At 72.8% G+C, this 57,443-nt stretch carries 49 protein-coding genes and 1 pseudogene (2 of these 50 running past the window's edge); 29 read left to right on the plus strand and 21 right to left on the minus strand.

Features of this window, described 5'->3' with window-relative positions:
- Positions 1–693, plus strand: partial view of a maltokinase gene (locus AB0L45_RS15030; protein ID WP_365839775.1) — the 3' end only. The gene continues 879 nt to the left of window position 1, outside the view; the window shows 693 of its 1,572 coding nt (coding positions 880–1,572); its start codon lies off the left edge, out of view; it ends in the stop codon at positions 691–693.
- 183 nt (positions 694–876) lie between these two features.
- Positions 877–3,399 (plus strand): 1,4-alpha-glucan branching enzyme, encoded by a 2,523-nt coding sequence (gene glgB / locus AB0L45_RS15035; RefSeq protein ID WP_365839777.1) that lies wholly within the window; start codon positions 877–879, stop codon positions 3,397–3,399.
- Positions 3,400–3,442: 43 nt separating this feature from the next.
- Here the strand turns inward: glgB and AB0L45_RS15040 are convergent, their stop codons facing one another.
- Together AB0L45_RS15040 and AB0L45_RS15045 are read right to left on the minus strand one after the other, a co-directional pair.
- A complete protein-coding gene (locus AB0L45_RS15040; protein WP_365839779.1) occupies positions 3,443–4,510 on the minus strand; it encodes an aldo/keto reductase in 1,068 nt (355 codons plus the stop codon).
- Positions 4,511–4,620: 110 nt separating this feature from the next.
- The gene (locus AB0L45_RS15045) at positions 4,621–5,037 is read right to left on the minus strand and encodes a DUF4259 domain-containing protein (protein WP_365839781.1); all 417 of its coding nucleotides are present in this window, start codon (positions 5,035–5,037) and stop codon (positions 4,621–4,623) included.
- A 297-nt stretch (positions 5,038–5,334) separates the two neighbouring features.
- On the opposite strand from AB0L45_RS15045, the gene AB0L45_RS15050 reads away from it, so the two are divergent.
- Complete coding sequence (locus AB0L45_RS15050; RefSeq protein ID WP_365839783.1) at positions 5,335–5,913, plus strand: hypothetical protein; 579 nt, start codon at positions 5,335–5,337, stop codon at positions 5,911–5,913.
- A 60-nt stretch (positions 5,914–5,973) separates the two neighbouring features.
- Here the strand turns inward: AB0L45_RS15050 and AB0L45_RS15055 are convergent, their stop codons facing one another.
- Positions 5,974–7,662 carry an MFS transporter gene (locus AB0L45_RS15055; RefSeq protein WP_365839785.1) on the minus strand — a complete coding sequence of 563 codons (1,689 nt, stop codon included), beginning with the start codon at positions 7,660–7,662 and terminating at the stop codon, positions 5,974–5,976.
- Positions 7,663–7,842: 180 nt separating this feature from the next.
- Between AB0L45_RS15055 and AB0L45_RS15060 the strand changes: the two genes are divergently transcribed.
- Entirely contained in the window at positions 7,843–8,472 is a 630-nt protein-coding gene (locus AB0L45_RS15060) for a TetR/AcrR family transcriptional regulator (protein WP_365839787.1), read from the plus strand.
- 86 nt (positions 8,473–8,558) lie between these two features.
- Here AB0L45_RS15060 and AB0L45_RS15065 read toward each other — a convergent pair whose 3' ends face one another.
- Complete coding sequence (locus AB0L45_RS15065) at positions 8,559–9,956, minus strand: cation:dicarboxylase symporter family transporter (RefSeq protein ID WP_365839789.1); 1,398 nt, start codon at positions 9,954–9,956, stop codon at positions 8,559–8,561.
- A 298-nt stretch (positions 9,957–10,254) separates the two neighbouring features.
- On the opposite strand from AB0L45_RS15065, the gene AB0L45_RS15070 reads away from it, so the two are divergent.
- The 6 genes from AB0L45_RS15070 to AB0L45_RS15095 all read left to right on the plus strand — a co-directional run bounded on the left by AB0L45_RS15070 (position 10,255) and on the right by AB0L45_RS15095 (position 16,496).
- The gene (locus AB0L45_RS15070) at positions 10,255–11,826 is read left to right on the plus strand and encodes an ATP-binding protein (protein ID WP_365839791.1); all 1,572 of its coding nucleotides are present in this window, start codon (positions 10,255–10,257) and stop codon (positions 11,824–11,826) included.
- Positions 11,823–12,524 (plus strand): response regulator, encoded by a 702-nt coding sequence (locus tag AB0L45_RS15075; RefSeq protein WP_365839793.1) that lies wholly within the window; start codon positions 11,823–11,825, stop codon positions 12,522–12,524. The genes AB0L45_RS15070 and AB0L45_RS15075 overlap by 4 nt, the downstream gene beginning before the upstream one ends.
- Before the next feature lie 63 nt (positions 12,525–12,587).
- Complete coding sequence (locus AB0L45_RS15080) at positions 12,588–13,952, plus strand: extracellular solute-binding protein (protein ID WP_365839795.1); 1,365 nt, start codon at positions 12,588–12,590, stop codon at positions 13,950–13,952.
- On the plus strand, positions 13,949–14,866 hold the full coding sequence (locus AB0L45_RS15085) for a sugar ABC transporter permease (protein ID WP_365839797.1): 918 nt from the start codon (positions 13,949–13,951) through the stop codon (positions 14,864–14,866). The genes AB0L45_RS15080 and AB0L45_RS15085 overlap by 4 nt, the downstream gene beginning before the upstream one ends.
- Before the next feature lie 4 nt (positions 14,867–14,870).
- Complete coding sequence (locus AB0L45_RS15090) at positions 14,871–15,722, plus strand: carbohydrate ABC transporter permease (protein WP_365839938.1); 852 nt, start codon at positions 14,871–14,873, stop codon at positions 15,720–15,722.
- A gap of 54 nt (positions 15,723–15,776) precedes the next feature.
- A complete protein-coding gene (locus AB0L45_RS15095; protein WP_365839799.1) occupies positions 15,777–16,496 on the plus strand; it encodes a S1 family peptidase in 720 nt (239 codons plus the stop codon).
- Positions 16,497–16,563: 67 nt separating this feature from the next.
- On the opposite strand, the gene AB0L45_RS15100 is transcribed toward AB0L45_RS15095, so the two are convergent.
- On the minus strand, positions 16,564–20,454 hold the full coding sequence (locus AB0L45_RS15100; protein ID WP_365839801.1) for a hypothetical protein: 3,891 nt from the start codon (positions 20,452–20,454) through the stop codon (positions 16,564–16,566).
- A gap of 276 nt (positions 20,455–20,730) precedes the next feature.
- On the opposite strand from AB0L45_RS15100, the gene AB0L45_RS15105 reads away from it, so the two are divergent.
- From AB0L45_RS15105 to AB0L45_RS15135, 7 genes are all read left to right on the plus strand, one after another.
- Positions 20,731–21,423: a helix-turn-helix transcriptional regulator gene (locus tag AB0L45_RS15105; protein ID WP_365839803.1), complete on the plus strand. Its 693-nt coding sequence runs from the start codon at positions 20,731–20,733 to the stop codon at positions 21,421–21,423.
- A gap of 32 nt (positions 21,424–21,455) precedes the next feature.
- On the plus strand, positions 21,456–22,100 hold the full coding sequence (locus tag AB0L45_RS15110) for a disulfide bond formation protein DsbA (protein ID WP_365839805.1): 645 nt from the start codon (positions 21,456–21,458) through the stop codon (positions 22,098–22,100).
- A 203-nt stretch (positions 22,101–22,303) separates the two neighbouring features.
- The gene (locus AB0L45_RS15115; protein ID WP_365839807.1) at positions 22,304–23,086 is read left to right on the plus strand and encodes an ABC transporter ATP-binding protein; all 783 of its coding nucleotides are present in this window, start codon (positions 22,304–22,306) and stop codon (positions 23,084–23,086) included.
- Between the two features lie 42 nt (positions 23,087–23,128).
- Complete coding sequence (locus AB0L45_RS15120; RefSeq protein ID WP_365839809.1) at positions 23,129–25,732, plus strand: FtsX-like permease family protein; 2,604 nt, start codon at positions 23,129–23,131, stop codon at positions 25,730–25,732.
- 138 nt (positions 25,733–25,870) lie between these two features.
- Positions 25,871–26,866, plus strand: coding sequence for a YihY/virulence factor BrkB family protein (locus AB0L45_RS15125; RefSeq protein ID WP_365839811.1), 996 nt, complete (start codon positions 25,871–25,873; stop codon positions 26,864–26,866).
- A 122-nt stretch (positions 26,867–26,988) separates the two neighbouring features.
- Positions 26,989–28,647, plus strand: a complete 1,659-nt coding sequence (locus AB0L45_RS15130; RefSeq protein ID WP_365839813.1) for a catalase — start codon at positions 26,989–26,991, stop codon at positions 28,645–28,647.
- A gap of 136 nt (positions 28,648–28,783) precedes the next feature.
- On the plus strand, positions 28,784–29,089 hold the full coding sequence (locus AB0L45_RS15135) for a hypothetical protein (protein WP_365839815.1): 306 nt from the start codon (positions 28,784–28,786) through the stop codon (positions 29,087–29,089).
- 109 nt (positions 29,090–29,198) lie between these two features.
- Here the strand turns inward: AB0L45_RS15135 and AB0L45_RS15140 are convergent, their stop codons facing one another.
- The 4 genes from AB0L45_RS15140 to AB0L45_RS15155 form a co-directional block, all read right to left on the minus strand.
- The gene (locus tag AB0L45_RS15140) at positions 29,199–29,459 is read right to left on the minus strand and encodes a DUF4235 domain-containing protein (protein ID WP_365839817.1); all 261 of its coding nucleotides are present in this window, start codon (positions 29,457–29,459) and stop codon (positions 29,199–29,201) included.
- Positions 29,459–29,839, minus strand: coding sequence for a DUF3618 domain-containing protein (locus tag AB0L45_RS15145; protein ID WP_365839819.1), 381 nt, complete (start codon positions 29,837–29,839; stop codon positions 29,459–29,461). Before AB0L45_RS15145 ends, AB0L45_RS15140 begins: the two co-directional genes overlap by 1 nt.
- Complete coding sequence (locus AB0L45_RS15150) at positions 29,836–30,255, minus strand: phage holin family protein (protein WP_365839821.1); 420 nt, start codon at positions 30,253–30,255, stop codon at positions 29,836–29,838. The genes AB0L45_RS15145 and AB0L45_RS15150 overlap by 4 nt, the downstream gene beginning before the upstream one ends.
- A 164-nt stretch (positions 30,256–30,419) precedes the next feature.
- Positions 30,420–31,445, minus strand: coding sequence for an ATP-dependent 6-phosphofructokinase (locus AB0L45_RS15155; protein ID WP_365839823.1), 1,026 nt, complete (start codon positions 31,443–31,445; stop codon positions 30,420–30,422).
- 230 nt (positions 31,446–31,675) lie between these two features.
- On the opposite strand from AB0L45_RS15155, the gene pta reads away from it, so the two are divergent.
- From pta to pyk, 3 genes are all read left to right on the plus strand, one after another.
- Entirely contained in the window at positions 31,676–33,775 is a 2,100-nt protein-coding gene (gene pta / locus AB0L45_RS15160; protein WP_365839825.1) for a phosphate acetyltransferase, read from the plus strand.
- Between the two features lie 44 nt (positions 33,776–33,819).
- The gene (locus tag AB0L45_RS15165; protein ID WP_365839827.1) at positions 33,820–35,031 is read left to right on the plus strand and encodes an acetate kinase; all 1,212 of its coding nucleotides are present in this window, start codon (positions 33,820–33,822) and stop codon (positions 35,029–35,031) included.
- Between the two features lie 117 nt (positions 35,032–35,148).
- Complete coding sequence (gene pyk / locus AB0L45_RS15170; RefSeq protein WP_365839829.1) at positions 35,149–36,576, plus strand: pyruvate kinase; 1,428 nt, start codon at positions 35,149–35,151, stop codon at positions 36,574–36,576.
- Between the two features lie 76 nt (positions 36,577–36,652).
- On the opposite strand, the gene AB0L45_RS15175 is transcribed toward pyk, so the two are convergent.
- From AB0L45_RS15175 to AB0L45_RS15190, 4 genes are all read right to left on the minus strand, one after another.
- Complete coding sequence (locus AB0L45_RS15175) at positions 36,653–38,050, minus strand: hypothetical protein (RefSeq protein ID WP_365839831.1); 1,398 nt, start codon at positions 38,048–38,050, stop codon at positions 36,653–36,655.
- Positions 38,040–38,546, minus strand: coding sequence for a DUF6114 domain-containing protein (locus AB0L45_RS15180; protein ID WP_365839833.1), 507 nt, complete (start codon positions 38,544–38,546; stop codon positions 38,040–38,042). The genes AB0L45_RS15175 and AB0L45_RS15180 overlap by 11 nt, the downstream gene beginning before the upstream one ends.
- Positions 38,547–38,694: 148 nt before the next feature.
- Positions 38,695–39,327, minus strand: a complete 633-nt coding sequence (locus tag AB0L45_RS15185; RefSeq protein WP_365839835.1) for a DUF6230 family protein — start codon at positions 39,325–39,327, stop codon at positions 38,695–38,697.
- 616 nt (positions 39,328–39,943) lie between these two features.
- Positions 39,944–40,906, minus strand: a complete 963-nt coding sequence (locus AB0L45_RS15190; protein ID WP_365839837.1) for a tetratricopeptide repeat protein — start codon at positions 40,904–40,906, stop codon at positions 39,944–39,946.
- Between the two features lie 360 nt (positions 40,907–41,266).
- Between AB0L45_RS15190 and AB0L45_RS15195 the strand changes: the two are divergent.
- A pseudogene (locus AB0L45_RS15195) lies at positions 41,267–41,929 on the plus strand (TetR/AcrR family transcriptional regulator); the annotation flags it as partial.
- A 179-nt stretch (positions 41,930–42,108) separates the two neighbouring features.
- On the opposite strand, the gene AB0L45_RS15200 reads toward AB0L45_RS15195, so the two are convergent.
- The gene (locus tag AB0L45_RS15200) at positions 42,109–43,104 is read right to left on the minus strand and encodes a GDP-mannose 4,6-dehydratase (protein ID WP_365839940.1); all 996 of its coding nucleotides are present in this window, start codon (positions 43,102–43,104) and stop codon (positions 42,109–42,111) included.
- Positions 43,105–43,154: 50 nt separating this feature from the next.
- A complete protein-coding gene (locus AB0L45_RS15205) occupies positions 43,155–44,318 on the minus strand; it encodes a UDP-N-acetylglucosamine--N-acetylmuramyl-(pentapeptide) pyrophosphoryl-undecaprenol N-acetylglucosamine transferase (protein ID WP_365839839.1) in 1,164 nt (387 codons plus the stop codon).
- 63 nt (positions 44,319–44,381) lie between these two features.
- On the opposite strand from AB0L45_RS15205, the gene AB0L45_RS15210 reads away from it, so the two are divergent.
- The 4 genes from AB0L45_RS15210 to secD all read left to right on the plus strand — a co-directional run bounded on the left by AB0L45_RS15210 (position 44,382) and on the right by secD (position 49,636).
- Complete coding sequence (locus AB0L45_RS15210; RefSeq protein ID WP_365839841.1) at positions 44,382–45,200, plus strand: response regulator transcription factor; 819 nt, start codon at positions 44,382–44,384, stop codon at positions 45,198–45,200.
- Positions 45,197–46,594 carry a HAMP domain-containing sensor histidine kinase gene (locus AB0L45_RS15215; RefSeq protein ID WP_365839843.1) on the plus strand — a complete coding sequence of 466 codons (1,398 nt, stop codon included), beginning with the start codon at positions 45,197–45,199 and terminating at the stop codon, positions 46,592–46,594. The genes AB0L45_RS15210 and AB0L45_RS15215 overlap by 4 nt, the downstream gene beginning before the upstream one ends.
- A gap of 99 nt (positions 46,595–46,693) precedes the next feature.
- Positions 46,694–47,173, plus strand: coding sequence for a hypothetical protein (locus AB0L45_RS15220; RefSeq protein ID WP_365839845.1), 480 nt, complete (start codon positions 46,694–46,696; stop codon positions 47,171–47,173).
- 120 nt (positions 47,174–47,293) lie between these two features.
- The gene (secD, locus tag AB0L45_RS15225) at positions 47,294–49,636 is read left to right on the plus strand and encodes a protein translocase subunit SecD (protein WP_365839847.1); all 2,343 of its coding nucleotides are present in this window, start codon (positions 47,294–47,296) and stop codon (positions 49,634–49,636) included.
- A gap of 118 nt (positions 49,637–49,754) precedes the next feature.
- On the opposite strand, the gene AB0L45_RS15230 is transcribed toward secD, so the two are convergent.
- The 4 genes from AB0L45_RS15230 to AB0L45_RS15245 all read right to left on the minus strand — a co-directional run bounded on the left by AB0L45_RS15230 (position 49,755) and on the right by AB0L45_RS15245 (position 53,778).
- A complete protein-coding gene (locus AB0L45_RS15230) occupies positions 49,755–51,455 on the minus strand; it encodes a methylmalonyl-CoA mutase family protein (protein ID WP_365839849.1) in 1,701 nt (566 codons plus the stop codon).
- Positions 51,456–51,585: 130 nt separating this feature from the next.
- Entirely contained in the window at positions 51,586–51,918 is a 333-nt protein-coding gene (locus AB0L45_RS15235; protein ID WP_365839851.1) for a DUF3817 domain-containing protein, read from the minus strand.
- A gap of 53 nt (positions 51,919–51,971) precedes the next feature.
- Positions 51,972–52,481: a MarR family transcriptional regulator gene (locus tag AB0L45_RS15240; protein WP_365839853.1), complete on the minus strand. Its 510-nt coding sequence runs from the start codon at positions 52,479–52,481 to the stop codon at positions 51,972–51,974.
- 43 nt (positions 52,482–52,524) lie between these two features.
- Positions 52,525–53,778, minus strand: a complete 1,254-nt coding sequence (locus tag AB0L45_RS15245) for an MFS transporter (protein ID WP_365839855.1) — start codon at positions 53,776–53,778, stop codon at positions 52,525–52,527.
- 120 nt (positions 53,779–53,898) lie between these two features.
- On the opposite strand from AB0L45_RS15245, the gene AB0L45_RS15250 reads away from it, so the two are divergent.
- Positions 53,899–54,897, plus strand: a complete 999-nt coding sequence (locus AB0L45_RS15250; RefSeq protein ID WP_365839857.1) for a DUF5937 family protein — start codon at positions 53,899–53,901, stop codon at positions 54,895–54,897.
- 15 nt (positions 54,898–54,912) lie between these two features.
- On the opposite strand, the gene AB0L45_RS15255 is transcribed toward AB0L45_RS15250, so the two are convergent.
- Both AB0L45_RS15255 and AB0L45_RS15260 read right to left on the minus strand, forming a co-directional pair.
- Positions 54,913–55,218, minus strand: coding sequence for an MTH1187 family thiamine-binding protein (locus AB0L45_RS15255; protein ID WP_003982605.1), 306 nt, complete (start codon positions 55,216–55,218; stop codon positions 54,913–54,915).
- Entirely contained in the window at positions 55,215–55,559 is a 345-nt protein-coding gene (locus AB0L45_RS15260) for a DUF3817 domain-containing protein (RefSeq protein WP_365839859.1), read from the minus strand. The genes AB0L45_RS15255 and AB0L45_RS15260 overlap by 4 nt, the downstream gene beginning before the upstream one ends.
- Before the next feature lie 129 nt (positions 55,560–55,688).
- Between AB0L45_RS15260 and AB0L45_RS15265 the strand changes: the two genes are divergently transcribed.
- The 3 genes in view from AB0L45_RS15265 to AB0L45_RS15275 are tightly spaced (each overlapping or abutting the next) and all read left to right on the plus strand, a layout consistent with a single transcriptional unit that may run on beyond the window.
- The gene (locus AB0L45_RS15265) at positions 55,689–56,327 is read left to right on the plus strand and encodes an AIM24 family protein (RefSeq protein WP_365839861.1); all 639 of its coding nucleotides are present in this window, start codon (positions 55,689–55,691) and stop codon (positions 56,325–56,327) included.
- Positions 56,327–56,977, plus strand: a complete 651-nt coding sequence (locus AB0L45_RS15270; RefSeq protein WP_365839863.1) for an AIM24 family protein — start codon at positions 56,327–56,329, stop codon at positions 56,975–56,977. Before AB0L45_RS15265 ends, AB0L45_RS15270 begins: the two co-directional genes overlap by 1 nt.
- Positions 56,974–57,443 carry the 5' portion of an AIM24 family protein gene (locus tag AB0L45_RS15275; RefSeq protein ID WP_365839865.1) on the plus strand. 304 nt of this gene lie beyond the right edge of the window, so the window shows 470 of its 774 coding nt (coding positions 1–470); it begins with the start codon at positions 56,974–56,976; the stop codon falls past the right edge of the window. Before AB0L45_RS15270 ends, AB0L45_RS15275 begins: the two co-directional genes overlap by 4 nt.

Raw genomic sequence — 57,443 nt, forward strand, 5'->3', positions numbered from 1 at the left:
CACGCCACCGCCGAGGTGCACACCGCGCTGGCCGAGACGCTGCCCACCACCGAGCTGCGCCGCCCCCAACTCGACGCGATCGCCGCGCAGATGAACGAACGGCTGGTGGCCACCGCGCGCGTGGTGCCCGCCCTGCGGCCGTACTGCGCGCGGCTGCGCACCGCCTTCGACGAACTCGCGGCGCTCGGGCACGACGGCCGGGCCTGGTCCGCCCAGCGCATCCACGGTGACCTGCACCTGGGCCAGACGCTGCGGACCGCCGACGAGGGCCGCTGGTCGCTGATCGACTTCGAGGGCGAGCCGTCCCGGCCGCTGGCCGAGCGGCGGCGCCCGCAGCCCGCGGTGCGGGACGTGGCGGCCATGCTGCGCTCGTTCGACTACGCGGCGCGCAGCGGCCCTTCGGGCGGCGATCCGTGGTCGCTGGAGTGGGCCCGGCGCACCCGGGCCGCGTACTGCCTCGGGTACGCGGAGGCCGGCGGGCTCGATCCGCGCTCGGCGCCCGAGCTGATGCGTGCCTACGAGACGGACAAGGCCGTCTACGAGGTGCTGTACGAGGCCCGCCACCGGCCGAACTGGCTGCCCGTGCCGATGGCCGCGGTGCGGCGGCTGGCGGGGGCGCAGTCGTCCCGGGGCGCCGCCGCTACGGACCCGTGTACCGGGCCGGGCCTGGACGGGTCCGATGGGCGCGCATGAAACGGCGGGAGCGGGCCACCCGGAGCTCTACGGAGCACCGACACCGGAGGGTGCGGCACCGGCGGTCCCGCCCGCGGGCCCGGCGTACCCGGTGTGCGCCAGACCCCCGCACCCCGGATACCTCAGACATCTCAGACACCCCTGACACCTGACATCTGACATCTGGCCGAGGAGGCTCCTCTCGTGACCGCCCGTTCGTCGTCCCGCCGCCCATCGCAAGAACCCGCGCCCGCCCGTGGCACGGCCGTCCGGGACACGTCCCCGGAGGCACCCGCCGGCCGGTCCGGTGTCCCGGCGACCTTCCTGCCGGGGCGTGATGAGCCTGCCGGGCCCGGCCGAGCCGCCTCCCCCACCGCGCCCGCCGCCCCGTCGCCCGCGCCGTCGTCCGCCGAGCGTCCGCCGCACCAGCGGGACCACGGCGAGCCCCTGCCGGGTGCCGAGGGGGCCCTGGCCGACGGCTCCGGCCCCGCCGCCGGATCCGCCGCCGAGCCCAGCGGCGGCAGCCACGGCGTGCGCACCGCCCCGCCGCTCGGTCCCGGCGACCGCGGCCGGCTGCTGTCCGGCGCGCACCACGACCCGCACGGCCTGCTCGGCGCGCACCCGGTGCGCGGCGGTGTGCTCTTCCGCGTGCTGCGCCCGTACGCGCGGGCCGTCACCGTCCTCGCCAAGGGCCTGCGGGCCGATCTGCACGACGAGGGCGACGGCCTGTTCGGCGGGGTGCTGCCGCTGTCCGCGGTCCCCGAGTACGAGCTGCTGGTCTCGTACGAGGACAACGACGTGACCGTGCACGACCCGTACCGCTTCCTGCCCGCCGTCGGTGAGCTGGACCTGCACCTGTTCGGCGAGGGCCGGCACGAGGAGCTGTGGCGGGCGATGGGCGCGCTGCCGATGGTGCACCAGGAGGTGACCGGCACCCGCTTCACCGTCTGGGCGCCGAACGCCCTGGGGGTGCGCGTGGTCGGCAACTTCAACTACTGGGACGGCACCGGCTTCCCGATGCGCTCGCTCGGGTCGTCCGGGGTGTGGGAGCTGTTCCTGCCGGGGCTGGGCGAGGGTGAGCTGTACAAGTTCGAGATCACCCGGCCGGACGGCTCGAAGACGCTGCGCGCGGACCCGATGGCGCGCCGTACGGAGTGCCCGCCCGCCAACGCCTCGGTCGTGCACGCCTCGCACCACCGGTGGCAGGACGCGGACTGGATGGAGCGGCGCGCCGAGCGGCCGGTGCACGCGGCGCCGTTCTCCGTCTACGAGGTGCACCTGGGCTCCTGGCGTCCCGGGCTCACCTACCGCCAGCTCGCCCAGCAGCTGCCCGCCTACGTCAAGGACCTGGGCTTCACCCACGTCGAGCTGATGCCGGTCGCCGAGCACCCCTTCGGCGGGTCCTGGGGCTACCAGGTCACCGGCTTCTACGCGCCGACCGCCCGGATGGGCACCCCCGACGACTTCAAGTACCTGGTCGACGCGTTGCACCGGGCCGGTATCGGCGTGCTGATGGACTGGGTGCCGGCGCACTTCCCGCGGGACGAGTGGGCGCTGGCGGAGTTCGACGGGCGGCCGCTGTACGAGCACGAGGACCCGGCGCGGGCCGCGCACCCCGACTGGGGCACCCTCGAATTCGATTACGGCCGGGCCGAGGTGCGCAACTTCCTGGTCGCCAACGCGGTGTACTGGTGCGAGGAGTTCCACATCGACGGGCTGCGGGTGGACGCCGTCGCCTCCATGCTCTACCTCGACTATTCGCGGGAGAGCGGCGAGTGGACGCCCAATGCGCACGGCGGGCGGGAGAACCTGGACGCGGTGGCCTTCCTCCAGGAGATGAACGCCACCGTCTACCGGCGCTGCCCCGGCGTCGTCACGGTCGCCGAGGAGTCCACCGCCTGGGACGGGGTCACCCGCGCCACCCACCACGTGGGGCCCGGCGGTTTCGGCGGGCTGGGCTTCGGGCTGAAGTGGAACATGGGCTGGATGCACGACTCGCTGGGGTACGTCAGCAAGGAGCCGGTGCACCGCAAGTACCACCACAACGAGATGACGTTCTCGATGGTGTACGCGTACTCGGAGAACTACGTGCTGCCCATCTCGCACGACGAGGTGGTGCACGGCAAGCGGTCGCTGGTCTCCAAGATGCCCGGCGACTGGTGGCAGCAGCGGGCCACCCAGCGGGCGTACCTCGGGTTCATGTGGGCGCACCCGGGCAAGCAGCTGCTGTTCATGGGGCAGGAGTTCGCGCAGGGGGCGGAGTGGGCGGAGGGGCACGGTCCGGACTGGTGGCTGCTGGACCCGTCGTACTCGGCCGAGCCCGACCACCGGGGCGTACGGGACCTGGTGCGCGACCTGAACCGCCGCTACACGGACACGCCCGCGCTGTGGGAGCAGGACACCGTGCCGGAGGGCTTCTCCTGGATCGACGGCGGTGCCAGCGAGGACAACGTCTTCGCCTTCCTGCGCTACGGCACGGACGGCACGCCGCTGCTGGCGGTCTCCAACTTCTCGCCGGTGGTGCGGCACGCGTATCCGCTGGGCGTGCCGGAGGAGGTGGCGGCGTGGCGGGAGGTCCTGAACACCGACGAGGCGCGGTACGGCGGGAGCGGGGTGGCCAACCCCGAGCCGCTGGTGCCCGACACGGCCGTGCCGTGGCACGGGCGGCCGGCGTCGATCACGCCGGTGCTGCCGCCGCTGGCGACGGTCTGGCTGCGGCCGGTGTGAGAGGGCTTCGCGGGCCGGGGCGGCGCCCCGGCCCGCGCCCGGTTCAGCCGCCCATGGCCCGTTTCCAGCCGTCCAGGAAGGGCGCCTCGGCCGGGTCGGGGCGGTCGGAGGCGTTCAGGACGCGGTGCCAGTACGGGTAGTAGGCGGGCAGCTGGGAGAGTGCCGTCAGGCGGGCGGTCTCGGCCTCGGTCAGCCGCAGCTCGGTGGCGGCGAGGTCGTCGCGCAGCTGCTCCTCGTTGCGGGCGCCGATCACCAGGCCGGTGACGCCGGGGCGGCCGAGCAGCCAGGCGAGCACCACCCGCGGTACGGACGTGCCGTGCGCCTCGGCGATGCCGGCCAGGCACTCGATGATGTCGTAGGCCCGTTCCTTGTCGACCACGTGCGGCTCGGGCCAGTCGGTGCCCTGCCGGGTGGTGGACGGCACCGGCTGCCCGCGCCGGACCTTGCCGCTGAGCAGCCCCTCCCCCAGCGGGCTCCAGACCAGCGTGCCCAGGCCCTGGTCCAGGGCGGCCGGGAGGATCTCGTACTCCGCCTCGCGGGCCTCGGGGGTGTAGTAGACCTGCTGGGCCACCGGCGCGGCCAGGCGGTGCAGCCGCGCGGTGTACAGCGTCTTCATGAGCTGCCAGCCGTTGAAGTTCGAGACGCCGAGATAGCGGACCTTGCCGTCGGCGACCAGCCGGTCCAGGGCGGTCAGGGTCTCCTCGACCGGCGTCTGGCCGTCCCACTGGTGCAGGTAGAGCAGGTCCAGGTGGTCGGTCTGGAGGCGGCGCAGGCTGCGCTCGACCTCGCGCAGGACGCTGTACGCGGACGAGCCGCCCTCGTTGGGCCCGTCGCCGACCTGCATCCGCACCTTCGAGGCGAGCAGGACGTCGTCCCGGCGGCCGCGCAGCGCCTCGCCGGTGATCTCCTCGGCCTGGCCGAAGGAGTACATGTTCGCAGTGTCGATCATGTTCACCCCGGCGTCCAGGGCGATGTCGAACAGCCGGCGGGCCTCGTCCGTACCGAGCCCGCCGAGCTGTGCGAACTGCTCGCGCGCGCCCACGTTGAGGGTGCCGAGCACGAGCCGGGACACCTTCAGGCCCGACCGTCCGAGCGTGCGGTACTCCACCATTCCTCCTCGGCCGACGGGGCGGGGACGCTCCGCGGTCCACCGTAGGTGCCGGGCCGCTACGAAGCACGGCAGGTGAGCGGCGTGGCGGCGGACGGCCGGGCCCCGTCTTCTCAGTCCGTACGCCCGGTCAGTTCCGCGCGCAGGCGCGCCAGGCCGGCCCGCCACTCCCGGCCGCCGCCGTCCGACTCGTCCCACAGCTCGGCCAGCTCCGAGTCCGGGGCGAGGACCCGGTCCAGGGCGTGGCCCGCCAGCACGGCGAGCTGCTGCGGCGGCGGGCCGATCGTCAGCTGCGGCCCGTACGCCAGGCCGTCCGGGAGCGCACGGCCGGCGCGGGCGGCGGCGAGCAGGGCCGCCGCGGCCACCGCCATCTCGGCTTCCGGGGCCTCCAGGTAGTCCCGTTCGGCGGCGGCCGTGGACAGCACACCCCGTATCGCGCCGAGCCGCCGGTCCTGCGGCATCGCGGCCAGTTCCCCCAGGAAGTCCGCCGCCGCGTCACCGTCGAACGGTCCGGCACCCCACGTACCCATCAGCTTCCACCCCTCATTCGCTGCCACCCCACGGCCCTGCACCACCACCGGGCCGATTGCATCGTGGCACCTGCCACTGACAATCGGCCCGGCGGCCCTGACGTGGCCGGGCACACGGGCCGGCGACGGCCGTCCCCGCCGCGTGGCCGAAACCGGCACGGACGCCATTCGGACAACGTCGCGAACTCGGTCCGCGCCGCGCTGTCCGGCCTCAGGATGGGGGACGTCCACCGAGTGCGGTCCCCGCCCGTGCCGGGTCGCGGTCCGCGCTCGCGGTCATCCAGCCGAGGAGGCCCGATGGCGAACGAGCTCAGGTACGGCGCGCAGATCCACCTTCAGAACGGCTACAACAGCTGGCAGGGCGGTTACCTGGACAGCAACAGCCACAGCAGTGCGTCGGGCGCGAAGTACCAGGTCGCGACCGCCGACACGCCCACCCGGGGCAAGGGCACCGGCACCTGGGAGGTCCTCTCCGCGACCGGCAAGGCCGCCGGCCAGCCCGTCGTGAGCGGCGATGTGGTCTACCTGCGCAACCTCTACGGCGGTGACGGCGGTTACCTGGACACCAACGGTCACGCCACCGACGAGCAGAAGAACGCCGGCGCCAAGTACGACGTGTCCACGTCCCAGGCCAGGGACCGCGCCCAGGGCACCGGGCGCTGGCGGATCTTCGCGCGGGCGTCCAGCCCGGCGGACCAGAACATCCGGATCGGTGACGTGGTCCACCTGTGGAACCTGTACGGGGACAACGGAGGCTTCCTGGAGACCAACCGGACGAGCGCGCTCACGGACGCCAAGTACGACCTGTGCACCAACGCGTACTACAACCGCAGTTCGGACGTCGCCGACTGGAAGATCCACCAGGCCCAGGCCTGACCTCGCCACGGACCCCGGCGGCACCGGCCGCCGGGGTCCGTGGTCCGCGTTCCCGGCCGCTCAGCCGCGCGGGGACGCGCTGCCGCTGCCCGCCGCGACCGGTTCGCGGGGGGCCTCCGCGGCCGCGTCCGGCTGCTGCGTACGGCGGCGGCGCGGCAGCAGTACGGCGACCAGCACCGTGCCCACGCCGAGTACGACCGCGCCGACCAGGCTGGTGTGCGCCACCGCGTCGGAGAACGCCCCGCGCACCGCGTCCGCGACCGCCTGGGCCTGCTGGAGGCCGAGCGCCTGCGCCTTCTCCGGGCCCACCTTGGGGGCGGCGCCGCTCGCGACCTGCCTGCCGACCTCCTTGGCGACCGCGAGTCCGGCGCCCACCGAGTCCTGCGCGGTGGACAGGGCGCTGCCCGGCAGCTTCGGGCCGCCGTGTGCGGCGGCTGCGGACGCCGCGTCGGACAGCTTGGCGGAGTACGTGTTCGCCAGGACGGAGCCGAGGACGGCGATGCCGAGCGAGCCGCCCAGCTCGATGGAGGTGTCGTTGACGGCGCCGCCGACGCCGAGCTGGTCCTCCGGGAAGGCGCCCATGATGGCGTCCGTGCACGGCGACAGGGACAGGCCGATGGCCAGGCCCAGAACGATCAGCGGGGCCAGGAAGTCGCCGTACGAGGAACCGGCGTCGACGCGGGTGAGCAGGGCGAGGGCGACCGTGCCGCCCACCATGCCGGCGGTCACCGTGACCTTCATGCCCAGCCGCGGCGTCAGGAAGCCGGTCAGCGCGGCGCCCACGAAGACCGCGCCGGCCAGCGGCAGCATCCGTATGCCGGTGTCCAGCGGGGAGTAGCCCAGGACGAACTGGAGGTGCTGGGTGAGGTAGTAGAACGCGCCGAACACCGCGAGGAAGAAGAGGGCCACGGCGAGGTTGGAGCCGGCGAAGCCGCGGTGGGCGAAGCGGCGTACGTCCAGCACCGGGCGCGGGTGGCGCAGCTCCCAGACCACGAAGAGGAGCAGACCGGCTCCGGCGGCCACCGCGGCGCCGACGGCGCGGGCGTCCCAGCCGAAGTGCGGGCCCTGGATGAGCATGTAGATCAGCGAGCCGACCCAGACGACGGACAGCAGGCCGCCGACGTAGTCCAGGCGGTCGCTGTGGCCCGCCTTGGACGCCGGGACGACCAGCAGCGCGCCGACGATGCCGAGGGCGGCGACCGGCACGTTGATCAGGAAGGACGAGGACCAGCCGTGGTCCTCCAGCAGCGCGCCGGCGACGAGCGGGCCGACGGCGATGGCGAGTCCGGCGGTCGCGGTCCAGATGGTGATGGCGAGCGCGCGTTCGCCGCGCGGGAAGGTGGCGGCCAGCAGGGACAGCGTCGCGGGCATGATCATGGCCGCGCCGACGCCCATCACGGCACGCGCCGCGATCACCCCGCCGGAGCTGTCCACCAGGGCGCCCGCGACCGAGCCGCCGGCGAAGACCAGCAGGCCGAGGACGAGGGCCCCGCGGCGGCTGTACTTGTCGCCGACGGCGCCGAGCATCAGCATCAGCGCGGCGTACGGGACGGTGTACGCGTCGATGACCCACTGCAGGTCGGAGCTGGACAGGCCCAGGTCGGCGGTCATGTCGGGGGCCGCGACGGTGAGCGAGGTGTTCGCCATCACGATGATCAGCAGGCTCAGGCACAGCACACCCAGGGCCCACCAGCGTTTCGGATGAGGCCGGTCCGTGTCATGGACCGGCCGGGTCTGCGGAGAAGGCACCCGATTCACTCCTGGCTCTCAGAACGTTCTCGGTGACGCGCCGGCCGGCGCGCACGATCTTGCACACGGACGTGCAATTACACAACCGTGTGCAATTTACGTCGCTGCACAGCCATGGGCAAAATGAGTCGGGAGCGGGACGTGACCGCACGCGTCCGCCGACCGAGGAGCCGCCGCGCCATGACCGCACTCACCAGCCGCGCCCACGCCAACCGCCGCCGGATCATGGACATCGCCCTGGCCGAACTGCTGCGCCACCCGGACGCGACCATGGACCAGATCGCCCGCGCCGCCGGCGTGGTGCGGCGCACCGTCTACGGGCACTTCCCCAGCCGGGAGGCGCTGATCACCGCGCTGACGGACGCCGCCGTGGACGATGTGACGACCGCCTTCGCCGACGTCACGGCCGACCCGTCCGAGCCCGCCGACGTCGCCCTGGCGCGGGCCACCCTCGCCACGTGGGAGTGCGCCGACCGCTACCGGCTGCTGGTCTCGCTCGCCCAGTGCAGCGTCACGGACGCGGGCATCCGGACCCGTCTGGAGCCCGTACGGCGCCGGGCGACGGCCATCCTGACGCGCGGCCTGGAGGCAGGGCTGTTCCGCTCACCGCTCACGCCACGCGCGCTGGCGCACGTACACGAGCACATGTTGTTCGGGCTGATGCAGGCCGTCAACGACGGCGACCTGAGCGCCGCGGTGGCCGGGCACGCGGCAGCACGGACGGTGCTGGCGGCGGCGGGCGTACCGGACGGGCGGGTGGCGGAAGCGGTACGGGAGGCGGAAGGGTCACGGGTGGCGGGGACGGAGTGACGAACGGGCGGCCGGACACGCGAAAGGGCCCCGGTGGGCGCGCACCCACCGAGACCCCGGTCCCCGGCCTGAGAGCCCGCGTGACCTCAGACCTTCGCCGGCTCCTTCGCCACGCCGGCCCCCTGCTCCGCCGGGCCTTCCGCCCCGTGCCCGTCCGGGCTCAGCGTCCGCTCGTCGAACGGCAGCTTCCCGGCGAGCACCTCGCCCACCCGGGCCTTGTCGATCTCCTTGGTCCAGGTGCCGACCAGGACGGTGGCCACCGCGTTGCCCGCGAAGTTGGTCAGTGCCCGGGCCTCGCTCATGAAGCGGTCGATGCCGACGATCAGGCCGACGCCGTCCACCAGTTCCGGGCGGTGCGACTGGAGGCCGCCGGCCAGGGTCGCCAGTCCGGCGCCCGTCACGCCCGCCGCGCCCTTGGACGCGATGATCATGAAGACCAGCAGTGAGATCTGCTGCCCGACGGAGAGCGGACTGCCCATCGCCTCCGCGATGAACAGCGAGGACATCGTCAGGTAGATGGCGGTGCCGTCGAGGTTGAAGCTGTAGCCGGTCGGCACGGTGATGCCGACGACCGGCTTGCTGACGCCCAGGTGCTCCATCTTCGCGATCAGCCGCGGCAGCGCGGACTCGGAGGAGGAGGTGGACAGGATCAGCAGGAACTCCCGGCCCAGGTACTTCAGCAGGCTGAAGATGTTCACCCCGGCGATCAGGCGCAGCAGCGTACCGAGCACGACCAGGACGAACAGCAGGCAGGTCACGTAGAAGCCGACCATGATGACCGCGAGGGACTTCAGCGCGTCCACGCCGGTCGCGCCGACCACCGCGGCCATCGCGCCGAACGCACCCACCGGCGCGGCCCACATGATCATGGACAGGACGCGGAAGACCAGCCGCTGGAGGTGCCCGATGCCGCGCAGCACGGGCTCGCCGGAGGCGCCCATCGCCTGGAGGCCGAAGCCCACGAGCAGCGCCACCAGGAGGGTCTGGAGCACCTCGCCGTGGGTCAGCGCGGAGACCAGGGTGTCCGGGATGATGCCCAGCAGGAAGTCCGTGGTGGACTCGGCGCCGCCCTTGGTCTGGGCCTGTCCCGCGTGCCGCAGCGACTCGGTCAGGTGCAGGCCGGAGCCCGGCTCCAGGATGTTGCCCACCACCAGGCCGATGCCCAGCGCGACCGTGGACATGACCATGAAGTAGCCCAGCGCCAGGCCGCCGACCGCGCCGACCTTGGCGGCCTTGCGGACCGAGCCGACGCCCAGCACGATCGTGCAGAAGATGACCGGGGAGATCATCATCTTGATCAGGTTCACGAAGCCGGTGCCCAGCGGCTTCAGCCCGACGGCGAAGCCGGGGGCGGCGAAGCCCACGGCGATGCCGGCGAGCACGGCGACGATCACGGCGATGTAGAGGTAGTGCGTCCGGTCCCGCTTCTGTCGCGGTGCGGTCTCCTCGATCGTCCCCCCGGGCGGTGGGGTCTGTGCGGCCACGGCTGACTCCTCGGTCCTCGGTCCTGCGCCGGTCTGCGGCTCTGCAACCCGTATCCGGCCCGTGTCGTGCCGGTACGCGGCCCGTACGCAGAACAGTCCCGGTGACTATGCACGCCGTTGTGGCGCCCGTCACCCTTGCGTGCATTTCGTTCACGCGTCAAGGAACGGGCAGACTGTCGCCCATGCCACGTTCCCGACGGGGGATCCGCCGCGCAGCGCGCGCCCAGCACCTGGTGCGACGGGCGCGCGCCGCCCGCGCGTCCGGTGGCCGCGCAGTCTGGCCGGGCAGCTGTTCGCCGTGCAGGTGGTGCTGGTGGGCGTGGTGGTGGCGGGATACGCCGTCTTCGCGTACGTCAGCGCCGGGCGGCAGGCCGAGGAGACCGCGCGGCGGCAGACGACGGCGGTGACCGCCGCGGTCGCCGACGCGCCGGCGGTGGCGCGGGCGGTGCGCTCGGCCGACCCCACCGCCGAGCTCCAGCCGTACACCGAGCGGCTGCGGCGGGACGCCGGGGTCGACTTCATTGTGGTCATGGACACGGCAGGCAAGCGGTGGACGCACCCCGAGCCGTCCGCCATCGGCCGTACCTACCTCGGCCGCACCGCGGAGGCCCGGGCCGGCCGGACCCACACCGAGACGCACCGGGGCAGGCTCGGCCCGTCCGTACGGGTCATCGCGCCGGTACGCGACCAGCGGGACGGCGGCCGCATCGTCGCCCTGGTCAGCTCCGGCATCACCGTCGAGACGATCAGCGACGGGCTGCGGCGGGAGGTCATGACGCTCGCCGCCGTCGCGGCCGGGGTACTGGCCCTGGGCGGACTCGGTACGTACCTGGTCAACGCGCGCCTGCGCCGGCACACCCACGGCATGAACGCCGCCGAGCTCAGCCGCCTGCACGACTACCACGAGGCCGCGCTGCACGCGGTGCGCGAGGGGCTGCTGATGCTCGACGGGGAGCGGCGGGTGGCGCTCCTGAACGACGGGGCCCGGGAACTGCTCGGACTGCGCGGGGATCCCGTCGGGCGGCCCGTCACCGGACTCGGCCTGCCCGCGCCGCTCACCGACACCCTCCTCTCCCCCGCCCCCCACACGGACGAACTCCACCTCACCGACGACCGGGTGCTGGTCGTCAACACCTCGCCGGTCTCCGGCGGCGAACGGCGCGGCACCGTCGTCACGCTGCGCGACCACACCGAACTCCAGGCGCTCTCCGGCGAACTGGACTCCGTACGCGGCATCACCCGGGCGCTGCGCTCGCAGGCGCACGAGGCCGCCAACCGGCTGCACACCGTCGTCTCCCTCGTCGAGCTGGGCCGGACGGACGAGGCCGTGGAGTTCGCCACCGCCGAACTGGAGCTGGCCCAGGCCCTCACCGACCAGGTCGTCGGCGCGGTCGCCGAACCCGTCCTGGCCGCCCTGCTCCTCGGCAAGGCCGCCCAGGCCAACGAACACGGCGTCGAGCTGGAACTGACCGCCGACAGCCGGATCGACGACGGCGTGCTGCCCGCCTCCCTGCCGCCGCGCGACCTGGTCACCGTCCTCGGCAACCTCCTGGACAACGCGATCGAGGCGGCCCCCGAAGGCGCCCGGGTGCGGGTCACCGCGCTGGCCGACGGCGGGGAACTGCTGCTGCGGGTGGCCGACAGCGGCAGCGGCGTACGGGGCGTCGCGGACGCCGAGGACGTGTTCCGGTGGGGCTGGACCACGAAGGGCGGCGCGGGCCGCGGGCTCGGGCTGGCGCTCGTACGGCAGGCCGTACGGCGGCACGGCGGGACCGTGCGGGTGGGCGAGGCGCCCGAGGGCGGCGCCGAGTTCACGGTGCGGCTGCCGCTGCGGGCCGGGGCCGGGACCGGAGCGGGCGGGGCCGGATGAACGCGTCAGGTCCGCAGAGCACGGCGGCGCCGCTGCGGGTGCTCGTCGTCGAGGACGACCCCGTGGCGGCGGACGCGCACGCCCTGTACGTGGGGCGGGTGCCCGGCTTCACCGTGTCGGGCACGGTGCGTTCCGTCGCCGGGGCCAGGCGGCACCTGGACCAGCACGGCGTCGACCTGATCCTGCTCGACCTGGTCCTGCCGGACGGGCACGGCCTGGCGTTCGTCCGGTCGCTGCGGGCGGCCGGGCACGCCGCCGACGTCATCGCCGTCACCTCCGCGCGCGATCTGGCCGTCGTCCGGGAGGGTGTCTCGCTCGGGGTCGTGCAGTACGTGCTGAAGCCGTTCACGTTCGCCACGCTGCGCGACCGGCTGCTGCGGTACGCGGCGTTCCGCGCGGCCGCCGGTGAGGCCAGCGGGCAGGACGAGGTGGACCGGGCGATCGCGGCGCTGCGCTCGCCGCAGCCCGCGGCGCTGCCCAAGGGCCTGACCCCGGCGACCCTGCGCGTGGTGACCGACGCGCTGCGCGCCGCACCCGGCGGCCTGAGCGCCACCGCGGCCGCCGAGGAGATCGGCATCTCCCGCATCACGGCCCGCCGTTACCTCGAACACCTCGTCGACACGGGCCGCGCGGCACGCTCCCCGCAGTACGGTCAGGTGGGCCGTCCGGAATTGCGCTACCGCTGGATGGGGCATTGACCTCCCCTTACCCCTGACTTACGGTCACCGGGCAGCCTGCCGTGGCTAGTTGGAGGTCATGCCGTGCGCCGCACCGCTCCGATGGCTCTGCTCACCGCCGCCGTGCTGGCCGCAGGCACGCTCACCGCGTGCGGCGGCGGATCAGGGGGCGACAGGAACACCCTCAAGGTCGCGTTCATCAAGGACACCAACAACAAGGTGACGGTCCGGGACGACTACGTCGAGACGGTGGCCCGTGCGTTCGAGAAGGCCAACCCCGGCAAGAAGGTCAAGCTGATCCCGATCCAGGCGTCCGAGAACGATTACTACGCCAAGATCCAGCAGATGATGCGCTCCCCGAAGACCGCCCCCGACCTGGTCTACGAGGACACCTTCCTGATCAACTCCGACATCACCGCGGGGCTGCTGCGCCCCCTGGACAGCTATCTCGCCACATGGGCGGACTGGAAGCAGTTCGAGCCGGCCGCGAAGGCCGCGGCGCGGGCGCAGGACGGCAGGACGTACGGCGTACCGGACGGCACGGACACCCGCGGCCTGTGGTTCAACAAGCGGATCTTCAAGAAGGCGGGGCTGCCGCAGGACTGGCGGCCGAAGACCTGGGACGAGGTGCTGGACGCGGCCCGCACCGTCAAGCGGAAGGTCCCCGGCGTCATCCCGCTGAACGTCTACACCGGCAAGGGCGCGGGCGAGGCGGCCGTCATGCAGGGCTTCGAGATGCTGCTGTACGGCACCGGCCAGGACCAGCTCTACGACCCGGCGGCCAAGAAGTGGGTCACCGGCACCAAGGGCTTCCGGGACAGTCTGGAATTCCTGCGCACCGTGTACGGGGAGAAGCTGGGCCCCGACGTGTCCGACGCGCTCAGCCCCAACATCCAGACCCGTGTCGCCACCGAGCTGATGCCCGAGGAGAAGCTCGCGATCAACCTGGACGGCTCGTGGCTGGGCCAGCAGTGGCAGCCCAAGGGCGGCGGCAAGCCGTGGCCCGAATGGCCGTCGGTGCTGGGCCGGACGCCGTTCCCCACCCAGACCGGCGCGGCACCCGGCCGGGTCAGCCTGGCGGGCGGCTGGACCTGGTCCGTACCGCGGCAGTCGCAACAGCCCGACCTGGCCTGGAAGCTGATCGAGACGTTCCAGTCGCAGCGCAACGCGCTGGAGTGGTGCGTGCGCGGCGCACAGATCGCGGTACGCAAGGACGTGGCCGCGGACCCCGCGTACCTGAAGTCCATCCCGGGCATCGGCTTCTTCACCGACCTGGTGAAGGTGAGCCGGTACCGTCCGGCCCTGCCCGCCTACCCCAAGGTGTCGGCGGCGATCGGCGAGGCCATGGAAGCGGTCACCACCGGCGACGCGAGCCCGCAGAAGGCGGCAGCGGACTACGACGAGCAGCTGAAATCCATCGTGGACGGACAGGTCGTCGCCAAGCCATGAGCCGCGCCGCCACCACGACCACCGCATACGGCACGGCGGGCCGCGGTGCCCGGTCCCGCCGTACGGCCCTGCTGCGCTGGTCACCGCTCGCCCCCGCGACCCTCCTGCTGCTGCTCTTCCTCGCCGGGCCCATCGGCTACTGCGTCTCCATCGCCTTCACCGACATGCAGCTGACCGGCCAGGAGTCCACCTCCTTCGTGGGCCTGGACAACTTCCGGCACGCCTTCGGTGATCCCGCCTTCCTGAACGCCGTCGTCCTGACGCTGGTCTTCACCCTGATCTCGTCGGTCCTGGGCCAGAACACCCTGGGCCTGGCGCTCGCCGCGCTGATGCGGCGCGCGTCCAAGGCCGTGCGCACGCTCACCGGCGCGGTCGTGCTGATCGCCTGGGTGCTGCCGGAGATCGTCGCGGGCTTCCTGCTGTACACGTTCTTCGAGCGGCGCGGCACGCTCAACGCGATCCTGGACTGGCTGCACCTGCCGGCTCAGAACTGGCTGTTCACGCTGCCCATCCTGGCCGTGTCGTTCGCCAACGTCTGGCGCGGCACGGCCTTCTCGATGCTGATCTACTCGGCCGCGCTCGCCGGGATCCCGCAGGAGGTCACCGAGTCCGCCGAGGTCGACGGGGCGAGCGGCCGGCAGCGGCTGTGGCATGTGACGCTGCCGATGATCCGCCGCTCCATCGGCACCAACCTGATGCTCAACACCCTCCAGACGCTCTCCGTCTTCGGGCTGATCTGGGCCATGACCCGCGGCGGCCCCGGCAGCCGCAGCCAGACGCTGCCGGTGTTCATGTACGACCAGGCGTTCCTGAAGTCGCTGATCGGGTACGGCACCGCCGTCGCCCTGCTGCTGCTCGTGGTGGGCGCCCTCTTCTCGGCCGTCTACCTGCGGCTGCTGCGCGAGGAGGTGTGACGTGGTGCGTGCCCCGGCCGCAAGGCCCCTGCTGACCCGCCGCGCCCGGCGCCGCCTCGCCGCCGACGCGGCGCTGCTCGCCGTGGCCGCCGCCTTCGCCGTACCGCTGGTCTGGCTGGTGCTCTCCTCGCTGGACACCGAGGCGACGCTGCGGGTGCGGGTGCCCGGTTCGCCGTCGCTGGACAACTTCTCGGCGGTCCTGACGGACGAGATCACCTTCACCCCGATGCGCAACAGCCTGGTGCTGTGCGGCAGCGCCACCGCGCTGACGGTCGCCTGCGCGGCGCTGGCGGCCTATCCGCTGTCGCGCTACCGCTCCCGGTTCAGCCGGCCGTACCTGCTGACCATCCTGTTCTCCACCTGTCTGCCGATCACCGCGATCATGGTCCCGGTGTACGCGCTGTACGTACAGGTCAACCTGATCGACACCGTGTACGGCACGGCGCTGTTCCTCGCCGCCTCCCAGCTCCCGTTCGCCATCTGGCTGATGAAGAACTTCATGGACGGCATCCCGCGCGTCCTCGAAGAGGCCGCGTGGACCGACGGCGCGTCCTGGTTCCAGACGCTGTGGCGGGTGATCCTGCCGCTGACGGGGCCGGGCGTCACGGTCGTGACGATCTACACCTTCGCCATCATGTGGGGCAACTTCTTCGTCCCGTTCCTGCTGCTCCTGTCCCCCGAGCAACTGCCCGCCTCGGTCAGCATCTTCACCTTCTTCGGCAACTACGGCGCCATCGCCTTCGGGCAGCTGGCGGCGTTCTCGATCCTGTACTCGACGCCGGTCGTGCTGCTGTACGTGCTGATCTCGCGCCGGCTGGGCGGCGGGTTCGCGCTGGGCGGCGCGGTGAAGGGCTGAGCGCCGGCCGGGGCACGGCACAGGCTTCCACCCGTCCCTCCCGGAGGAGGAACCGTGAGACCGAGACCCACCGCAGCGCTCCGCCGCGTGGCCGCACCGGCCGCCGTCACGGCGGCCGTCGCGACGGCCGTCCTGGCCACCGCGCCGCCGGCCGGTGCCGCCCCGGACAGCGGTCCGTCCCGTACGGCCGCCGCGACGGCGGTCCGTGGCGGCACCGTCCTGTACAGCGCGTCCGGCCGCTGCGCCGTCGGCTTCAACGCCACCAAGGCCGGCACGTACTACGCGCTCATGGAGGGGCGGTGCGTGGGCGGCGCCCGGGACTGGTACGCCGACGCGGCCCGTACCGTCCACGTCGGCGTCACCGAAGCCGTGCACTTCCCCGGCGAGAACGTCGCGCTGATCCGGTACACCGACCCGGCCGTGTCCCACCCGGGCGAGGTCGACCTGGGCGGTGGCCGTCACCTCGACATCACCGGCGCGGCACGGCCCACGGTGGGCCAGTCGGTGTGCCTGGCCGGGCCCACGGCGGGTACGCACTGCGGGCGGGTGCGCGCCGTGAACGTCAGCGTCACCTACCCCGAGGGCACGGTGACCGGCATCGCCCAGACCTCCGCCTGCTCCGAGCCGGGTACGGCGGCGGGCCGCCCCGCCGTCTCCGGCAGCACCGCGATCGGCCTCGCCATGGGCGGCAGCGGCGACTGCGCCTCCGGCGGCACCACGTACCTCCAGCCGGTCGTCCCGGCGCTCCAGGCGTTCGGCCTGACGCTGTACTGAGCGCCGGGCCCGGCCGCTACGACGGGGAGCCCGAGGCCGCGCCCGCGCCCGTTTCCGCGGGCGCGGGTCACCTGCAGTACCAGTCGGCGGGCACGCCCATGGCCGTCCGCGCCCAGTGGCCCTTGCGGCTCAGTGTGCAGATCGTCTTGGCCGCCTCGTCCACCTTGACGTACCACTCGCGGACCGTGCCGTCCACGCTGCCGCTGATCAGGGCCCGGCCGTCGGGCCAGAACGCCAGCGACAGCACGCTGCCGGTGTGCCCGGCGAGCACGGCCGACGTACGGCGGCCGGCCAGGTCCCACAGGCGTACGGTGTCGTCGTCCCCGCCCGAGGCCAGGGTGCGGCCGTCCGGACCGAACGCCAGCGAGGCGACGCTGCCGGCGTGGCCGCGCAGGGTGCCGGACGGCCGGCGCTTCGGGACGTCCCACAGCTGGATGTCGTGGTCCGTACCGGAGGTGGCCAGGGTCTTCCCGTCCGGCGCGAAGACGGCGGCGAAGATCGGGTAGGTACGGCCGGTGAAGCGGGCGGTCTCCCGGAGGTCCGCCACGTCCCACAGCCGGACGGTGCCCCGGTTGCCGGCGTTCTCGGTGACCGCCAGGGTCTTGCCGTCCGGCGCGAAGGTGACGGTGGACGCGCCGCCCGTCAGCTTGCGCTCGGCGATCCGGCGTCGGCTCGCCACGTGCCACAGGAACAGGTTGCGGTCGTCGCCGACCGTGGCCAGCACCCGGCCGTCCCGCGAGAAGGCCGCCTGCCGGACCGTGTTGGTGTGCCCGCGCAGCGTGCCGAGCAGCCGGCCGGTGTGCGCGTCCCACAGCCGGACCGTACGGTCGGCGTGCACGGACGCGAGCACGTCGTTGCCCGGCGAGAACACCAGGCTGGTGATCATCCCGGGCGGCGCGGCGAGCGTCCGCAGCGGCCGCGGCCGGTCCGCCGACCACAGCGTCAGATCGCTGCCCGCGGCCGCGACGATCCGGCCGTCCGGGGACACCGCGGCCGAGGTGATCGCGCTCTGCCGGCCGCCGAGCGTCTCCCGCCCGCTGCCCGCGGCGCGCCACAGCCGCACCGTGCCGGTGTCGTCGTTCAAGGGCGCGGCCAGCGCCGAGCCGTCCCGCGCCCACGACAGCGCGCTCGCCGACTCCACGCGCGCCTGGAACTTGTCCCACGCGTGCCGGGCGTCGACGTCCCAGAGCCGCACCAGGCCGTCGTAGCTCGCGACGGCGAGCACCGGGCGGTTCGGCGCCCAGGCCAGGGCCGTGATCCGGTCGGCGGTGCCGGTCAGCTCGCCCGCTCTGCGGCGCCCGGCGACGTCCCACAGCAGGACCGTGCGGTCACCGCCCCCGCTGGCCAGGGTCCGGCTGTCCGGGCTGAAGGCCAGCGCGAACACCGACTGCCGATGGCCGGTGAGGGTGGCCAGCGGCCGGTGGGTGCGCGCGTCCCACAGCCGGACCGTACGGTCGTCACCGGCCGACGCCAGCACCTTGCCGTCCGGTGAGAAGGCCACCGCCGTCACGTTGTCGGTGTGCCCGGCGAGGTCGGCGACATGGCGCAGCGAGGGCACGTCCCACAGCCGTACCGCGTCCCCCGTACTGCCCGACGCCAGGGTGCGGCCGTCGCGGGAGAAGGACAGCGACAGCACCCGGCCCGAGGGGCCGTCCAGCACACCGAGCCGGTGGAGCTGGGCGACGTCCCACAGGCGGACGCTGCCGTCGTCCCCCGCGCTCGCCAGGACCCGGCCGTCCGGACTGAAGGCGAGCGCGAACACCGGGCCGACGTGGCCGATGAAGGTGGCGAGCATCCGGCCGGTGGCGACGTCCCACAGCTTGACCGTGCGGTCCACCGAGCCGGTGGCCAGGGTCCGGCCGTCCGGGCTGTGCGCCACCGCGGTCACGATGCCGGTGTGGCCGGTGAACTGGTTGGCGCGGTACGCGGCATAGGCGCTGAGCAGACTGCCGCGCGCCTCGACCGTCTCCGCCTGCCGGTAGCCGTACAGCGCGGTCAGCGCCGCCGCCTGGGGCTGCTCCCGGCGCAGCTCGCCGGCCTCCGCCGCGTACTGGCGGGAGACCGCGATCCGGCGCTGCGCCTCCGCGTCCGCCCGCTGCTCGAAGGCGATGCCCGCCGCGATGAGCGCGAGGACCAGGAGGGTGGCCAGTGACGCGGTGAGCCAGCGCGCGCGGCGGCCCCGCCGCCGGTCGGCGCCGGTGGCGGTGCGCAGGAAGTCCCGTTCCAGGGCGTTGAGCGCGGCGCCGTGCACGCGCGCCCAGGCCTGCGCGCCGGCCAGCTGCGCGCCCCGGTACAGGGCGCCCGCGTCCCGGCCCAGTTCGTGCCACGCCTCGGCGGCGGCGGTGAGCCTGCGGTGGGTCCGCAGCGCCTCCCGGTCCTCGTCGAGCCAGTGCCGCAGCCGGGGCCAGGCCCGGATGACGGCCTCGTGGGCGACCTCGACCGTGCCCTCGGACAGCACGACCAGCCGGGCCGCGGCCAGCTTGCGCAGCACCCCGTCGATCTCGTGCGGGTCGGCGAGGCCGTCCAGTTCGCGGCGGGCCAGCCGGCGCCGGGTGTCCTCCGTGCCCTCGCCGAGCGCGGTCAGCCGCAGGAACACCGCCCGCATCACGTCCCGCTGCCGGGGCCCGGCCTTCTCGTACACCCGCTCGGCGGTCTGCGCCACGGCGCCGCGCATCCCGCCGGTGGCGCGGTAATCGGCCAGCCGCAGGGTCTCGCCGCTCCGCCGGTGCCACGCCTCGCGCATCGCGTGCCCGACCAGCGGCAGCGCCCCCGGCTGGCCGGCCGCCTCGGCGAGCACCGCCTCCACCAGGTCCGCGTCCACCTGGACGCCGGACCGGACGGCGGGCTCGGCGATGATGTCCCGCAACTCGGCGCGCCCCGGCGGCCCGACGGGCAGCTGGGCGGCCGTACGCAACACGGCGACCAGCTCCGGGTGCACGAAACAGCGCGCGTAGAAGTCCGCCCGGATGCCGACGGCGACCCGGACCCGCCGGTCCTCGCAACGGGCCAGCCCGGCCACCGCGCCGAGGAAGGCGGTGCGCTCGGCCTCGTCGGCACAGAGCGTGAAGGCCTCCTCGAACTGGTCGACGACCAGCAGCGCACGGGCGGTGTCGGGCTGCGCGGCGAGCCAGGTACGCAGGGCGAGGCCGAGGGCGGTGGGGACTTCGTCGGGGTGGGGGTGGGGGTCGGTGGGGGCTTCGGAGGTGGTGGGCTCTTCGAACCCCGGGCAGGGCCGTTCACCCGTACGCGCTCCTCCCCCCGTACCTCCTCCACCCGTACGCACTTCTCCACCCGTACCCGCCCCCTCAGCCCCCTCCCCCTCCTCCCCCTTCCCGTCCCCCAGGCCCGCGCCGCCCGGTCGTTCCGGTTCCGCCGCCAGGCGGGTCACCGCTTCCGTGAGGGCGCCGAGCGGGTGGGCTCCAGGGGTCAGCAGCACCGGGTGCCAGTGCGCGCCGAGGTGGGGCAGCAGTCCGGCCCGCAGGAGGGAGGACTTGCCGCTGCCCGAGGCGCCGAAGACGACGGTGAGGGCGTGCTGTTCGACGCGGCCCGACAACTCCTTGGTGAGGGCCGCGCGGCCGAAGTACTCCGCGGCGTTCGCCGCCTCGAAGGCGGCCAGACCCGGGTACGGGCACCGTGCCGTGACCGGTTCCTCGTCGCCCGCCCCGGCGGCGGCCCGCCAGCGCGCTTCCCACTCGGCCCGCTCCCCGCCGCACGCCTGGGCGTAGGCCAGGACGACGTCCAGTGTGGCCAGCCGTTCACCCTTGGCCGCCTCCGCCAGGGTGCTGGCGGAGTAGTGCGCCGTCTTGGCGAGCGTGCGGTAGCTCGGTGTCCCGGCCCGCTCCCGCAGCTGCCGCAGTTCCCAGGCCAGCCGCTCCACCGGCCCGGCCTGCGGATCCACCGGCCGTTCGGGGCGTCCCAGCCGGGGCTTCCGCTGCCCTCCCCCTGCGATCCCCGCCACCTTCTTCCTGCGCCGGGGCCGCCCCCCGCGGCCCGATCTCCCATTGTCCGACTTGTTTGTCCCTGGCGAGCTGCACTTTCGGACAACTCCGCGGCGGCGCACAGTCGTGGTCTCCGGCGCCGTCGGGGTGGCAAACGGGGGTGGCGCGAGTACCACGTGTCCTCGCGCCGCGGCACCCCCGGCGGGCCGGACGTACCGGGCACGGCCGTAGCTTCCTACGACTTCGCGTCCTGTACCTCCGCACCATAGGTACGCGGGCACCACCACCCCTACCGTGTGCCGGTGACCACCCACCCCACCGGCGCGTTCGACGCCGCGGCCGCGCGACGGCTGCGCACGGCGCTCGGCATGACGCACGCGCACGTCGCGTACGGGATCTGGGCGGCGTACGGCCTGCGGGTGCGGCCCTCGGCGGTGGCCGCCTGGGAGCGCGGCGAGGCGTCCCCTTCGGAGGCGGAGCTGTCCGCGCTGGCCGGTGCCCTGTGGTGCGCGCCGGGCGAACTGCTCGCGGCGCCGCGTACCTTGCGCGAACACCGGCTCGCGCGCGGCCTGGCGGCGGACGACCTGGCCCTGCGTATCGGGATGGAGCCCGCCGCGTACGCGTGGATGGAGGCGGCCGGCACCTGGACCGGCGACGACCGGCAGGCGGCCGGACTGGCCGAGGTGCTGCGGCTGCCGTGCCGCGCGCTGGTCCGGCTGACCGGCCGGGAGGGCAAGCTCACCGAGCTGCTGCGCAGCGCCGCGACCACCCGGTGGCAGGCGTACGTACGGCCGGTCGCCAAGCTGGTTCCGCTGCCGAAACCGCGTGTCCAGGCCGCTCTCCAGGGCCTGCACGGTGACTATCAGGGGCTGATGGCCGCCTCGCTGAACTGGGGTGGCGGCGGGAGCGCCGACGCGTCGGGCGATGCCGGGCAGGTGTTTCTCGATGGCATCCTGGAGGTGTTCTGGGCGCGGGCCGGGGGTGGCTGACCGCGTCCGGCCTCGGCGGTGGGAGGGTTCGGATGGGTGGGGTGGCGGGCTCGGGGGCTTCCGGGGGCGGGGTGACGGCGGACTTCTGGTGCGACCCCGTCTGCCCGTACACCTGGATCGCCGCGCAGTGGTTACGGGAAGTGGCCCTGGTCCGCCCGGTGCGGGTACGGCTGCGGCTGATGAGTCTTCAGGTGCTCAACGAGGGCCGGGAGGTCGATCCCGAGGACCCGGACGGTGAGTGGGGCGCGTACCTGCGGGCGCCGGTGCGGGCCTGTGCCGCGGTGGAACAGCGGTACGGGCAGGGGGCGTTGGACCGTTTCTACCGTGCGCTCGGGGTGCGGCTGCACCACCGGGGCGAGTGGGACGGGATCGAGCGCGCGCTGTCGGACGCGGGGCTGCCGCGCGATGTGGCCGCGGCGGCGTGGACCACGGAGTACGACGCGGTGATCCGCGCCTCGCACGCGCGCGCTGTCGCGCTGGTCGGTGAGGACGTCGGCACGCCCGTCGTCGCGGTGGGCCCGGTGGCCTTCTTCGGGCCGGTGGTCTCCCCCGCGCCCCGGGGAGAGGCGGCGGGGCAGCTGTGGGACGGTGCCCTGATGACGGCTTCGGTGCCGGGCTTCTACGAGCTGCGCCGCCCGGCCGCCGCGGAACCGGACTTCGGGCCCGAGCCGGGCTGAAGGCCCGGCCGCCCGGCCGCCTGCCCGCCCTGCTCACGTCGGCCATAAGTCGGACGTCCGTCCGTCCACGGGATGACGGACCCCGCCCAGGTCGGACTTCCGGCCGGTACCGCTTTCACCTCTCCGGGCTGAGGCATCGGGGGCCTGGTACGGCGAAGTATGGGAGCGCACCACAAGACCGTCCCCTTCCCAGGAGTTCACCCGTGTCCCACGCGGCCGCTTTCCCCGCCCCCGCCCGAGCCACCGCGGCCGTCGCCGCCCGTGCCACGGACCTGAGCAAGGTCTACGGGGCCGGCGAGACCCGTGTGGTCGCGCTGGACAACGTGTCCGTCGAGTTCGGCCGGGCCCGCTTCACCGCCATCATGGGTCCGTCCGGTTCCGGCAAGTCCACGCTGATGCACTGCATGGCGGGCCTGGACTCCATATCGTCCGGCTCCGCGCGGATCGGGGACACCGAGCTGACGGGGCTGAGCGACAAGCACCTGACCCGGCTGCGCCGCGACAAGATCGGCTTCATCTTCCAGGCGTTCAACCTGCTGCCGACGCTGACCGCGCTGGAGAACATCACGCTGCCCATGGACATCGCGGGCCGCAGGCCCGACCGGGACTGGCTGGACCGCGTGGTGACGACGGTCGGGCTCTCCGGACGCCTCAAGCACCGCCCCAGCCAGCTCTCCGGCGGCCAGCAGCAGCGCGTCGCGGTGGCCCGCGCGCTGGCCTCCCAGCCCGAGATCATCTTCGCCGACGAGCCGACCGGCAACCTCGACTCCCGCTCCGGCGCCGAGGTGCTCGGCTTCCTGCGTGAGTCGGTGCGGGCGATGGACCAGACCGTCGTCATGGTCACCCACGACCCGGTCGCCGCGGCCTACGCGGACCGGGTGGTCTTCCTCGCCGACGGCCGCATCGTCGAGGAACTGTACGAGCCGACCGCCGACGCCGTCCTGGACCGGATGCGGCTGTTCGACGCCAAGAACCGTACGAGCTGACGCCCGCCGCCGACACCTCACCCCAGGACTGACACCACCACCATGTTCAAAACCGCCCTGCGCAACGTCCTCGCGCACAAAGCCCGACTGGTGATGACCGCGCTCGCGGTCCTCCTCGGCGTCGCCTTCGTCTCCGGCACCCTCGTCTTCAGCGACTCGGTCGGCCAGGCCGTCAAGAACGCCTCCGCCAAGAGTTTCCAGGACGTGGCCGTCTCCGTCCAGGCGGGCTCGCCGGAGAGCGGCCCCGAGCCGGAGGACGCCGACGGCCGCCGCATCAGCGCCCTCGACGACAAGCTGGCCGGCCGCATCCGCGCACTGCCGGGCGTCGCCTCCGTCCACACCAACGTCACCGGCCGCGCCACCATCGCCGACAAGGACAACCAGCCGATCGGCGAGGCATGGCAGAACGTGGCCGCCAATTACCAGCCGGGCCCGGACGGCAAGGACGGCCGCTACCCGGTCGTCCAGGGCCACGGCCCCCGCGCGGCGGGCGAGATCGCGGTGGACGAGGGCACCGCCGAGAAGGGCGGGCTGAAGGTCGGTGACACGGTGCGCTTCGCCACCGACGGACCGGCCCTCACCAAGAAGCTCGTCGGCATCGTCCACTCCGAGGACCCGAAGGTCACCGCGGGCGGCAGCCTGGCGCTGTTCGACACCGCCACCGCGCAGCGGCTCTTCACGCACCCCGGCCAGTACGACGAGCTGGTGGTGTCCTCGAAGCCCGGCACCGACGAGGCGGCACTGACCGACGCCGTCGAGAAGCTGCTGCCGAAGGGCCGCGCCCAGGCGACCAGCGGCAGCAAACTCGCGGCCGAGCAGGCCGAGATGGTCGAGCACAGCACCAGCGCGCTGAGCAAGACGCTGCTGGTCTTCGCGGGCATCGCCCTGTTCGTCGGCGTCTTCATCATCGCCAACACCTTCACCATGCTCATCTCCCAGCGCAGCCGCGAGATCGCGCTGATGCGGGCGATCGGCGCCTCCCGCCGCCAGGTCGTGCGCTCGGTGCTCGCCGAGGCGGGCCTGCTCGGCCTGGTCTCCTCGGTCGTCGGCTTCGCGCTCGGCACCGGTATCGCGGTCACCATGCGCGCGGTGCTCGACGCCAACGGCGCCGGTTTCCCGGACGGCCCGCTGGTGATCAGCCCGACCGCGGTGCTGTCCGCGCTCGGGGTGGGTGTGCTGGTGACCGTGCTCGCCGCCTGGCTGCCGTCCCGCAAGGCGGCGAAGATCGCCCCGGTCGAGGCGCTGAGCACGGTGGACGCCGCCCCGGCACTGCGCGGCCTGGTCGTCCGCAACACGATCGGCGCGATCGTCACCGGCATCGGTGTCGCGATCATGCTGTACGTCTCCTCCCTCACCAAGACCGAGGAGAGCAACCTGATGATCGCCATGGCGGGCTCGGCGCTGACCCTGACCGGCGTCATCATCCTCTCCCCGCTGCTGTCCCGGCCGCTGGTCACGCTGGCCGGCAAGGTCACCACCCGGATCTTCGGCATCAGCGGCAAGCTGGCCAAGGAGAACGCGCTGCGCAACCCGCGCCGTACCGCCGCCACCGCGTCGGCCCTGATGATCGGTCTCACGCTGATCACCGGCATGACGGTCGCCGGCATCTCCACCCAGCGGGCGGCGGACGAGCTGTCCGCCAAGGGTCTGACCGCGGACTACCAGGTCACCACGTCCAACTTCCGCGGCCTGGAACCGAAGCTGACGCAGCGGGCCGCGTCCGTGCCCGGCGTCGAGGCGACGGTGCCGCTGCGCCAGACCGTCTTCGACGTGGCGGCGGACGGCGCGTTCGGCATGCTCACCGGCACCGACCTCGACCGGCTCGGCAAGGTCACCGAGCTGACGTTCCGGAGCGGCTCCCTGCAGGCCGTACGGGACAGCGGCGGGATCGCGGTCTCCGAGAGCCGGGCGAAGGAGAAGGGCTGGAAGACGGGCGACACCCTCCAGGCCACCTTCCCCACCGATGCCCGTGGTGACGAGCAGAAGCGGAAGAACCAGAAGAAGACGCCGCTGAAGATCGTCGGTATCTACGAGGACAACCAGGTCGTGGGCGAGACGCTGGGCTCCACCAAGCTGGTCGACCCGCACCTGAAGCCCTTCAAGGACGACAAGGTCCTGATCAAGACCACGGCCGGCCCCGACGCCGGACTGGCGAAGGACATCCGCAAGGCCCTCGGCGACAGCCCGTTGCTGAAGGTTCAGGACAAGGACGCCCTGCGCAAGGAGAACGCCGGCAGCATCGACACCGTCCTGAACATGGTCTACGGACTGCTCGGCATGGCCGTGATCATCGCGGTGGTCGGCGTCGTCAACACCCTGGCCATGTCGGTCTTCGAACGCACCCGGGAGATCGGGATGCTGCGCGCGATCGGCCTCGCCCGCACCGGCATCAAGCAGATGGTCCGCCTCGAATCCGTGGTCATCTCGCTGTTCGGCGCGGTGCTCGGCATCGGCGTGGGCGTCTTCCTCGCCTGGGCCGGCGGCAAGATGGTGGCTTCCTCGATGCCCACGTACGAGATGGTCCTGCCGTGGGACCGCCTGGGCATCTTCCTGGCGATCGCCCTGGTCGTCGGCGTCCTCGCCGCCGCCTGGCCGGCCCGTCGCGCCGCCCGCCTGAACATGCTGGAGTCCATCGGCGCACAGTGACCCGCCCGAAGGCGGTTCCCCCCCGCCCGCCCGCTCCGTCCCTCCTCCCCCAGGGACGGGGCGGGCGCTTTCGCGGTGCGGGACGGGACGTTCCGGACGACGAGGGTTCGCCCGCTCCGAAGGGGCAACTCGCAGCGCATGGCAGTCGAATCCTCGTCCGAGAAACCCACCGCTCTGATCGCCCACTCGTGGTGGGACGTACTGCGGCGTACGGCCAAGGAGTTCGTGGACGACGAGCTCGCCGACCGTGCCGCGGCGCTCACGTACTACGGTGTGCTCTCCCTCTTCCCCGCGCTGCTGGTGCTCGTCTCGATGCTCGGGGTGATCGGGAAGTCGGCGACCGACGCCGTGCTCGGCACTCTCGAAGCGATCACGCCGGACGCGGCGCAGCAGATCCTGCGCGGCGCGGTACGCCAGTTGCAGAACGGCCCCGGTACCGGCAGCGTGCTGGCCGTCGTGGGGCTGCTGGCCGCGCTGTGGTCGGCCTCCAGCTACATCGCGGCCTTCATCCGCACCGCCAACGCCGTCTACGACCTGCCGGAGGGGCGGCCCGCCTGGAAGACTCTGCCGCTGCGGCTCGGCGTGACGGTCGTGCTGATGGTGCTGCTGTCCGCCAGTGCGGTGATCGTGGTCTTCACCGGCTCGCTGGCCCGGCAGGCGGGCCGGAGCCTGGGCGTCGGGGACACCGGTCTCGCGGTCTGGTCGGTGGCCAAGTGGCCCGTCCTCCTCCTGCTCGTGGTGCTGATGATCACCATCCTGTACCGCGCCACGCCCAACGTACGGGACCAGGGTCTGCGGTGGCTGACCCCCGGCAGCTTCCTGGCCGTCCTGGTGTGGCTGGCCGCGTCGGCGGGCTTCGCGCTCTACGTGGCGAACTTCGGCTCGTACAACAAGACGTACGGCACCCTGGCCGGCGTGATCATCTTCCTGATCTGGGTGTGGCTGTCGAACCTGGCGGTCCTGCTGGGCCTGGAGTTCGACGCCGAGCTGGCCCGGCAGCGGGCGATCACCGACGGGCACCCGGCGCGGGACGAGTCGTACGTGGAGCCGCGGGACACCCGTAAGTGGCCGGACCGGCTGCGCCGCCGGCGGCGGCACCCCCGTACGGACCCGGAGCCGGCGCCCGAGCGCTGAGGCACTGCCCCAAAAAGGTGAGCGTCTGCACTACCGCCGCCCCAGCGGGTACCCCTGTCCTTCCGGAGCCCCACCCACGGCGCGGACCCGAGCGCCTTCGAGTGCTAAGGAAACCGAGAGCAGTGACAGACGTAGCAAGCCAGGGACCGGCACCGGGCGACGACCGCCCGGTGCTCACCAACCGGCAAGGCCACCCGGTCTACGACAACCAGAACCAGCGGACGGTCGGCGCGCGCGGGCCGGCCACGCTGGAGAACTACCAGTTCCTCGAAAAGATCAGCCACTTCGACCGGGAGCGCATCCCGGAGCGGGTCGTGCACGCGCGCGGCGTGACCGCGTACGGCTACTTCGAGAGCTACGGGAAGTGGGGCGACGAGCCCGTCGGCCGGTACACGCGGGCCAAGCTCTTCCAGGAGGCCGGCAAGCGCACCGACGTGGCCGTACGGTTCTCCACCGTGATCGGCGGCCGGGACTCCTCGGAGGCGGCCCGCGACCCGCGCGGCTTCGCGGTGAAGTTCTACACCGAGGACGGCAACTGGGACCTGGTCGGCAACAACCTGGGCGTCTTCTTCATCCGGGACGCCATCAAGTTCCCGGACGTCATCCACGCCCTCAAGCCCGACCCGGTCACCCACGAGCAGAAGCCGGCCCGCATCTTCGACTTCATGTCGCAGACGCCGGAGTCGATGCACATGCTGGTCAACCTGTTCAGCCCGCGCGGCATCCCGGCCGATTACCGGCACATGCAGGGCTTCGGTGTCAACACCTACAAATGGGTGAACGACGCGGGTGACACCGTCCTGGTGAAGTACCACTGGCTGCCCAAGCAGGGCGTGCGCAGCATGACCGAGGAGGACGCGGCGGCGGTCCAGGCGCAGGAGCTGGGGCACGCGACCAAGGACCTGTACGAGGCGGTCGCCCGCGGCGACCACCCCGAGTGGGAGCTGGTCGTCCAGATGATGGACGACCACGACCACCCCGAGCTGGACTTCGACCCGCTGGACGACACCAAGACCTGGCCCGAGCAGGACTTCCCGCCGAAGCCGGTGGGCCGGATGGTGCTCGACCGGATGCCGGCGAACTACTTCGCCGAGAACGAGCAGATCTCCTTCGGCACCGGCGTCCTCGTCGACGGCCTGGACTTCTCCGACGACAAGATGCTCATCGGGCGCACCTTCTCCTACAGCGACACCCAGCGCTACCGCGTCGGCCCGAACTACCTCCAGCTGCCGGTCAACCGCGCCAAGCACGCCGAGGTGCACACCAACCAGCGCGACGGCCTGATGGCGTACGAGCAGGACCAGCACGGGCAGAACCCGGAGGTCAACTACGAGCCGTCGATCACCGGGGGCCTGCGGGAGGGCACCTACCCGACCCACGACGAGCAGGGGCCGGAGATCCGCGGCCGGCTCACCCGCAAGCGGATCCCGCGCACCAACGACTACCTCCAGGCGGGCCAGCGCTACTGCCTGATGGCGGACTGGGAGCGCGACGACCTGGTCAAGAACCTCACGGACCTCATCTCCCAGGCCGACCGCGCGGTCCAGGAGCGGATGGTGTGGCACTTCCTGCTGGTCGAGAACGACCTCGGACTGCGGGTCGGCGAGGGGCTGGGCATCGGCCCGAAGGACGTCGCCCACCTGGAGCCGCTGGCGAGCCAGGACCTGACCGACGAGGACCGGGAGCGGCTGTCGCGGCTCGGCGACAACCCGCCGCGGGACGTCTCCGGGCTGACCATGACCCACTGCGTACCCGACGAGCGGCATACCGTCGCCTCCTGAGGGGCACGGGTGTACGCACGGACGTCACCCCGCGGCACGGCCCCGCCGGTGATCCGGAGGGGCCGTGCCGCGGGTGCCCCAGGGTGGCCCTCCCCGCCTGACGCGCGGAGCGCCACGGGAGGAGGAACGATCGGGCATGGCAGCGGCGAAGCGGTACACGGTCGCGGCATCGGGCCAGTGGGTGGACGACGAGGACGGGCGGCGGCTGCCGGCGGGCGAGGTGCACGCCTGGGAGCACGGGCTGAACCAGACCGTGTGCGGCCTCTCGCTCAGCCGCTCACAGCTGGCGCGGTTCCCGCACATCGGCTGGCCCGACATCCTCCCCGAGTCCGGCGGCGCGGCGGACCGCGTCCAGCGGGTGTGTCCCCGCTGCGCGTCCGTCGCCGGGCGCCGGGGCGGTGACGCCCGCCCGCGCTGGCAGCGGGTCAATCCGCGGCCGTGAGCACCGGCCCGGCGTACGGGTCGTGACACAGCCCGGCGCCGCCGTGCGGACGTACGGCACGGCGGCGCCGGGCGGCAGCGGCGTACGGGGTTCCGTACGCCGCCGGTCCTCAGCCGGGCCAGGTGCCGGTGGCCTTGCGGACGGCCACCGCGCCGCTGCGGTCCACGGCCGCCTTGACCACCGCGAGCGTCGCGCCCTGCAGCGCGGCGGCGGGCAGCACCTCACGCCAGCGGCGTTCCTCGTCCGTGGCGCTCGGCGCGTCCTCCTGGCCGCCGACCAGCTTCCACAGGCGCTTGAACAGCACCCCGGCCAGCACCCCGCCGAGGGCGCCGAACACCATTCCCAGGGGTTTGTAGAGAAGTTTGATCATCAGTGGTGTCCTTTGCTCCGGCAGGCCCGCCGGGCCTTGGTGCCCGCCTTGACGAGCGGGCGCTGGATCTTTCTCTTCGTACGCAGCGTGTACGGGCGTACGCGCGCCCGGACGCGGCGGCGGCGCAGCACCAGCACGCCGGCCAGCAGCGCGCTGCCCGCGACGGCGGCCGTGCGGACCGCGGGGGAACCGGCCAGCCGGTCCGTGGTCACCGCGGCCCGGTCCTTGAGGTGGGCCGCCTTCTCCTGCGCGCGGCTCTTCACGTCGGCCTTGTCGGCGAGCGCGGCCACGGTGTCGCCGAGCTCCTGCCGGGTCTGCTCGATACGGGCCCGCAGTTCGTCCGGGCCCGCCACGCCGTCCTTGCCGGGGTCACTGGTCATCGCCGGGCCCTCTCCTTGATCGTCTCGATGTCCTGGCGGACGCTGCGCACGGCCTCCTCGGGCACCGGCGGGGTGGCCCGGCGGATCCGCTGCCGCCCCAGCAGGGCGAGGACCGCCGCCAGGACCAGCAGCGCGCCCACGACGACCAGGCCCGCGGCCCACAGCGGCAGCACCAGCCCGAGCGCGATGATCGCGGTCGCCACCAGGGCCTGGGCGGCCAGGAACGCCACCGTGCCGGCGCCGCCGAGCAGCCCGCCTCCCACGCCGAAGCGCTTGCCCTTGCGGGTGAGTTCCGCCTGCGCCAGCCGCATCTCGTCGCGCACCAGGCTGGACAGCTGTTCCGACGCCTGGGTGACCAGCTCGTTGACCGGCCTGCCGTCCGGCCGGGCCGTCCGGTGATCCACGAAATCGCTCATCCCGGTCACGCCTCCTTCCTTGTGCGCGCCGGGTACCTCTTCACGGGCCGGTTAACCGGAACGTTGGCCCGTACGGGTACCGGGTGCCGTACGGCCCGGGTGCCGGAACGCGAACGGCGCGCGTCCCCGGAGGGGGACGCGCGCCGTTCGGGCAGCGGGCCGGCCTAGAAGACCGACTCGGCCTCCTGCATGCGGTCCAGCGGCACCCGCTTGAGCTCGGTGACCGCGTCGGCCAGCGGGCTCATCACGATGTCGGTGCCGCGCAGGGCGGTCATCTGGCCGAAGTCGCCGCGGTGCGCCGCCTCGACGGCGTGCCAGCCGAAGCGGGTGGCGAGCACGCGGTCGTACGCGGTGGGCGTGCCGCCGCGCTGGACGTGGCCGAGGATGACCGGGCGGGCCTCCTTGCCGAGGCGGTGCTCCAGCTCGCGGGCGAGGGCGGTGCCGATGCCCTGGAAGCGCTCGTGGCCGTACTGGTCGATCTCGCCGTGGCCGTAGTCCATCGTGCCCTCGGCGGGGTGGGCGCCTTCGGCGACGCAGACCACGGCGAACTTCTTGCCCCGGTCGAAGCGCTCCTCGACCATGGCGACCAGGTCGTTCACGTCGAAGGGGCGCTCCGGCAGGCAGATGCCGTGGGCGCCGCCGGCCATGCCGGACTCCAGCGCGATCCAGCCCGCGTGCCGGCCCATGACCTCGACGACCATGACGCGCTGGTGGGACTCGGCGGTCGTCTTGAGGCGGTCGATGGCCTCGGTGGCGACGCCGACGGCGGTGTCGAAGCCGAAGGTCCGGTCGGTGGCGGAGATGTCGTTGTCGATCGTCTTGGGCACACCGACGATCGGCAGGCCGGCGTCGGCGAGCATCTTGGACGCGGTGAGCGTGCCCTCGCCGCCGATGGGAATGAGCACGTCGATGCCGTACTCCCGGGCCAGGTCCTTGCCGTTCTCGCACGCCTCGCGCAGCCGGGCGCGCTCCAGGCGGGCGGAGCCGAGGATGGTGCCGCCGCGGGCCAGGATGCCGCTGACGGCGTCCAGGTCCAGCTTGCGGTACCGCCCGTCGAGCAGGCCCTTGAATCCGTCCTCGAAACCGATGACCTCGTCGTCGTGGCCCGTGAGGGCACGGTGCACCACCGAACGGATCACAGCGTTGAGGCCGGGGCAGTCGCCGCCCGCGGTGAGGACTCCGATACGCATGGTGCTGTGTCTCCTGTGCTCGCTGTTGGTTCTTGTGAGCCGGTCCGATTGTTTCACGGGCCGACAGGCGTTGCCTTCACAGCGTCGGGCACCCCTGCGGCTGCCCGCTGACACATGCGTAAAACTGGAGGGGCGGCTTAACCACAGCCGCAGGTATTGTCAAGAGGGGCAAGCTCACCATAACGGTAAATTTGACCTTGCGAAGCGACGGAATGGATCGGAGAGCACGCGTGACGCGCAGCGTGTACGTGACCGGTATCGACCGCGGCGACGGCCGCCAGGTCGTCGAGCTGGGAGTCATGGAACTCCTGACCCGCCACGTGGACCGGGTGGGCGTCTTCCGCCCGCTGGTGCACGACGGCCCCGACCGGCTCTTCGAGCTGCTGCGGGCCCGCTACCGGCTCTCCCAGCCCGCCGAGACCGTCTTCGGCCTCGGTTACGAGGAGGCCGCCCGCCTCCAGGCCGAGCAGGGCACCGACGAGCTGGTCTCCCAGCTCGTCGAGCGCTTCCACCGGGTGGCCAGGGAGTACGAGTACGTCCTGGTGCTCGGCTCCGACTACGCGGCCACCAGCCTGCCGGCCGAGCTGAACCTCAACGCCCGGCTGGCGAACGAGTTCGGCGCCGCGGTGCTGCCGGTCGTCGGCGGCCAGGGCCAGGAGGCCGAGTCGGTGCGCGCCGAGGCCCGTAACGCCTACCTCGCCTACCACTCGCTGGGCTGCGACGTCGTCGCGCTGATCGTCAACCGGGTGGCGCCCGAGCAGCGCGCGGCCGTCGCCGAGCAGCTCTCCGCCCACCTGCCGGTGCCCTGCTACGCGCTTCCCGAGGACGGCGCCCTCTCCGCGCCCACGGTCGGCCAGATCGTGCACGCGCTCGGCGCCGAGGTGCTGCTCGGCGACGACTCGGGGCTGGCCCGGGACGCCCGCGACTTCGTCTTCGGCGGCGCCATGCTGCCGACCTTCCTCAAGGCGCTGACCCCCGGCTGCCTGGTCGTGACCCCCGGCGACCGCGCCGACCTGGTCATCGGCTCGCTCGCCGCGCACAGCGCCGGCGCCCCGCCGATAGCGGGCGTGCTGCTGACCCTGGACGAGCGGCCGGGCGCCGACATCATGGCGCTGGCCAACCGGCTCGCCCCTGGTACGCCGGTGATCTCGGTCTCCGGCGGGTCGTTCCCGACCGCGGCCGAGCTGTTCGCCGTCGAGGGCAAGCTGAACGCCGCGGCGCCGCGCAAGGCGGAGACCGCGCTCGGCCTGTTCGAGCGGCATGTGGACACCGCCGAGCTGACGAACCGCATCTCCGTCGCCCGCTCGGTGCGCGTCACGCCGATGATGTTCGAGCACGAGCTGATCGAGCGCTCCCGCTCCGGCCGCCGCCGCGTGGTGCTGCCCGAGGGCACCGAGGAGCGGGTGCTGCGCGCCGCCGACGTGCTGCTGCGCCGCGACGTGTGCGACCTGACGCTGCTCGGCGAGGAGAAGGCGATCCGCAAGCGCGCCGCCGACCTCGCCATCGACCTGGCGGACGCGCAGATCACCGACCCGCAGACCTCGCCGCTGCGCGAGCGCTTCGCCGAGCTGTACGCCAAGCTGCGCGCCCACAAGGGCGTCACCTACGAGCTGGCGTACGACGTGGTCGCGGACGTGTCGTACTTCGGCACCCTGATGGTGCAGGAGGGCCTGGCCGACGGCATGGTCTCCGGCGCGGTGCACTCCACCGCGGCCACCATCCGTCCCGCCTTCGAGATCATCAAGACGAGGCCGGGCGCGCAGATCGTCTCCTCGGTGTTCTTCATGTGCCTGGCCGACCGCGTGCTGGTCTACGGCGACTGCGCCGTCAACCCGGACCCGGACGCCGAGCAGCTGGCGGACATCGCCATCCAGTCGGCGGCCACCGCCGCGCAGTTCGGCGTCGAGCCGCGGATCGCGATGCTGTCGTACTCCACCGGCACCTCCGGCTCCGGCGCCGACGTCGACAAGGTGCGCAAGGCCACCGAGATCGTCCGGCAGCTCCGGCCCGACCTGCTGGTCGAGGGCCCGATCCAGTACGACGCGGCCGTGGACGCCGCGGTGGCCAAGACCAAGCTGCCGGACTCCGAGGTCGCCGGCCGGGCCACCGTGCTGGTCTTCCCCGACCTGAACACCGGCAACAACACCTACAAGGCCGTGCAGCGCTCGGCGGGCGCGGTCGCCGTCGGCCCGGTCCTCCAGGGCCTGCGCAAGCCGGTCAACGACCTCTCGCGCGGCGCGCTCGTCCAGGACATCGTCAACACCGTGGCCATCACGGCCATCCAGGCGCAGGGCGCGGCACCGGGCGGCTCGCCCGCCGCCGACGTCTGACGCCCCCGCCACCGCCCCCCCCACACCCGACCGAAAGCTGCTTCATGACTGCCAACGCCACCCGCGTCCTCGTCCTCAACTCCGGCTCCTCGTCGGTGAAGTACCAGCTGCTCGACATGAGCGACGGCGCCCGGCTCGCCGTGGGCCTGGTCGAGCGAATCGGCGAGGAGACCTCGCGTCTGGCCCACACCCCGCTGGCGACCGGCGGCGACAAGAGGGAGCGCGAGGCCCGGATAGCCGACCACGACGAGGCGCTGAAGGCGGTCGCCGACGAGCTGGCCGCGGACGGGCTCGGCCTGGACTCCCCCGAGCTCGCGGCGATCGGGCACCGGGTGGTGCACGGCGGCCTGAAGTTCACCGAGCCGACCGTGATCGACGACGCGGTGCTCAAGGAGATCGAGCGGCTGGTGCCGGTCGCGCCGCTGCACAACCCGGCGAACATCACCGGCATCAGGACCGCGCAGGCGCTCCGTCCCGACCTGCCGCAGGTCGCCGTCTTCGACACCGCCTTCCACACCACGATGCCGGAGCACGCGGCGCGCTACGCCATCGACGTGGAGACGGCCGACGCGCACCGCATCCGCCGCTACGGCTTCCACGGCACCTCGCACGCGTACGTCTCGCGCAAGACCGCCGAGCTGCTCGGCAAGGCGCCCGAGGACGTCAACGTCATCGTGCTGCACCTGGGCAACGGCGCCTCCGCCTCGGCGGTCGCGGGCGGCCGCTGCGTGGACACCTCGATGGGCCTGACGCCGCTGGAGGGCCTGGTCATGGGCACCCGCTCGGGTGACATCGACCCGGCGGTGGTCTTCCACCTCAAGCGGGTGGCGGGCATGGACGCGGACGAGGTCGACGAGCTGCTCAACAAGAAGAGCGGGCTGGTCGGGCTGTGCGGCGACAACGACATGCGGGAGATCCGCCGGCGGATCGACGAGGGCGACCGGCGCGCGGCGCTCGCCTTCGACATCTACATCCACCGGCTGAAGAAGTACATCGGGGCCTACAGCGCGGTGCTGGGCCGGGTGGACGCGGTGGCGTTCACCGCGGGGGTCGGCGAGAACGCCGCCCCGGTGCGCGAGGCAGCGGTCAAGGGGCTGGAGGAGCTGGGGCTGGCGGTGGACGCCGATCTGAACTCCGTACGGTCCGACGAGGCGCGGCTGATATCGCCGGAGTACGCGCGGGTCGCGGTCGCCGTCGTCCCCACCGACGAGGAGCTGGAGATCGCCAACCAGACATACGCCCTGGTCAGCAACTGACCGGTGGCACCTGTGGCCGGACGCCGACGGCACCCGTACGGCGTCCGGCCCGTACCCCGCTTCCGGGCACCCGAGCCCAAATAATTCCGCTCCGAAACAAACGATAGGATCGATCCCATGCGCCGTTCCAAAATCGTCTGCACCCTGGGCCCCGCCGTCGACTCCTACGACCAGCTGAAGACGCTGATCGAGGCCGGCATGAACGTGGCCCGATTCAACATGAGCCACGGCACCCACGCGGAGCACGAGGAGCGCTACCACCGCGTCCGCAAGGCCGCCGAGGAGACCGGCCGCGCCATCGGCGTGCTGGCCGACCTCCAGGGCCCGAAGATCCGTCTGGAGACCTTCGCCGACGGCCCCGTCGAGCTGGTGCGCGGTGACGAGTTCGTCATCACCACCGAGGACGTGCCCGGCGACAAGACCATCTGCGGCACGACCTACAAGGGCCTGCCCGGTGACGTCTCCAAGGGCGACCCGGTGCTGATCAACGACGGCAACGTGGCCCTCCAGGTCGTCGAGGTGGACGGCCCGCGGGTGCGCTGCATCGTCATCGAGGGCGGCGTCATCTCCGACCACAAGGGCATCAACCTGCCCGGCGCGGCGGTCAACGTCCCGGCGCTGTCCGAGAAGGACATCGACGACCTGAAGTTCGCCCTGAACATGGGCTGCGACCTGGTGGCGCTGTCCTTCGTGCGGGACGCCAAGGACGTCAACGACGTGCACCGCGTCATGGACGAGGTCGGCCGGCGCGTCCCGGTGATCGCCAAGGTGGAGAAGCCGCAGGCGGTCAACAACATGGAGGAGGTCGTCGCGGCCTTCGACGGCGTCATGGTCGCCCGTGGTGACCTGGCCGTCGAGTACCCCCTCGAAAAGGTCCCGATGGTGCAGAAGCGCCTGGTGGAGATGTGCCGGCGGAACGCCAAGCCGGTGATCGTGGCGACCCAGATGATGGAGTCGATGATCACCAACTCGCGGCCGACCCGCGCCGAGGCGTCCGACGTCGCCAACGCGATCCTGGACGGCGCCGACGCGGTCATGCTCTCCGCGGAGTCCTCGGTCGGCCAGTACCCGATCGAGACCGTCAAGACGATGTCGAAGATCGTCGAGGCGGCCGAGGAGGAGCTGCTGTCCAAGGGCCTGCAGCCGCTGGTCCCGGGCAAGAAGCCGCGCACCCAGGGCGGCGCGGTGGCCCGCGCGGCCGCCGAGATGGCCGACTTCCTCAACGGCAAGGCGCTGGTCGCGTTCACCAAGTCCGGTGACACCGCCCGCCGCCTGTCGCGCTACCGCGCGGCCCAGCCGATCCTGGCCTTCACCACGGACGCCGCCACCCGCAACCAGCTCGCGCTGAGCTGGGGCGTGGAGACCTTCGTCGTGCCGCACGTGGAGCACACCGACGAGATGGTCGACCTGGTCGACGCCGAGCTGCTGAAGCTCCAGCGCTACAACGACGGCGACACCATGATCATCACTGCTGGTTCGCCCCCCGGCGTCCCCGGCACCACCAACATGGTCCGGGTGCACCACCTGGGCGGCGACCGCGCCTGACCCCGCGCAGAGCCCGAACACGACGGTGGGCCGCACCCCGAGGGGTGCGGCCCACCGTCGTACGCCAGGGCCGGGCTCAGCCCGTGATCGACTGGTGCAGCCCCGGAATCGTCAGGGTGCCGCCGAACTGCCCCGCCTGGGTGATCTTCACCTTGGTGAAGTACGCGAAGGGGACGTTGAGGGGCGGCGGGTGCTCCGGGTCGAAGACGATCGGGATCAGGCCGAAGAGATTGCCCTGAAGGCGCTCGGTGTACATCGTCACCTTGCCGCCGCGGATCGTCGAGGTGGAGCCCGCGGCCGCCTGGACGTGGTACTTCTTGCCGGCCGGGCCGTCCACGATCTGGTGGAGGTCGCCGATGTCGATGCTGTCGGCGGTGAACTTCAGCGCCTGCTTGGTCCGGCCGTCCGGCATCGTGAGGTTGACGACGCCCTGGTAGTCCAGGCCGCGCAGGGTCAGCCCGCTGGACTCCAGGTACCAGGGCTGGTTCGGGACGGTGACCGGGGTCTGCTCGTCCGTGCCGGCGACCTTCTTCTCCTCGACGCAGGGGAACGGCTTCTTGCCGTCGGCGTCGGGGGCTCCCGGGTCGGCGCTGCCGCTGGGCGAAGGGGAGGGCGTGGCCGACGGGAGGGCGTCGTCCGCCTTGTCCTCGGCGTCGCCCAGGGCGTCCCCGGCCTTGCCGGTGGTGCCGCCGGCGGCCTCGCCGAGCTTGCCGGCGGTGTCCTTGAGCGGGTCGGTGGCCTTGCCGCCGGGCTTGCCGGACGTACGGCCCGAGTCCTTGCCCGCGGGTGCGGAGGAGGACGGGGACGGGGACGGCGTGGTGCCCGGGGTGGCGGGCTTGTCTCCGCCCGGGTGGAAGACGTCGTGCAGCTTCTTGCCGACGCCCAGCGGGTCGTACCAGGGGTTCTGGGACGTGGGCGAGGCGGCGGGGGACGGGGTGGTGGATGTGCCCGCGGACGGGGACGGGGTGGGCTGCGGGGCCGTCCTGCCCTGGTCGGGGGTCTTGGCGGCGGAACCGGGGGCCGGGCTGTCCTTGTCCTCGGCCGTGCCTCCGGTCCTGTCCGGTCCGGACCTGCCGTCGGCCGCCTCGTCCTTCCCGGCCTTGTCCTTCCCGGCCTTGTCCTCCGCCGCCTTCTCCCTGGCGGCTTTCTCCTTGGCGGCCTTGTCCTTGGCAGCCTTGTCCTTGGCCGCCTTGTCCTTGGCCGCCTTCTCCTTCGCCTGCTGTTCCGCCGTGTCGGGTGCGCTGACGCACGGGCCCTTCCTGAACGGGCTCTCCGGCTGCGGCTTGGCCATCGCCAGCTGCGGCGTCAGGCCCATGCCCATCAGGACGGCGGAGGGCATCGCGGCGATGGCGATGGCCTTGCCGGCGGGTACGTGCAGCCGGGTCAGCAGCGGCTTGCGCGGGGCCGCGTGGCGCGGCCCGGTTCTCGGGCCGACGGGGGCCGCGTTCGTCTCGTGCAGGTCCTCACCCGGCACTGTTCCTCCCGTTCGTCCCGTCGACCGGGCTCGCTCCTGACAGGTCCTCCGGGGTGCTGCCCGCGGGCCGGGCCGGTGTGCCGCCCTCGGGGGCGACGGGCTTGCCCGGCGCCCAGGAAACGCCCAGCGCGCCGCCGATCAGCCCCAGCAGGAAGCCGATCGTGAAGGCGCCGAAGTTGGAGACGACCAGGGAGACCAGGGACAGCAGGATCGCCGCCACGCCCGCGAAGACACGGGAGGCGGGCTGGAACCACATGGTCAGGCCGAGCACGACCAGCAGCACGCCGATGATCAGCGAGCCGGCGCCCGCGGTCGTCGCCATACGGACGGTCAGGGAGCCGATCGTGAGGTTCGCGTAGGGGATGTACATGATCGGGAATCCGGCCAGCAGCGTCAGCACTCCGCCCCAGAACGGGCGCTGACCTCGCCACTCCCTAAACGAAATGCGCTTGCGGCCGATGCTCTCGTTCAGCCGTGGTCGCGTGTCGGCGCTCATGTCGTACAGCTCCTCGGGACTGGCTAATCGGTGGTACGTGCGCTGGAGTGCCCGGTGCGCCGGATTACCGGCGTACGGGTACGGGGCGGGCAGGACGGCGGACGGTGCCGCCGTGCGGCGCGCGCCCCGCACCCGTGCGCTCAGTGCGTCAGTAGCACTCGTTCTTGCCGCGGCTGACGTTCATGTGCAGACCGCTGAGCTTGAACGTGCCGGCCGTGGTGGCCCAGGCGCGCTGCTTGACCTTCTCGAAGTGCACGCTGTCGGCCTGCTGGGCGAAGGAGTTGGGGAGGTACTGCCCCCGGCCGCCCTCGCCGGGCTTCGCCGGCCCCGGGCCCTTGGTGGTGTGGTCCACCGAGACGCCGATGTCGACGTTGGTGAACGTCGCGTTGGTCTGCAGGTCGTCGGCGTCGATGTAGAGCTTCTTCGCCTCGACCCGCGGGCCGCCGTTGCCACCGGCCTTGAGCTGCATCGTCACATCGCCGAAGACCGGCACCGGCACGACGACCGACTGGCACAGGTTGGTGATCTTCGCCGAGTTCATGCCCACCACGGCGACCGGGTGCTGCCCCTTGTCACCGCCGTCGAGGGCGCCGTACTGGACGAACCCTTCGCCGTCCAGTTCGGACGCGGTGACCTTGAACTGCTGACCGGAGACGCTGAACGACGCCGCCAGCGCACCCTGCGCGATGGCGACTCCGATGGCAGCCGTCGCCGCGACGCTCGGCACCATGACAACGGCGAACCGCTTCCATCTGGTCCCGCCACGAGCCAGGGACTCCATGACTTTCCTCCTTCTCGGACGTACATCTCCGGTTGCGGTCCGGGTCTTGGGAAGACGGCGGCCGTACCTGGGATGGGAGAAGTGCTACGTCCTCGGGAAGGAGAGCGCCCGTATCGAAATGACGTACAGGCGTACGGCGTTCCGAATCACCGGCGATCACCCCCGAGCGACAACCACTGGCCACGCTGGCGCGCGGCCGCTGCCGGACAGGCCCTGCCGGGTGGGCAGGAACCCCCCTGTCCGAGGCCGGTGGCGGTGCCGCCGGCCACTCGGTGGGGATCCATCGACCCGCGGGCGCCGACCGGTTGCCGGGCGGCGGGAATGGACCGAGCGTGGCCGATCGTGGTGCATCGGCGGCTGTCGCACAAGGGGTTCGTTACTTGCGAGTAACGGAGAGATAACCGGGGTGCGACGGCGCGAAATCGGGCGGGCACCGAGGGTTGTGGCTGTCGGTGACGGAGTACGGGGGAAGTCGGGACAGACGCCGACAAATGCCTGTCACCCTCTTACTCCAAGTAACAGCGGCCACGATTACCAAGATTTGGTAAAACGTGGCCGCTGCCGCGTGCTGGGGTCCGCGCGCCTCAGGAGGCGCGGGTGACCGGGCGCCGAGGGGTCAGAAGAGCACCCGCGCCAGTGCCGTACGCGCCGAAATCACCCGCGGGTCGTCGGCGCCGATGACCTCGAAGAGCTCCAGCAGCCGCACCCGCGCGGCCTCGCGGTCCTCGCCCGCCGTGCGCCGGACGGTGTCCACCAGCCGCCCGAAGGCGTCCTCGACATGGCCGCCGACCAGGTCCAGATCGGCCGCCCTGATCTGGGCCGGCACGTCGCCGGGGGCCTCGGCCGCGGCCTTGCGCACCTCCTGCGGGTCCAGGTCGCGCACCCGGCGGAGCAGTTCGGCCTGCGCCAGGCCGAGCTTGGCCTCCGGGTTGGCCGGGTCGTCGGAGAGGACGTTCTTGTACGCCTGGACGGCGCCGTCGAGGTCACCGGCGTCCAGCGCCTGGTTCGCGGCCTCCAGCAGGGCGTCGTACGGGCCGGCCGGCTCGGGGGCGGCCTCCTGGGGCGCGGCGTCCGCCGGGTCGACGGGCGCGCCCACGATCCCGAACTGCTGCTCGGCGGCCTGCACGAGCTGGTCCAGCACCTGGCGGATCTGCGCCTCCGGGGCCGCACCCTGGAACAGCGGGATCGGCTGGCCCGCGACGACCGCGAAGACGGCCGGGATGCCCTGCACGCCGAACTGCTGGAACAGCGCCTGGTTGGCATCGACATCGATCTTGGCGAGGACGAACTTGCCGGCGTACTCCCCCGCCAGCCGCTCCAGCAGCGGGCCGAGCTGCTTGCACGGCTCGCACCACTCGGCCCAGAAGTCGATGACGACCGGTACCTCGGTGGAGCGCTGGAGGATGTCCTGCTGGAACCCCGCCTCGTCGACGTCGTACACCAGACGGGCGCCGCCCGTGGGCCGGCCGGTGCGGGCCGCCTCGGCGCGCGCCTGCTCCGCCTTCTGCTTGGCTTCCCCGGCCGCCTTCACCGCGGCGAGGTCGACGACTCCACTCATGGACATGTTGCGTGGCTGCATGGGCCTATCCTCCCCCCTTCCGCGGACCGTTGCGAAAAGCGGTGCCGAAAATTCACGGTGCGCGAAATACGCGCGGCGCCGGGTCCGTCCGTGCGGCCTGCCGGTGTGCCGGCGCAGGGCGGAGGTGCCGCGTTCCCGCCGGCCCGGGGGCCGGCGCAGGGCTGTGCTGTGGCTGCGGATCCCCACCCGCTGCCGGTGGCTGTCGCGTCCGGGGCAGGCCGTGGCGGCGCGCCCTTTCGCTACGACCCGTAGCGTAACTGTCCGGCGCCCGGGCCGGGCAACCCCTTCCGCGAACCGTACGAGTGATCTGCCTCACGAGGACCGGCGCACCGGCGGCTACCGGCCGGTATGGTCGCCCTCATGCACCGCTGCCCCCTCACCGGCACCAGCGCCCCCACGGGCCGTGCGGGCTCCCGGAGCCGTACGGGCCGGCCGCGCAGCGCCGAGGCGGACCGCGCGATCCTCGGCGCCACCCGCGCCGCGCTGGTCGAGCTGGGCTGGGGCAAGCTGACCATGAGCGACGTGGCCGCCCGCGCCGGGGTGGCCAAGACGACGCTCTACCGCCGTTGGGCCAACAAGAACGAGCTGGTCCTGGACGCCGTGGCGGTCCTCTTCGACGAGCTCGAACTCCCCGACCGGGGCTGCCTCCAGGCCGACATCGAGGGGGTCGTATTGCAGTTCGCCTCGCTGCTGGCCCGTCCGGAGACGAAGACGGCGCTGATGGCCGTGGTCGCCGAGTCCACCACCGACGAGGCGCTGCGGGTACGGATCCGCACCGCCGTGGTGGAGCGGCAGAAGCGGCTGGTGGTCCTCGGGCGCGAGCGGGCCCAGGCGCGCGGGGAGCTGCCGCCGGACCCGGCCGGGGAGGAGGGCGCGGCAGCCGCCGGGCGGGCGGTCGGGCTGATCTTCGACGTGATCGCGGGGGCGGTCGTGCACCGGGCGCTGGTCAGCGCGGAGCCGGTGGACGAACGGTGGGCGCAGCAGTTCAGCACGCTGCTGCTGGCGGGACTGGGCGGCCTCGCGGAGACGGGCACGGGCCCGGCGGCGACGGAGACGGGCACGGGTCCGGCAGCCGTGGGGACGAGCACGAGGCCCGCCGTGGATCCGGGCACGGGTGGGGCCCTGGAGTCGAGCGCGCCCGCGGAGACGGAGAGCGGCCCGCCCGGGGCGTAGCGCCCGGGCGGGCCCGCTTCACCGGCGGCTCAGACCTGGTACCGGTCCGCCGCGAACAGGTGCACGTGCTCGGCGACCCACTCCGACGTCCGCTTCAGGCCCTCCTCCAGGGACACCTCGGGCGTCCAGCCCGCCCACTCGCGCGCCCGCGAATTGTCCGAAAGCAGTCGCTGGACCTCGCTGCCGGCGGGCCGCAGCCGGGAGCCCTCCACCACCACCTCGGCGTCCCGCCCGGAGGCGGTGATCAGGGACCGCGCCAGATCGCCGATGGAGATCTCCCGCCCCGTACCGAGGTTGACGACCTCGCCCAGCGCCCGGTCGCAGTCGGCCATCGCCAGGAACCCGGCCGCGGTGTCGGTGACGTAGGTGAAGTCGCGGGTGGGGGTGAGCGAGCCCAGCCTGATCTCCCGGGCGCCGGAGTGCAGCTGGGCCAGGATGGTGGGGATGACGGCGCGCGCGGACTGGCGCGGGCCGTAGGTGTTGAACGGCCGCACGACCGTGACCGGCAGCTCGAAGGCGTGCCAGTGGGACAGCGCCATCATGTCCGCGCCGATCTTCGAGGCGGAGTACGGGGACTGCGGCTGGAGCGGGTGGTCCTCGCTGATCGGCGCGGTCAGCGCGGTGCCGTACACCTCGCTGGTCGAGGTGTGCACGAGGCGGCGTACGGAGTGCCGGCGGCACGCCTCGGCGATGTTCTCGGTGCCCACGACGTTGGTCTGCACGTAGGCGCCGGGCGAGTCGTAGCTGTACGGGATGCCGATCAGGGCGGCGAGGTGGAAGACGGTGTCGCAGCCGGCCACCGCGTCCGCCACCCGGCCGGCGTCCCGCACGTCGCCCGCGAGCATCTCGACCGGGCTGTCCGGGCCCAGGTAGCGGGCCAGGTGGCCCTTATCGGCGTACGGCTTGTAGTGCACGAAGGCGCGCACCTTCGCGCCGTACCCGACGAGCTGGTCGACCAGCGTCGAGCCGATGAAGCCTTCGGCGCCGGTGACCAGGACGGTGCGGCCCTTCCAGCGGGCTTCCATGGTGGCGTGGTCGACGGTGGTGTGGGCGGTGGTGGTGCGGGCGGTGGTGCTCATGCGGTTTCCCTCAGGTAGGTGGTGGGGTGGGCTGCGGGGTGGCCGGCCAGCTGCAGGACCTTGGCGGCCAGCAGGTCGGCGGCGTGCGCGTGGGTGCCCGGGTCGGCGGCCTGGCCCATGGCCGCCAGCCGGTCGGGGTCGTCGAGCAGCGGCGTGACGAGCGCGGCCAGGCGCTCCGCGGTGGTCTCGGCGTCCGGCAGCAGGACGGCGGCGCCCGCGTCGGAGAGCACCCGCGCGTTGTGGGTCTGGTGGTCGCCGGGCGCGTGCGGGTACGGGACCAGGACGGCCGGCATCCCGATCGTGGCCAGTTCGGCGACGGTCGCCGAGCCGGCCCGGCACACCACGAGGTCGGCGGCGGCGTAGGCCAGGTCCATCCGGTCCAGGTACGGGACCGCCTCGGCGACCGCCGCGCCGCCCGTCGCCGCCAGCCGCTCCCGGGTCTCCTCCAGGGCGGCCGGGCCGGTCTTGATCAGCAGCCGCAGGTCCGTACGGGTCCGGTACCGGGCCGCGAGGCCGACCGCGGCCTCGGTGAGCCGGGCCGCGCCCAGGCTGCCGCCGTTGACGAGCAGCAGCCGGGCGCCTTCCGGTACGCCCAGTTCACGGCGGGCCCGCGCGCGCAGCGTCGTACGGTCCAGGCTCGCCAGCGGTCCGACCAGCGGCATGCCGACCGTCTCCGCGCGCTCGCCGCCCGCCAGGTGCGCGCGGCTGCGGTCGAAGGCCAGCGCGATGTGCGGGGTGAGCCGGGCGGCGAACTTGTTGGCCCGGCCGGGCACCGCGTTGGACTCGTGGACCAGGCTGGGCAGCCCGGCCAGCCGTGCACCGACGATGACCGGTGCGCTCGGGTAGCCGCCCATGCCGACCGCGACCTGGGCTTCCTGCTGACGCAGGATCGAGCGGCACTGGGCGCCCGATTTCAGCAGCGCGGCGGGCAGCAGGTAGCGCTTGGCGCCGAGCGACGGGTCGAAGGGAATCATGTCCACGGTGTGCAGGCGGTATCCGGCCTGGGGGATGAGCCGCGTCTCCAGCCCGCGCTCCGTACCGACGAAGGAGACCACCGCGTCGGGCACGGCCCGGCGCAGGGCGTCCGCGAGGGCGAGCCCGGGGTAGATGTGGCCGCCGGTACCGCCCGCACCGATGACGACTGAGAGTGGTGTGCGCATGGCCGCCACGCTCGCCAAGCGCCTTAAGAAGGTTCTAAGACGCGGGTTTGGCAGCCTGTGTGCATGCCGTCCTCGCCTGCACCGCACCCCGCGCCCCGGAGCGCCGCCCAGCCGCCCGCCGCCGCGTCCCCGCCGAAGATCCTCGTCGTCGACGACGAACCGGAGGTGCGGGCCGCCGTCGAGGACGGCCTGAGCGTGGAGGGCTACGCGGTGCGCGGTGCCGCCGACGGGCTGGCCGCGCTCTCCGAGGTCGCTTCCTGGCAGCCGGACGCGATCGTGCTGGACGTGATGATGCCGGTGCTGGACGGCCTGGCGGTGTGCCGCCGGCTGCGCGCGCTGGACGACCGTACGCCGATCCTCGTGCTGACCGCGCTGGACTCGGTCAGCGAGCGGGTGGACGGGCTGGACGCGGGCGCCGACGATTACCTCGTCAAACCGTTCGCGCTGGACGAACTGGTCGCGCGGATCCGGGCGCTGCTGCGCCGCGCCTCGGCCGCCGCCGCCGACGACACCTCGCTGTCCTTCGCCGACCTGGTCGTCGACCCGGTGACCCGCACCGGCCACCGGGGCGGGCGGCCGCTGGAGTTCAGCCGTACGGAGTGGGCCCTGCTGGAACTGCTGCTGCTGCATCCCGGGCAGGTGATGCCGCGCGAGGTGATCCTGGAGCGGGTGTGGGGCCGCGACTTCGGGCCGGACTCCAACTCTCTGGCCGTGTACGTCGGTTATCTGCGCCGCAAGCTGGAGGCGGGCGGCGAGTCACGGCTGGTGCACACCGTGCACGGCGTCGGTTACCGCCTGGACGAGGCGGACCCCGGCGGCCGGGGAGGCAGGGCGGCCCGTGAGGACGGGACGGGCCGGAACGGCAAAGCGGGCCGGGCGTGAGCGGGCGGCGCGGTCTGGGCGCGCACTGGCGGCGGCGCCGGCCGCTGCGGACACGGCTGGCCGTCGCCGCTTCCGCGGCCGTGGCGCTGGTGGCGGTCGGCATCTGTGTGGCAGCGATCTTCATCACCCGCCACCAGATGATCCGGCAACTCGAATTCCGCCTGGTCCAGACCGCCGCCCAGCACTCCGAGCAGTACCGCCAGAACGGCCCGTCGGCCGGGGACAAGGGCTGCCAGTACCAGGCCGTGCCCTGCGTCCAGTCGGTCCCCGCCGACACGTCCAGGGATCCGCGCGGTCCCTACGCGCTGCCGGTCGACGACGCCACCCGCGAGGTCGCCGCCGGGCGGCGCGCGCCGTACTACAAGCAGCTGACCGTGGCCGGATATCCGGTGCGGATGTACACCGTGCGGCTGCGCGGCAAGGACGAGGCGCTCCAGGTGGCGCTGCGCTCGGACCTCGTGGAGCGCGGCGTGCGGAAGGCTTCGCTGGCCCTGGCCGGGGTCGGCGGCGCGGGCGTCCTGCTGGCCGCCGGCCTCGGCTACTGGGTCTCGCGCACCGGGCTGGCCCCGGTCGCCCGGCTCACCGCCACCGCCGAACGCATCGCCGCCACCCGCGACGCCCGGCACCGCATCGAACTGCCCGCCGGGCCGGCGGGGCGCGAGGACGAGGTCACCCGGCTGGCCGCCAGCTTCAACACCATGCTCGGCGAGCTGGAGCAGTCGGTCGCCGCGCAGCGCCGGCTGGTCGCGGACGCCTCCCACGAGCTGCGCACCCCGCTGACCGCGCTGCGCACCAACGCCGAACTGCTGGCCCGCGCCGACCGGCTGACCGACGCCCAGCGCGACCGCGCCGCCGGCGCCCTGGGCCGCCAGCTGCGCGAGGTCACCACCCTGGTCAACGACCTGATCGAATTGGCCCGGGACGAGGAGCCGCAGCCGTTGGTGGAGCAGGTGCGTCCGGCGGCGCTGCTGGAGCACGCGGTGGAGGCGGCGCGTGGCCACTGGCCGGAGATCACGTTCACCGCGCGGACCGACGGGGCGGCGCAGGAGGTGACCGTCCCCGGCGTACCGGCGCGGCTGTCCCGGCTGCTGTCCAACCTCCTGGACAACGCGGCGAAGTTCTCACCGCCCGGCGGCCCGGTCGAGACGGAACTGACCAGGAGCGGGGACGCGCTGGAGCTGACCGTCCGCGACCACGGGCCCGGCATCGCGGCCGAGGACCTGCCGCACGTCTTCGACCGCTTCTACCGCGCCGAGGCGGCCCGCGCGCTGCCCGGCTCCGGCCTCGGCCTGGCCATGGCCCGCCAGATCGCCCGCGCGCACCACGCCGAACTGACGGCCGCCCAGGCGCCGGGCGGCGGGGCGCTCTTCCGCCTGCGCTTCCCGGCGGGGTAGGACGGGGCGGTACGGGTGTCCGGACAGGAACGGCGTACTACCCTGGGCCGGAATCACGGCCGGGCACAGGGCCGAGCGGGCGGACCGGGAGGGTGGGCGGTGAGCAGACGAGCGCGCCGTGCGCTGCCGGGTGCCCTGCCCCGCGCGCTGGCCGGGCTGTGGGCCGTCCTGCTGGTGCTGGCCGGTACGTCCGGAACGGCGGGTGCCGCCTCCGGCCCCCTGAGCGCCGTCACGGCAGCCGCCACTTCCGGCCCCGTCGGCGTCGCTTCCCCGCCGTCCTCCGGCACCGCGCCCCAGGTGCTCACGGCACACACCGCGCCCGCCCCTCCCCGGGCCGACGCCCGCACCGTCCCCGACCGCCCGGTGGCCCGGCAGAGCGCCACCGCCCACGTCCACGCGGTCCTTCCGCACCCGCGCTTCCCCGGTCTCCCGGGCGCGCTGCCGTCCGCGGCCCCGGCACCGCACCACTCCCCCTTCGGGTACGGGCAGACCGTCGGCCCCCGCCAGGAGCGGGCTCCGCCCTGGGCCCGGTACTCCCCGCGCAGCCCGCGCGCCCCGCCCTTCGTACGGAGCAGCTGACGCCCCCGGCGTCCGGCAGCCCGCAGCACCCGCACGCCCGGTGACGCCTTCGCGCGCCGCCGCGGCCCGGTGTGCGCGGCCGGCCGGCGCCCCGCCTCCGTATCCCTGAAGGGGAGACCCATGCCGTCCCGCGCTCCGTCGCGGCGGCCCTGGCGTGCGCTGATCGCGCTCGCCGTCGTCGCCGTGTCGCTGTTCTTCGCCCTGACCACCCCCGCCCGCCTCGGACTCGACCTCCGCGGCGGCACCCAGATCGTCCTGGAGACCAAGGACTCGCCCACCACCCGCGCCGACTCCGCCGCCACCGACCGGGCCTTGGAGGTGCTGCGGCAGCGGGTCGACGCGCTCGGTGTCGCCGAGCCGTCGCTGTCCCGCTCCGGTGAGAAGCGCATCGTCGCCGAGCTGCCCGGCGTGCAGAACCCGAAGGAGGCCGTCGAAGTCATCGGCCGTACCGCGCAGCTCACCTTCCACCCTGTCCTCGGGACCACGCAGGACCCGAAGGGCACGCCGGAGGCCAAGCCCAAGGGCGACCGCACCCGCACCCTCGCCGACCCGGACGCGCCCGGCCAGGTCCTGCGGCTCGGTGCGCCCGCGCTGACCGGCGAGGGCGTCAAGGACGCGGAGGCCGTCTTCGACGCGCAGGGCGGCCGGGGCTGGACCGTCGACCTGGCGTTCCGCGGGGCCGCCGCCGACGCCTGGGCACGGGTCACCGGCGAGGCGGCGTGCGCGGCGCCCGGCGATCCGGCCCGGCGGGTCGCGATCGTGCTGGACGACCGGGTCATCTCCGCCCCCGGCATGCAGCGGAGCGTGCCGTGCGGGACCGGCATCGCCGGCGGCAGCGCCCAGATCACCGGCGGGTTCAGCGACACCGAGGCCCGGGATCTGGCGGCCCTCGTCAAGGGCGGCGCGCTGCCGGTGCCCGTCGAGGTGGTCGAACAGCGCACCGTCGGCCCGACGCTGGGCGCCGACGCGATCGAGGCCAGCGCGACCGCCGCGGTCATCGGCCTGCTGTGCACCGGCGCGTTCGTCGTCGTGGTCTACCGGCTGCTGGGCGCGCTGGCGACGGTGGCCCTCGCCGCGTACGGGCTGATCTCGTACGCGGTGCTCGTCGCCCTGGGCGCCACCCTCACCCTCCCCGGGCTCGCCGGTTTCGTCCTCGCGATCGGTATGGCGGTGGACGCCAATGTGCTGGTGTTCGAGCGGGCCAGGGAGGAGTACGCGCGCCGCGCGGCCCGCTCCGGCGGCGATCTGCGGCGCCCGCTGCGCGAGGGGTTCGGCAAGGCGTGGAGCGCGATCGTCGACTCGAACGTCACCACCCTGCTCGCCGCCGGCCTGCTGTTCTTCTTCGCCACCGGGCCCGTCAAGGGCTTCGGCGTCACGCTGTCCATCGGCGTGCTGGCCTCGATGGTCTCCGCGCTGGTCATCACCCGGGTGCTGGCGGGGTGGGCGGTGCGCCGCGGGCCCGTACGGCGGCGGCCCGCGATCACCGGTATGGCGTCCGAGGGACGGGTACGGCGGTGGCTGGCGCGCCGTGAACCGCGGCTGATGCGCAGGCGCCGCACGTGGCTGGGGATCGGCGCGGGCCTGCTGCTGCTCGCCGTCACCGGGATCGGCGTACGCGGCCTGGAGTTCGGCGTGGAGTTCACCGGCGGCCGGCTCGTCGAGTACAGCACGAGCCGTACGGTGGACGCCGGGACCGCGCGCGAAGCGGTCTCCGGGGCGGGCTTCCCGCGGGCGGTCGTCCAGGAGTCGGGGGACGGTGGCATCGCCGTACGGACCGAGCGGCTGACCGACGCCGAGCAGGAACGCATCCGTACGTCCCTCCAGGCGCCCGGCGGCACGGTCGAGGTGGCGCGGGACGAGCTGATCGGCCCGAGCATGGGCAGTGAGCTGCGCGGCAAGGCGCTGATCGCGCTGGGCATCGCGGTCGCCGCCCAGCTGGTCTATCTGAGCATCCGGTTCCGCTGGACGTTCGCGACGGCGGCGGTGCTGGCCATGGTGCAGGACGTGGTGCTGGTGGTGGGGCTGTTCGCCTGGCTGGGCAAGCCGGTGGACAGCGTCTTCCTGGCGGCGCTGCTGACCGTCGTCGGGTACTCCGTCAACGACACGGTGGTGCTCTTCGACCGCGTACGGGAGCTGCGGCGCGGGGCCAAGGGCGACCGAGCCGCGCGCGGCCCCGAAGGGCTGGCCCGGCTCGCCGACCGGGCGATCGTGCAGACCGTGCCCCGCACGGTGAACACCGGCATGGGCGCCCTGTTCGTCCTCACCGCCCTCGCCGTGCTGGGCGGTGACTCGCTGGCCGACTTCTCCGTCGCGCTGCTGGCGGGTGTGCTGTTCGGCATCGCCTCGACGGTCTTCACGGCCACCCCGGCCGCCGTCGTCCTGGAGAGCCGCCGCCCGGGCCCGGAGGCACCCGCCGCCCGCCCGCGCGACAAGGCCGGGGCCGGGAACGGCGCGGTGGTCTGAGCGTTCCGGAACGACGCCGGGGGCGGGACCGCGCACGGCCCCGCCCCCGGTACGTACCGCTGTCGGAACCCCGCGGGCTCCGAACCCTCCTGGAACCCTGCGGGCTCCGCGAACCCTCCTAGAACCCGGCGGGCTCCGTGTACACGCCCCACTCGTCCCGCAGCACGTCGCAGATCTCGCCGAGCGTCGCCTCGGCCCGTACGGCCTCCAGCATCGGCTCGATCATGTTGCCGCCGTCGCGCGCGGCGGCGAGCATCGCGTCGAGCGAGGAGCGCACCCGGGCGTCGTCGCGGGCCGCCTTGCGGTCGCCCAGCACCCGTACCTGCTCGCGCTCGACCTCGTGGCTGACCCGCAGGATCTCCAGGTCGCCGGTGACCGAGCCGTGGTGGCAGTTGACGCCGACGACCTTCTTCTCGCCCTTCTCCAGCGCCTGCTGGTACCGGAAGGCGGACTCGGCGATCTCACCGGTGAACCAGCCGTCCTCGATGCCGCGCAGGATGCCGGAGGTGATCGGTCCGATGGGGTGTTGTCCGTCCGGGACCGCCCGCGTCCCGCGCTCCTTGATCTGCTCGAAGATCTTCTCGGCGTCGGCCTCGATCCGGTCGGTCAGCGACTCGATGAACCACGAGCCGCCCAGCGGGTCCGCGACGTTGGCGACGCCGGTCTCCTCCATCAGCACCTGCTGCGTGCGCAGCGCGATCTCCGCGGCCTGCTCGCTGGGCAGCGCGAGGGTCTCGTCCAGCGCGTTGGTGTGCAGGGAGTTCGTCCCGCCGAGGACCGCGGCCAGCGCCTCCACCGCCGTACGGACGACGTTGTTGTACGGCTGCTGGGCGGTCAGCGAGACGCCGGCGGTCTGCGTGTGGAAGCGCAGCCACTGGGCCTTCTCGCTGGTCGCGCCGTACACGTCGCGCATCCAGCGGGCCCAGATACGGCGGGCGGCCCGGAACTTCGCGATCTCCTCGAAGAAGTCCAGGTGGGCGTCGAAGAAGAAGGACAGGCCGGGCGCGAAGGTGTTCACGTCCAGGCCGCGGGACAGGCCCAGTTCCACGTATCCGAAGCCGTCGGCGAGGGTGTACGCCAGCTCCTGCGCGGCCGTCGCCCCGGCCTCGCGGATGTGGTAGCCGGAGACCGAGAGCGGCTTGTACGCGGGGATGCCGCGCGCGCAGTGCTCCATCAGGTCGCCGATCAGGCGCAGGTGCGGCTCGGGCGGGAAGAGCCACTCCTTCTGGGCGATGTACTCCTTGAAGATGTCCGTCTGGAGCGTGCCGTTCAGGACGGCCGGGTCGACGCCCTGGCGCTCGGCGGCGACCAGGTACATGCAGAAGACCGGGACGGCCGGACCGGAGATCGTCATCGAGGTCGTCACGTCACCGAGCGGGATGTCCTTGAACAGGACCTCCATGTCGGCGGCCGAGTCGATGGCGACACCGCAGTGGCCGACCTCGCCGAGCGACCGCGGATCGTCGGAGTCGCGGCCCATCAGCGTCGGCATGTCGAACGCCACGGAGAGGCCGCCGCCGCCCGCCTTCAGGATCATCTTGTAGCGCTCGTTGGTCTGCTCGGCGTTGCCGAAGCCCGCGAACTGGCGGATGGTCCACGTACGGCCGCGGTAGCCGGTCGGGTACAGGCCGCGGGTGAACGGGTACTCCCCCGGCCAGCCGATGCGCTCGAAGCCGTCGACCGTGTCGCCGGGGCGGGGGCCGTACACGGGCTCGACGGGATCGCCCGACAGCGTGGTGAAGTCCGCGTCCCGCTTACGGGCGGAGTCGTACCGGGCCTGCCAGCGACGGCGGCCCTCTTCGATCGCGTCAGCGTCCATACCCACAAATTTACTAGGACGTCCTAGTAATTGTCGATGGCAGAGCGCCGGCGGTCACCGGACGGCACGCGCGGGGCGGTACGCGGCGGTACGGGCGGGCCGCCGGACCGGGCCCGGCGGCCGTGCGGCCTCAGACCTTGGCGGGCTGCGGCGTACCGTCCGGGACCAGCGGCTCGACCTCGCGGACGACCTTGCGCTCGACGAAGAACGCGGCGGTCGGGATGGTGCCGGAGAGCAGCACCCACAGCAGCTTGCCGAACTTCCACTTCGCCTTGGAGCCCAGGTCGAAGGCGAAGACGAGGTAGATGATGTAGAGCACGCCATGGATCTGGGAGACCACCAGCGTGAGGTCCTTGCCCGTATCGAAGCCGTACTTGGCCACCATGCAGGCACACAGGACGAGGAGCATGACGGCGGTGACGTAGGCCATCACCCGGTAGCGGGTCAGCACGCTGCGTTTCATGGTCCGAGCGTAACCGCCCGTTCCGGGGCGATCTTCGCCGCCCCTACCACGGATCAGCCGTCCTGGAAATCACCGGCCGCGACCCGCAGCGGCCGCAGCACCTCGAAGATCTCCGCGCACTCCTCGGCACTGTAGGCACCCAGCCCGAAGTCCATCGCCATCAGGTCACGGGTGGCCTTGTCACAGGTCTCGCGCCCCTGCTCGGTGATGGACGCCAGCGTGCCGCGCCCGTCGTCGGGGTTCGGCCGCTTGTCGACCAGACCGGACTTCACCAGCCGGTCGACGGTGTTGGTCACCGAGGTCGGGTGCACCATCAGCCGCTCACCGATCTTCGACATGGGCAGCTCACCCGCCTTGGAGAAGGTCAGCAGCACCAGCGCCTCGTACCGCGCGAACGTCAGCCCGTACGGTTTGAGCACCGCGTCCACCTCGGACAGCAGGATCTGGTGCGCCCGCATGACCGAAGTGATGGCGGCCATGGACGGCACTGCTCCCCATCGTCGCTGCCACAGTTCATCGGCACGGGCAATGGGATCGAAGGCAAGGCTGAGCGGCTTCGGCACGCCTCCGACCCTACCGGCCAGCCATATCGTGGTCAGCCCCGTCTCAGGTTTCGGTACCTGGGCGGATCATTTCCCGACACGGCCGCCCGCCCCGCGTTCGCCGTACCTCCCACACCACCAGCACCACCGCCACCGCCCCCACCACCCCGCCGGCCGGCATCACCACCCGCAGCGGGGCGTACTCGGCGGCGACGCCCGCGGAGCCCATGCCGAGGCCCATGAGGGTCATGCGGCCCGCTTGCATCACCGTCATCGCCTGGCCCAGGAGGGCTTCGGGGACGGCGGCGGCGAACCAGCGGTCGACGCCGAAGTTGTACGCGATGCCGGTGCCCGTCAGGACGAGCAGGACCACGGACCAGCCGAGCGACGGCCGGGCGGCGAAGCCGAGGGCGGGCAGGACGCAGAAGATGCCCAGGGGGAAGGTCAGGCGGGTGCGGGCCCGGGGGCCGAGGAAGGTGCCGGCCAGGGTCTCGGCGGTGATCGCGCCGACCGGCATGGCGCACATCAGCAGGCCCGCGCCCGCCGGGCCGGTGCCGAGCAGGTCCGCGTACGGGATGAGCAGTGCCTCGGGAATGACGATGAACGTCGGGGGCAGCCAGGTCAGCAGGAGGAGGCCCCGGACGCGACGGTCGGCCAGCAGGAGGCGGGTGCCGAAGAGCGAAGTGCCCAGCAGTGCGCCGCGGGCCGTGTGGCGCGCGGGCCGGGCGCGGGTGCCCAGGCGCAGCAGCAGCGCGGAGCCGAGGAACGTACCGGCGGTGACGGCGAGGACCGCTCCGGGTGGCACAGCGGCCAGCAGCAGTCCCCCGGCGGCGAACCCGACGAGCTGCGCGCCCTGGTTGACGATGCGGATCAGCGAGCGGCCCAGGACGAACAGATCGCCCTCCCCCAGGACGTCGCCGAGCGTCGCGGCCCGCGTCCCGGTGAAGACGGGTGCGACGGCGGCGGTCGCGCAGCGCAGTGCCAGCAGTACGGCGACCGGCGTGCCCGGGACCACCATCGCGGCGGCGCAGCCCGCGCACAGCAGGTCGCAGACGACCAGGACCCGGCGGGCCGGGTAGCGGTCGGCGACCGCGGAGAGCAGCGTGCCGCCGACGACGTACGGGAGCAGGCCGAGGGCGAACGTCAGCGCGCTCAGCAGGGGTGACCCCGTGAGCCGGTGGACCAGCACCGACAGCGCGATCTCGCAGACGACGACGCCGAGCGAGGACAGGAGGTGCGCGGCGAAGACGCAGCGGAATTCGGGGACGGCGAAGACGGCGCGGTATCCGGCGCCGGCGGACCCGGAGGGGAGCGGCATGACCGGCAGCGTGCCGGGCCGGGCGCGCACTCCCCCAGTCATTCGTCAGCGGCCGAATCCCTGACGGAACCGGCCACCGGAGGGGAAGAGTGAGGACAAGAGGAGAGGGGGGCCTCGGCCATGCCGCTGGACATGCGCTTCGGCGCTCAGGACCTGCTGCGCATCCGCTTCGCCATCTCGCCGCTGTGCGAGACCCACGAAGCCGTACGGACACTGTTACGGACCGAACGGCACGGCTACCACCTGCCCTGGCTGCGGCGGATGCGCGCGGCACTGGCCGGGCTGGACCTGTCCGCGCTGTGGTTCCTGATGCCGTCCCCGCAGCCCGGCTACACCCCGGACTTCCTGGGCCCGCCGCCGGAGTCCTCGCTCGCGCCCTTCGAGGAGGAGCTGGCGCGGATGCGGGCCACGGACCCGGCCGTCGCCCACGCCGAGCTGGCCAAGTCGCTGGCCTGCACGCCGGGGGCCGCCGCGTCACCGCGGGGCCGGGCGATGCTGGCGGACCCGGCCGCCGCCGTACAGGAGCTGGCCGACGCCACCGAGCGGGCCTGGCACGCGCTGCTGGCGCCGGACTGGCCGCGGCTGCGCGCCCTGCTGGAGGCCGAGGTGGCCTACCGGTCGCGGCAGCTGGCGAGCGACGGGCTGGAGAAGCTGTTCGCGGACCTCAGCCCGCGGATCACCTGGTCCGGCGGCACCCTCACGGTCCGTACCCGCGCCCGGTTCCTGCAGATCCAGGACCTGGCCGGGCGGGGTGTGCTGCTGCTGCCGAGCGTCTTCGTGTGGCCCGACGTGGTGAGCGCCTACGAGCCGCACTGGCAGCCCACCGTCATCTATCCGGCACGCGGCATCGGCGGGCTGTGGCAGGAGCCGGAGACGGGGCCGGCGCTGGCCCGGCTGCTCGGCGTGAACCGGGCGGCGGTGCTCACCGCGCTGGACGAGCCGGCGTCCACCACCGCGCTGGCGCAGCGGCTGGGTCTGGCGCCGTCGTCGGTGTCGGCGCAGCTGTCGGTGCTGCGCGACGCCGGGCTGCTGACCTCGCGCCGGCAGGGTCACCAGGTGCTGTACGAGCGGACGCCGCTGGGCATCGCGCTCAGCGCGGGCGGTGCGCCGCCGGGCTGAGCGCGAGACCCGCGGTCAGTCCTCGCGGCCCGCCGCGAGGTGGCGTTCGACGGTCTCGACCTTGGAGGTCAGGCCGTCGGTGACGCCGGGCCTGATGTCGGCCTTCAGGACGAGCGAGACGCGTCCGGCGCGCGCCTCGACGGCGGCCACGGCGCGCTTGACGACGTCCATGACCTCGTCCCACTCGCCCTCGATGGACGTGAACATGGCGTCCGTACGATTGGGCAGTCCGGACTCGCGGACCACCCGTACGGCGTCGGCGACGTACTCCCCGACGTCCTCGCCCACCCCCAGCGGGCTCACCGAAAAGGCGACGATCATGCGTTGACCACGCCTTCCCGGCGGGCGCGGGCGGCGATCACGGTGGCCTCGGCCTCGCGCTTGAGGCGGCGGTCGGCGATGAAGCCGCCGGTCGGCACGATGGACAGGACGAAGTAGAGGGCGGCGGTCCCGAAGGACCACTTCGTGCGGTTCCAGGCGTCCAGCCAGAAGAGCACGTACAGGATGAACAGCACACCGTGCACCGGGCCCAGGACCGGTACGGCGTTGAAGTCGGTCGTGTACTTCAGGACGGTGCAGACGATCAGGAGCAACCAGGAGGCGGCTTCGGGTACGGAGGCCAGGCGGAGCCGGCGCAGGGCGGAAGCGGTCTTGATGTCCACGGGAACCTCGTTCGGGTGGCAGGTGGCGGCACGGTGCGCTTGTGCGGCATTTCACAAGGGCGTCACCATTGTTGCAGGCCCGCAAAGGATCACTGTTCAGGGGTCGGTGCGCCGGTTACCTTCGATCCCGTGGCTCAGTTTCGGCTCCAGGGGAGCAAAGTGCTCGCCGTCGACATGACCGGCGACGCCGTCAAGGCGAAGAACGGCGCGATGGTCGCGTACGACGGGCAGATGACCTTCAAGAAGATGACCGGCGGCGGTGACGGGCTGCGCGGCATGGTCACCCGCCGGCTGACCGGCGAACAGATGGAAGTCATGGAGGTGAAAGGCCACGGCACCTGCTATTTCGCCGACCGCGCGAGCGAGATCAACCTCGTACAGCTGCACGGCGAGAAGCTCTACGTGGAAGCCAGCAACCTGCTGTGCACGGACGCGTCGCTGCGCACCGGCACCACCTTCACCGGACTGCGCGGCGCCTCCCAGGGCAACGGGCTGTTCACCACCACCGTCGAGGGCAGCGGCCAGGCCGCGATCGTCTCCGACGGGCCCGCGGTGGTGCTGCGCGTGACCAAGCAGTACCCGCTCCAGGTCGACCCGGGCGCGTACGTCGCGCACACCGGCGACCTCAAGCAGCACTTCCAGTCCGGGGTGAACTTCCGCACCTTCATCGGGGAGGGCTCCGGCGAATCCTTCCAGATCCGCTTCGAGGGCGAGGGCCTGGTGTACGTACAGCCCAGCGAGCGCAACACCGTCGGCGGTGAGATCTGATGCCGTTCACCCTCGTCAACTCCCGCATGGTGCGCGCGCAGATCGGTCCCGGTCAGCGGATGTTCAGCCAGCGCGGCGCCATGCTCGCCTATCAGGGCGACGTCAGTTTCACCCCGAACATCCAGGGCGGCCAGGGCGGCATCGGCTCGATGATCGGCCGGCGGATCGCCAACGAGGCGACGCCCCTGATGACCGTCGAGGGGAGTGGCACCGTCCTGTTCGGGCACGGCGGCCACCATGTGCACGTCGTCGACCTGACCGGCGACACCCTCTACGTCGAGGCGGACCGGCTGCTCGCCTTCGACGGCACGCTCCAGCAGGGCACGATGTTCATGGGGTCGCAGGGCGGCGTGATGGGCATGGTGCGCGGCCAGGTGACCGGCCAGGGCCTGTTCACCACGACCCTCAAGGGCCAGGGCACGGTGGCCGTGATGGCGCACGGCGGCGTCATCGAGCTGCCCATCACCCCGCAGCGGCCCGTCCACGTCGACCCGCAGGCGTACGTGGCGCACCGCGGCGACGTCCGCAACAAGCTCTCCACGGCGCTGGGCTGGCGCGACATGGTCGGCCGCGGCTCGGGAGAGGCGTTCCAGCTGGAGCTGTCCGGCCAGGGCACCGTCTACGTACAGGCGTCGGAGGAGAAACTGTGACCGGTCCCGTCGTTTTCGACCCCCACACGCTCCCCTCGGACGACAACGTCAACGAGTACACCTTCAGCGTGGACCTGAACGGCCAGTGGTTCCTGCAGAAGGGCAAGATGATCGCCTATTACGGGCGGATCGACTTCCAGGGCATCGGGCACGGCGCGCTGGACCGCCTGGTCGCCCACAGTTTCCATTCGCCATTGCACGCGGCGGACTGGGTGGTGGCCGAGGGCCAGGGCAAGATGCTCCTCGCCGACCGGGCGTTCGATGTGAATTCCTACGACCTGGAAGACGGCAACCTGACCATTCGCTCGGGCAACCTGCTCGCCTTTCAGCCATCTCTGTCGCTGAAGCAGTCGATCATCCCGGGCTTCCTGACGCTCATCGGTACGGGCAAGTTCGTGGCCGCCTCCAACGGCCCGGTCGTCTTCATGGAGCCGCCGATCCGGGTGGACCCGCAGGCCCTGGTGGG

The sequence above is a fragment of the Streptomyces sp. NPDC052496 genome (assembly GCF_040679095.1).
Lineage (GTDB): Bacteria > Actinomycetota > Actinomycetes > Streptomycetales > Streptomycetaceae > Streptomyces.

Coding starts and splice junctions, on each gene's coding strand:
- pyk (WP_365839829.1), top strand. CDS start 35,149: ATGCGCCGTTCCAAAATCGTCTGCACCCTGGGCCCCGCCGTCGACTCC.
- AB0L45_RS15150 (WP_365839821.1), bottom strand. CDS start 30,255: ATGAGCGATTTCGTGGATCACCGGACGGCCCGGCCGGACGGCAGGCCG.
- AB0L45_RS15205 (WP_365839839.1), bottom strand. CDS start 44,318: ATGCGCACACCACTCTCAGTCGTCATCGGTGCGGGCGGTACCGGCGGC.
- secD (WP_365839847.1), top strand. CDS start 47,294: ATGCCGTCCCGCGCTCCGTCGCGGCGGCCCTGGCGTGCGCTGATCGCG.
- AB0L45_RS15140 (WP_365839817.1), bottom strand. CDS start 29,459: ATGATCAAACTTCTCTACAAACCCCTGGGAATGGTGTTCGGCGCCCTC.
- AB0L45_RS15235 (WP_365839851.1), bottom strand. CDS start 51,918: ATGAAACGCAGCGTGCTGACCCGCTACCGGGTGATGGCCTACGTCACC.
- AB0L45_RS15110 (WP_365839805.1), top strand. CDS start 21,456: ATGGGTGGGGTGGCGGGCTCGGGGGCTTCCGGGGGCGGGGTGACGGCG.
- AB0L45_RS15210 (WP_365839841.1), top strand. CDS start 44,382: ATGCCGTCCTCGCCTGCACCGCACCCCGCGCCCCGGAGCGCCGCCCAG.
- AB0L45_RS15135 (WP_365839815.1), top strand. CDS start 28,784: ATGGCAGCGGCGAAGCGGTACACGGTCGCGGCATCGGGCCAGTGGGTG.
- AB0L45_RS15085 (WP_365839797.1), top strand. CDS start 13,949: ATGAGCCGCGCCGCCACCACGACCACCGCATACGGCACGGCGGGCCGC.
- AB0L45_RS15255 (WP_003982605.1), bottom strand. CDS start 55,218: ATGATCGTCGCCTTTTCGGTGAGCCCGCTGGGGGTGGGCGAGGACGTC.
- AB0L45_RS15230 (WP_365839849.1), bottom strand. CDS start 51,455: ATGGACGCTGACGCGATCGAAGAGGGCCGCCGTCGCTGGCAGGCCCGG.
- AB0L45_RS15075 (WP_365839793.1), top strand. CDS start 11,823: ATGAACGCGTCAGGTCCGCAGAGCACGGCGGCGCCGCTGCGGGTGCTC.
- AB0L45_RS15120 (WP_365839809.1), top strand. CDS start 23,129: ATGTTCAAAACCGCCCTGCGCAACGTCCTCGCGCACAAAGCCCGACTG.
- AB0L45_RS15060 (WP_365839787.1), top strand. CDS start 7,843: ATGACCGCACTCACCAGCCGCGCCCACGCCAACCGCCGCCGGATCATG.
- AB0L45_RS15050 (WP_365839783.1), top strand. CDS start 5,335: ATGGCGAACGAGCTCAGGTACGGCGCGCAGATCCACCTTCAGAACGGC.
- AB0L45_RS15185 (WP_365839835.1), bottom strand. CDS start 39,327: ATGGAGTCCCTGGCTCGTGGCGGGACCAGATGGAAGCGGTTCGCCGTT.
- AB0L45_RS15270 (WP_365839863.1), top strand. CDS start 56,327: ATGCCGTTCACCCTCGTCAACTCCCGCATGGTGCGCGCGCAGATCGGT.
- AB0L45_RS15155 (WP_365839823.1), bottom strand. CDS start 31,445: ATGCGTATCGGAGTCCTCACCGCGGGCGGCGACTGCCCCGGCCTCAAC.
- AB0L45_RS15250 (WP_365839857.1), top strand. CDS start 53,899: ATGCCGCTGGACATGCGCTTCGGCGCTCAGGACCTGCTGCGCATCCGC.
- AB0L45_RS15045 (WP_365839781.1), bottom strand. CDS start 5,037: ATGGGTACGTGGGGTGCCGGACCGTTCGACGGTGACGCGGCGGCGGAC.
- AB0L45_RS15200 (WP_365839940.1), bottom strand. CDS start 43,104: ATGGAAGCCCGCTGGAAGGGCCGCACCGTCCTGGTCACCGGCGCCGAA.
- AB0L45_RS15125 (WP_365839811.1), top strand. CDS start 25,871: ATGGCAGTCGAATCCTCGTCCGAGAAACCCACCGCTCTGATCGCCCAC.
- AB0L45_RS15245 (WP_365839855.1), bottom strand. CDS start 53,778: ATGCCGCTCCCCTCCGGGTCCGCCGGCGCCGGATACCGCGCCGTCTTC.
- AB0L45_RS15145 (WP_365839819.1), bottom strand. CDS start 29,839: ATGACCAGTGACCCCGGCAAGGACGGCGTGGCGGGCCCGGACGAACTG.
- AB0L45_RS15040 (WP_365839779.1), bottom strand. CDS start 4,510: ATGGTGGAGTACCGCACGCTCGGACGGTCGGGCCTGAAGGTGTCCCGG.
- AB0L45_RS15190 (WP_365839837.1), bottom strand. CDS start 40,906: ATGCAGCCACGCAACATGTCCATGAGTGGAGTCGTCGACCTCGCCGCG.
- AB0L45_RS15180 (WP_365839833.1), bottom strand. CDS start 38,546: ATGAGCGCCGACACGCGACCACGGCTGAACGAGAGCATCGGCCGCAAG.
- AB0L45_RS15165 (WP_365839827.1), top strand. CDS start 33,820: ATGACTGCCAACGCCACCCGCGTCCTCGTCCTCAACTCCGGCTCCTCG.